Here is a 54,364-nt window from a genome sequence, read left to right as displayed (position 1 = left end):
TGAAGCTGACCGGAATCGTCTCCCCGGTCGCCGAGACGACGTGGAGAACGTAGGGCGCCGGCGTGTCTCCCCGCGCCGTCTCCGCGAACCCGGCCAGAGCGTTCTCGACATCCTCCGGGGCGATGAAGCGTTCCGTAAGTTCTTCGACGTCGTGACCGACCACCTCTTTCTCAGCCGCGCCGAGCAGCTCGAGCATCGCCGGGTTGACGTCGAGCACGCGCCCCTCGCGCGAGACGACGACGATGCCGTCCGCCATCGCCTCCATGATGCCCGCGCGTTCAGCGAGGGCCGCGACTCTCGCCTCCTCGGCGAGCTTTCGTTCCGTCACGTCGGCCACGAAATTGAGGGTCGCCGGACGGCCGTCCCAGGTGATGCGGGTGGCGTGAACCTCGCCCCAGACGACGCGCCCGTCCTCGGTCACACTCCGGTAGGTGTAGTCCTGGAGCACATCCTCACCGGCCAGCCGGTGCTGGTAGCGCTCCTTCAGGAGCTCACGTTCCTCCGGGTGGATGAAGTCGGTGAAGGGCCGCCCGACGAGGTCGTCCGGCGTGAGGTCCAGGGACGCCGCCCCCCTCGGGTTCACGAAGGCTATGACGCCGTCCTGGATGACGATGATAGCTTCGTGCGCGTTCTCGACGACCTCGCGGTAGTGCTCCTCCGACTCCCGCAGGGCTTGCTCGATGCGCTTGAGCTCGGTGACGTCGGTCACGCTGATGAACGCCGAGCTGCTCTTGGGCTCGAGCGTGACCGTCATGATGACGTTGAGCTTCTCTCCATCGAGTGTCTGGATGATGGTCCCGGCGCGGTAGCAGTTCCTGCCGTCGGCGACGGCCCGGGCCAGCCCGCAGATGAAGTCCATCGACTCAGGGCACGCGAAGCCCGCGACCGACTCCGGGAGCTCCTCGCGGGACGGCACGGCGAAGAGCCTCAGGCTCTCCCGGTTGGCATCGAGGATGCGCATGGTGCCGCACGCCCGCATGACCGCATCCGGATGCTCGACGCAGTACGCCCCCACGTCGCCCACCCCACGGTCTCCGAGTCGCAACACCCACTCCGTGAACCCGCTGAAATCGAGTTCACATAGTGACACGGCCGCGCCTTCGAAGATGCTGCGGTACCGGGCCTCCCCCGCGCGAAGACGCTCCTCTGCCGTCTTCAGGTCGTCGATGTCAAGCGCTATCTCAGCCCGGACCAGCCGGCCGTCCGGCCATTCGATGGCCTTGTCGATGCAGCGATACCAGTGGCGGTCGTTCTCGTTCCTGAACTCCCAGACGTACGATGTCCCCGCGTTCTCTCCGAAGATCCTGTCGTTCGTGCAGAAGGGGCAGGGTCCCTCTCTACCCTGCAGTGCCTCGTAGCACTTCCGGCCGGTGATGTCACCGAAGACCTCCTTGAGCGACTGGTTGATGAACAGGATCTCGTGCGTGTCGGGGTCAGCAACGTAGACGTACTCGTCGAGTCCCTCGAAGATAGATAGAAGCTGGCGCCGCTCACGGTCGGCCCGACTCTCCATGGTCTTTCGTTCGGTGACGTCGATCAGGAAGGCACGCACGGTCGGCTCGCCGTCATCGGACACCAGCTCGGCGGTCTCCTCGAGCCACCGGACGGAACCGTCCTTGCGCCGGATCCGGTATTCGATGTGAAGCGGGACGTCCTCACCTCGGACGAGGCGGGAGTGGTAGTCGAGCACCGATGCCGTGTCGTCGGCCAGAAGAACCCGCTCGGCGAGCTCCCCGGCGTTCATCGCGGCCAGTTCGTCGTAGGTGTACCCGGTGAGGGAGGCCAGGGCGCCGCTGGCGTGAACGAGGTCGGTTCCGTCGATGACAGCGATCGCCACCCCGGAACGTTCGAGCGCCCTCGAGCAGAACGCGGTCGGCTCGCGACCACACGGAGCCCGCTTCCCTGGATCCGAGGCACGGCCGTCGCCGGCCGCCTCGTGTCCTGAGCTGTCGATGCGGCCGTCGTCCATTCCGTGCCTCCGTCGTTTCAGCGCATCACGGTTCGACCGTGATCGCTTTGAACTCAGGGTCGTCGTACAGGGGCTCGAAGTCCGGATCCTCCGTCGCCCTGGGTCCGAGCGACGGCTCCTTCGAGACGGCGGTCCTCAGGTTCTCGAGAGCCTCCTCACGCATCCCGGCCCGCGAGTAGTAGCAGGCCAGGTGGTAGTAGGGTGCCCCCTTCTCCGGAGTCAGCGCGACGGCTTCGCGCCCGAGTCTGACCGCCTCGTCGTACGCCTCGAGCTCCACCAGCCGGTAGCCCTCGATGATGAGCGCCTGTTCCTTCCAGAGGTCGACCAGCCGTCTGAGCTCCGCGATCGGCTCCTCGTGATCGTCGACCCTCAGATCGCAGTACCGATCGCCGAAGCCTCCGTAGCCTGCGCCCTTCCGCTCAACGATGATCGCCGCCGACTGCACCCCCCGGGAATCGCCTCCGGCCGCCTGCGCCGCCTCGAGGCAGCGCATGAGACGCTCGACGAGCATCGTGCCGTTCGTCGCCTCGAACGTCTCCGCGAGCGAGTCCACGGTCGCACCGCTCACGAGGATGTTCCCCTGCGCCGCGTAGTTCGGACCCGTCCGGTGGCCCGCCCAGTCCATGCACTCGGAACCGGTGAACGACGCGGAGTGGCCCTCGGCGTCCACGATCCCGACCTGCCGGCGCTCCCGGTCATCGTCTCCGGCGAGGAGTTCCTCGAGCGTCTCCTCGACCGACATGCCGCTCTCAAGCAGCGCCAGACCGCGAGGCCCGAAGGTCGTGTTCCCGAACGCCTGCGTGGCGACGGCTCCGACCTCCGCCCTCGCCCAGGGAACGACGGCGCCGACGGCGAAGAACTTCGACTGCACGGCGACGCCGATGTCACCCGTCGACGGGTCGTATCCGACGATGGAGTAGGTCGCCACGGGCTCGGCCGCGCGGCTCAGGTGCCACGCGGGAAGCAGAAACAGCGACGTAAGGACCACTCCCGAGAGCACCTGTCGTCCCAGTCCATTGCAAAGAGCTGGCCAGAATCCTCGTTCACTCATCGCTATTCCTCCCTTGTGCCTGGACGCCGCATCGTCGCCCGTCGGGGACTGCTCCCATGGATCTTCGTATCCTGGAAGCCCCCTAGCGGTGGGGCCTCTCGTCGTCCTCCGCACTGAGGAAGCGTTCAGCCTCCTCGGCGGCCACCTCGAACCACGCCACGGCCTCCTCGAGACGCTCGTCGAGCTCACCGATATCGCCGACGAAGAAGAGCCGTTCAAGGCGTTTCACAACGTCGTGCGGGAAGTCGTAGTAGAGATAGCGCGTGTGGAACCTGTGCTGCGCCGGCGTGTAGCGCATGCGCAGAACCTCGATGAGCGGCCGGAGCGTCGTCCCGTGGAAGTAGCTGACGGCCTCGATGCCGTTCCCCCGCCGGAGTTCCTTCTCAACCATGACCCTGCCGAAGAGGCCGAACACCGTCCGCAGCGTCCCGAGACGGCGCCTGAGCGCTTCACGGTGCGCAGTCACGTCGAACGAGGCGGGCCTCGCGACACCGGTCTTGTCGAAGTGGACCTCGGGACTCCCGTGCATCTCAGGCTCGAGGAACTTATCGTCGGAGGAACGCTTGATGACGCAGAGATCAATCAGATGGAACGGGCTGGCCTCGCGGAGCTTCCAGAAGACCTGCGAGTGACCGTGCCATGCGGGCTCGGGCATGCGGAAGGCAAGCTCGATGGACGCGACCTCGTCGAGAGCCTCACGCGCCGTCTCGAAGGTCTCCTCGACCTTCTCGTCGTCGCACACGACCTGCAGGTCCAGATCGGACCATTCGTCGACGCGGCCGTGCGCCGCCGCGCCTCCCTCCCACATCGCATCGACGAACTCGAGCGGCTCGAGACGGTCGATGAGAGCGTCGACGATGCGCTCCCTGCCGATGTTCCCCTCTGTCATGGCAGCTCCCTCCGGTGGGTTCGTCAGACGTCCTCGACAGCTGGACGCGGGGCTCCCGGCCCGTGTCCGACCGTCGGACGCCTCATCCTGTCTACCTCGGTAGCGTTCTCACCCCGTCCGGGCTCCCGACGACTACAGCGTCGGCCATCCCGAGAAAAAGGCCGTGCTCCATCACCCCGGGAACCTCCCGGAGCACGCCGGCCAGGGCCTCCGGGTCGTCGATCGGACCGAACTCGCAGTCGAGGATCCAGTTCCCCTGGTCCGTCACGAAGGGCTCGGCGCCGCCCCGGAGCGCCGGCCGACCTCCGAGCGCCCGCACCTGCGTCGAGACGAACGACCTCGCGAACGGCAGCACCTCGACGGGCAGCGGCGCGCGCTCTCCCAGCCGGTCGACGTGCTTCGAATCGTCCACAATGACGATGAACCGCTCCGATGCCCCGGCGAGGATCTTCTCACGCAGAAGCGCTCCGCCCAGACCCTTGATAAGCTCGAGCCGATCGGTGAACTCGTCGGCGCCGTCGATGGTCACGTCGAGTCGCGGAATGCCGTCAAGCGTATCGAGCGTGAGGCCGCGCGAGCGCGCGACGTGCTCCGTCTGACGAGACGACGGGATGAAGACACACGAGGCGAGGTCGCCCGATGCGACGCGATGCGCGATGAGCTCGATGAAGTGGGCGACCGTGGAGCCCGATCCGAGTCCCACTCTGCCGCCGTCCTCGACGAACTCGAGCGCTGCCCGGGCGGCGGACTCCTTGAGGCTCTCGGCGTCGGTTGTTCGCTCCGTCATCCGATGCGCCCTCCCTTGCGGACGCTCGTTCGATCCGACGCTCGATCTGCCGGATCTGCCTCGACATGTCGTTCAAACGGTACTCGATCGAGTTGAGGATCCAGAACCGGAAGTGCCCGCTGTGGGTCTGCTTGCGGATCATCCAGAGGATCCTGACAGAGACGGGAAGCACGCCCAACTCGGTCGAGAAGAGCGGAGGGATGGGTACGTTCCAGTTCAGGACGTGCCGGGCGATGTCGAGAGATCGAGTGCCTCGGTGTCGTGGATCTGCCCTGTCGTGCCGTCGGCCACGTGCCTGTGCCTCCCGTTACCAGAACCTCTCGAACCGCTCCTTCTTCGCCTTGCAGATCGGACAGACCTCCGGTGCCTCGTCGCGAGCGCACAGATAGCCGCACACGCGGCAGCGCCAGACGGGCGTCGTGGTCTTCGCTCCGGATCCGGGGCCCGACCGCCGGCTGCGGTGCTGCGCCCGCTCTTCGCGGGAAGGCCTGCGTTCCGGTATCGACCGCAGCTCGCGCTCACCCTCGAGAACGTCCCCGCTGACATAGAGCGCGCAGTAGCACGTCCCGTACTCGGCCAGGTCCGGGTCACGGTAGTCGCACGGGCAGATGATGTCCAGGTCTTCCTTCTTCTCACCGTCCGCCAGTCGGCACGGGCACGACTGGTAGCCGTAGCGTCTTCTGTTCTGGAGGAGACCGTGGACGAGGCCGCGGACGAATCCGCGGTCGGGGTTCAGGTGGTATCCGCCCTCCTCGGCCTCCCGGTCGAGCTTCTCATGGAGCTCCTCGACCATCGCATCGGAGATCGTCTCCTGCTCGCTCATAGCCCCAGCTTCTCCTTGATGGTGTCCGGCTCAAAGCCCACGACCGGCTCATCGTCGATGACGACCGTCGGGAAGTTCACCCCCGGGTTCCACTTCTTCACTTCCTCGATCGCGCGTGCGCGTTCCTCTCCCTGGAGGAGGTCGACGTACGTGAAATCGAACGCCACGTCGTTGTCCTCGAGGAACTGACGCGTCTTCTTGCACCAGATGCACGTCGACAGCCCGAAGAACCTGCATGTGTGTTCGCTGTTCGAGCCCTCGACCCTGCCGGTCGCCTCGCTCATATGTGCCTCCCGTTGGTGGTCTTGTCCGCTGCGGCAGGTGTGCTCACCGCAGCCTGTAGGTCGATACGCTGATGGGACTCCCGTCCGCAGCGGGCCTGACCCTCAGAATCAGGCCGCTGCTCTCCGGCATTTCGTCGAGCAGCCGCTGCGTGAGCGGTCCGAGATCGAACACGGCGCGCCCGGTGGAGCGCCCCTCGCAGCCGGACTCACCGTCGGCGACGACGAACAGCTCACACGCCGGCGGGTCGGTTGCATCGAACACGGCCGTCGAGAAGGCGTCGATCCGGCCGACCGAGCACGCCCCCGGCGCCTCGATCTCGACGGCCAGACGCCCCCGCTCGACCCGCGCTGCCGTGACGAAGAGCGCGAGCGTCCCGCTCTCCGGCGGCCCGCCGATCGTCACCGGCCGTCCCGGATCCGCGGGCGGCGGCACGCGGCACGTCATAGCGCCGCATCCGCCGACGGCGACCGCGGCCGCGAGTCCGATGCAGACGACCAGCGTCCGCAGTACGATCCGTTTCCTGTTGCGCTTCACGTGCTCCCCCCACTGTCGATAGGCACGTTGCCCGAGAGCCCACCTGTCTTGTTGGGATGCCTGGAACAGCAGGCTGATTCGCCCCCCGTCAGGCGGCACCGGCTCCGCCGGAAAGGCCGGGCTCCACGGGTGTCGCCGGACCGCGCCCTGTGCGCTGGATGATGAGCCCGGCGACGATGAGCGCCAGGCCCGCCGGCGTCGACGCCAGAATCGGTTCCCCGACGACCGACCTGATGAACAGCAGCGACACAAACGGGGAGAGGAAGATGAGATACCCGACGCGTGACGCATTCTCCGACAGTCTGAGCGCTTTCAGCCAGAAGACGAAGCTGACGCCCATCTCGACGACCCCGACATAGAGTGCCCCAAGCAGCGCCGGTCCTCCGGGCGCCGTGATGCCGCCGATCGCCGCCGCGACGGCGACGAACGGGAGGCCCATCAGGAAGCAGAGAAAGAGCGATACGGTCGCATCCCGCTCGTCTCGGGTGTTCCCGATCCAGTAGAACGCCCAGATGATCGTGCTGCCCAGGGCCAGCGCGACACCGACGGGCTCGGCAACCCCGAATCCCGAAAGGTCGCCGCGCGTCGCCAGCACGACGACGCCCGAGTACGCCACCAGTCCCGCGATGACGTCGCGGCGCGACAGTCTCTGTCCGAGAAGCGGCACCGAGAGATAGGCCAGCGTCAGCGCCCACGTGTAGTTGAGCGGCTGAGCGAGCTGGGCCGGCAGCCGATCGTAGGCTTCGAAGAGGACGACGTAGTAGAGGAACGGGTTCAGGAGCCCCAGGAGCAGCGAACGTCTGTACTGGGCGGCCGTGCACCGGAACGCGCGCCGGAGCTTACCCCGGGCGGCCAGAATGCCCCCGAGGACGAGCACCGAGACGACGGTCGACCACAGCAGGAGCTCGAGCGGACTCTGGTATCGAAGAGCGATCTTGAACGCCGAGGCCACGGTCGACCACATGAGCACGGTCGCACCGGCATAGACATACGCGCGTCCCTGGTCGCTCATGTGCCTCCGTCAGGCCGGACGCCGGGGCCTCAGCCGTCGAGCGCCCGCACCACCTCGATGACCCTCTCGTTGCCTTCGTCGCTCAGTCCGAGACCGCCGAGTTCCGAGCGCAGCAACTCCAGCGAACCGCATCCGTAGAGGTAGCCGTTGAGTTTCGAGGCCGCGGTCGAGTGGATGAACTCCCGCTCCTTGTCGAAGTAGTGCATGAGGTCTCTCAGAACGACTTCCTCCCGCCGCAGGCGGTACTTCTGGTGATAGTCCTCGGCGTATGTGAAGCTCCTGAGCGGGAGCACGCGCGTCAGGACTTCCCGTCCGAGCTCGTCCTCGAGTTGCTCCTTCGACACCTCAGCGAGCTTCCTCTGCTCGTCGGAGTCATAGAAGACGGCCGCCATGTACTGTCGCGACCACGAACGCCGCGTGGGCGCGTGGCCTCTCCAGAAGACCTCCAGGAGCTCCTGGTACGACACCATCCGCGGGTCGTAGTCGAGCTGGACGGTCTCCGTGTGGTCTCCCATGCTCCGATACGTCGGACTCGCCGTCTCACCTCCGGCGTAGCCCACTCTCGTTCTGACGACGCCTGGAACGCACCCGAACCGGGCCTCGGCGCCCCAGAATCATCCGAACGCGAACGCCGCGGTCTCAACGATCCCGGGCGCCGCTGCATCGATCGGGGGAACGTCCGTCCGTGTCGCGTGTGCTGGACCGTCAACCGACACTGCGTCTTCTCCCACCGTTGCCGAGGTCCCGGCCGCGACCAGACCTACGATCGTAAGAACGACGAATGACGCCGTTCGTACCCGGCCGCCCGGATACGCGATCACGAGGCGCCCCCGCGCCGCCGGCGCTCCTTCTCCACGATCTCCTCGATCTTCCTCTCCTGCCATGACTCGCCGAACATACCGCCCCCGAACGTACCGACGGCATGGGCGACGAGACCGATGCCCCATCCGAAGAGTGGCCACACGAACCAGTAGTAGCCCGGTGAGGTCATCACGTTGATGATGAAGAGTCCCAGGTTCACGAGGAGATAGGTCACGAGATGGACATAGAATCCCTTGATCTCCTCAACACGTTGCCGGGCGCGTTCGTAGAGCTCCCTGTCGTCCACGTGTCCTCCTCTCAGGCCGCTTCGGTCTCTCCGACCGACATCTTCATGAACTGCACCCGCTCGATGGCCTCTCCCTGTCCGCTCGCCGATCGGCTCATCCGGCCCTTGAACGTGCCGATCACGGCGACCTCGTGAGCGTCCATCCAGCGTTCGACCTCTTTCAGGGTCGGCGCAATACGCTCGACCCCGCCCTTGTAGAGCGCCGAGCACATCTGAACGGCCGAGGCGCCGGCGAGGATCGCTCGGACGACGCCGCTCCCGTCGTGGACCCCCGTGCTCGCCGACAGATCGCAGCGCACGAGGCCCGAGAGGATGGAGATCCACCTGAGCGGTACGAGCAGCTCCTCGGGACCGCTCAGGTAGGGTCCGGGAACGACCTTCATCGAGTCGATATCGAAGTCGATTCGCGCGAACCGGTTGAAGAGGACCAGCGCGTCGGCCCCCGCGCCCGCGAGGTCGACGGCCATGCGCGCGAGGCCGGAAAACGAGCTCCCGATCTTGAGGGAGACAGGCACCTTCGCGACCCGTTGCACGTCGGAGAGGATGTCGATGTAGACCTGCTCGTAGTCCCGCCCGTCGCGCGTCGGGTCGGACGGCAGCACGTACACGTTCAGCTCGACGGCATCAGCGCCGGCCGCCTGGACCCTGTCCACGAACTCGACCCAGCCGCCCGGCGAGACGCAGTGCACACTGGCGATGACCGGGATGTCGACCGCTTCGTTCGACTCGCGAACGAGCCGGATGTAGTGGTCGACGGCGTTCTCGCGCCCGTACCGTGTGATGTAATCGGCGGCCTCGGCATGCTGGAACTCAAGCTCGCTGCCGGCGTCCTTGAGGTCCTCGAGCTGCGCGAGGATCTGCTCCTCGAAGATCGACTTGAGCACGACGGCGCCCGCGCCTGCGTCCTCGCACTTTCTGACGCCGTCGGCCGAGTCCGTAAGGCCCGAGCTCCCGACGATGATCGGGTTCCTGAGCGTGAGGCCCATGTAGGTTGTCGTGAGATCTGCCATGCACTCCTCCAGAGCATGTCCCGGCGCACGCTACCAGCGGTGCGGCGTCAGCCTAACGGCGGCCCCGCCACCGGGCGCCAGCCGCAGCGTCAACTCGTCGTCCGATGTGAGCGTCCTCGACTCGATGGCGTAGGACGCCGGCCCGTCTCTCCAGTGAGCGTCCTCCCCGTCGACGTAGAGCGTCCCTTCGTACGTTCTCCTGGGGTCGAGGAAGTCAAGAGAGACGGTCACGGTCCTGCCCGTCTCGTCCGTTACGGCACCGATGTACCAGTCGAGGTTGTCTCGCCTCACGAAGACGCAGTAGTCGCCGACCGCGGCCTCGGGGACCCGCGTCTCGTCCCAGGTCACGGGAACCCGCTCGATGAATGCGAAGACGGGATGCTCCTCGTAGTTCTCGATGAGGTCGGCCGCCATCTGCAGTGGGCTTTCGAGCACGACGTAGAGCGCCAGCTGTTTGGCCAGCGTGCTCTTCACGCTGTTCTCGGGGCGGTTCTGCTCCTCGAAGAACATGTCGAAGATGCCCGGCGTGTAGTCCAGCGGCCCCGCGAGCATCCGGGTGAACGGCAGGATGGTCGTGTGCTCGGGCGGGTTCCCCTCGCTCCAGGCGTTGTACTCCATCCCTCGGACGCCCTCCCGCGTCATCATGTGGGGCCACGTTCTCCGAAGCCCGGTCGGCTTGATCGGTTCGTGCACATCGAGCATGATGCGGTGGCGCGCGGCCGCCTCGACGACCCTGCGGTAGTGCTGGACCATCCACTGCCCGTGGTGATGAAGCCCCGACGGGACGATCGGCCCCGCGTAGCCTGTCTTCACGGCGGGGACGCCGAGCGAAGCGTACAACCCGAGCGCGTCGTCGAGCACGTTCTCGTACGAACGGGCGTCGCCGCCGGTCTCGTGATGACCGATGATGGAGACGTCCCGTTCGCGCGCGTAGGCGACTACCTCCTCGAGGTCGAAATCGTCGTAAGGCGTCACGTAGTCGAAGGCGCCCTCCTGACCCCAGCGGTCCCAGCCGGTGTTCCATCCCTCGATGAGCACGCCGGGGATGTCGTGCCGCGCCGCGAAGTCGATGTAGCGCTTTGCATTCTCCGTGGTCGCACCGTGGGTCGCACCCTCGTGCCAGGAGTACTTCCCGATGTGCATGCCCCACCAGATCCCGATGTACGTCATGGGGCGGATCCAGGACGTGTCGTCCAGGGCGCACGGTTCGTTGAGGTTCGCAATGAGCTGCGACTCGACCAGCCCGCCGGGGGTCTCCGCGATCTGGATCGTCCTCCACGGGGTCCGGCACGGGGCCTCGGCCAGCACCTTGACGCCGTCCGGCCACGGGACGAGAGCGCTCCGGAGGGCGAGTCCGGTCCCGTCGGCCGGCACGAGCGTCATGCCGGAGTAGTCGGTCAGGTCGGCCTCGTGCAGGCTGACGTGCAGTCCGTCGGCGAAGCGCATCGTGATTGGTGTGTTCGCCGCCTCGAGTCGAGACAGCGGCGTCTTGCGATAGAGATGCTCGTAGCTGTCGAAGTCCTGCACGGTCCACCAGACCGTGTGGTCGCCGCCGAAACGGAAGGTCGACCGCTCCTCCATGATCTCGAAGGGCCCGCGGCCTCCGCCTTCGGGAAAGCGATAGCGGAACGCCGCCCCATCGTCGTACGCACGGAAGACGATGTCGAGCGTTCGACCGCGACCAGCCGTCTCGCGGAGCGTCACATCGAGTTCATTGTAGTGGTTCCTGACCCGCTCGAATGCACCCCAGACGGGCTTCCATGTTCCGTCGTGTGACCGGCGGTCGGTCGACACGAGTTCGAACGGTCCGTCGAACGGCCCGTCGCCCAGCACGAAACCGAGCTCCGACGGCAGGACGACCGGCCGCCCCCTGTGTGTGACCGCGTAGAACGGCCGCCCATCCTCCAGATGGAAGGCGACGGTGACGGTACCGGACGGCGATGTCAGGTTCTCCGGGCTCTCGAGCGCCCGGGTCCCGGATGCTCCAAGCATCATCAGTCCCCCGAGGAGCAGGAGAAGTGTGCTCCGCATTGTCAGCCCTCCGTCGACCAGCGGGGATCGTCGAAGCGCTGGATCTCGACGAGGTAGCCGTTCGGGTCGCGCGCGAAGAGATGGTAGATCCGGTACTCCTCGTTCGACTGGGGCTCCTTCTCGACGGAAACGCCCGCCTCGGTGAGCCTCTCGTACCACGCATCGACCTCGTCCGTCACGAACGTCAGGACGATGCCCCGCGTGTCCGCGGGCTCGTCCTTCAGACAGAACCCGACGTGGCAGGACGGCGAGAGCCGGTAGATGCGGCACTGGCCCTGGTCGAGAACGAGCCTGAGGCCCAACAACCCTTCGTAGAAGGCCGACGTGGCCTCGAGGTCGGTCGTTGCACAGAACGTGATGCCCGCGTCGAACCCCTGCTCGCTCATATTCCCTCCCCGAATCGCTCGTCGATCCAGCCCATGATCTCGTCGCGGACCCTTCGGAAGACGTCGAGGCGCTCATCCCTGCTGCCCTCGGCCGCCGCGGGGTCCTCGAATCCCCTGTGCTCCCTGGTGCCGCCCCCGGGAAAGAAGGGACACGATTCGCGTGCCTGGTCGCAGAGCGTCACGACGACGTCGATGTCAGCGTCGAGGAACTCGTCGACCGACTTCGAACGCTGCGACGAGATGTCGACCCCCGACTCGCGCATGGCCTCGACGGCGAGGGGCCGCACGGTTCCGGGCTCGGTACCGCCGCTCAGCGCTTCATAGCGGTCACCGTAGCGGGTCCGAAGGTAGCCTTCCGCCATCTGCGACCGCGCGGCGTTGCCGGTGCACACGAACAGCACACGTTTCATCTCCCCCCCTTCTACCACGCCAGCTCGATCTGCCCCTCGAGAAACAGCACGGCTCGTCCGCCGATGCCGACCCTGTCCCCTCTCGCGCTGCATCTGAGCTCGCCGCCGCGCTCCGAGAGCTGGCGCGCGATGAGGTCCGACTTGCCGAGACGTTCGCTCCAGAACGGGATCAGCGTCGTGTGCGTCGAGCCCGTCACCGGATCCTCCGGGACCCCGATGCCGGGAGCGAAGAACCTCGAGACGAAGTCGATCTCCTCGCCGGGCGCGGTGACGATCGCGCCGTGGACGGGAAGCGCCGCCAGCCGCTGCATGTCCGGGACGATGGCCCTGATGTCGCGTTCACTTTCATAGACCGCCATCGGATAACGCCCCCCGAGAAGGGCCGTCGGAGTCCGTCCGAGCGCCTCGACGAGCCCGGGAACCTCGGTCTCGTCCTGCGGCGGACGCGCCGGGAAGTCCAGCGTGAAGACATCGCCGTTCCTGACCACCTCGAGTTCGCCGCTCAATGTCTGAAACGTCACGTGATCGGCCTCGTTGTCGAGGATGTCGATGAGCACGAACGCCGTCGCCAGCGTCGCGTGTCCGCAGAGCTCGATCTCGGTGGAGGGCGTGAACCACCTCAGATGGAGTTCGGCTCCCTCAGGCCGAACGTACGCGGTCTCAGAGAGGTTGTTCTCCTTCGCCACGGACAGAAGCAGGCCGTCGGCGGGCCAGTCGTCGCCCCGGTGCAGCACGACGACCGCCGCCGGATTGCCCTTGAAGCGCTCGCTCGCGAACGCGTCCACCTGGTAGATCGCACGCTTCACAACGCCGCCTCCTCGTGTTCCGGGTCGCGCAGTCGGAACGACTCGCGTCGACGCCAGCATTCCCCCCGGCTTTCCATCAGACAGAGGTGGCCGGCGTAGGCGTTAATGGGCAGATGAGGTTCGGCCTCACGCGTGAACCGGCCCGCGATGGTGTCCAGCTTCCGTTTATCGTCCGCATGAGCCACCGTCAGATGCGGTACGAACGTCCTGTGCTCACCCTCATACATGCTGAGCGTCGGGAAGGCCGTCGCGGTCGCCTGAGAGAGTCTCTCAAACGGCTCTCTCGGCTCCGGCGTCATGAAAAGTACACCCGGGAACCGCTCGACTCCCGTCAGGCTGAACGAGAACGCGTCGTGGTCCTGCGCAATTCGCTCGAGCGCAGCGAGGACCTCACCGTCGATCTCGTCCGGCTCGAAGAACGGGTAGAAGACCGTCACGTGGGCCGGCATGCCGAGCGCCGCGACCGGGTCGTGCCGTTCGCGATACGGCTGCACCAGCGTCTCAGCCTGCGGTACGAAGATCACCAGACCGGTCTCGGCTCCGGCCGGGACGACGCCCAGGGGTCTGGGAACCGACGGGCTCACCGGCGACCTCCGTTCTCCGACCGGTCTCGCTCCAGCTCGACGCCCAGACCGTCCGCTGTCCTGTTGACGAAGGCGAAGTACGCGGCAAGCACGCAGATGTCGTGCACGGCGCGGTCGGTGAAACCGGCTTCCCGCAGTCTGTCGACGTCCTCGCGTCTCACCCGCTGGGGCTCCAGCGTAAGAAGCGCCACGTACCGGAGCATCGCCGCCGCGTCCTCCGGCAGCGCCATGGTTCGAGGTTCATCGGCGAGACGCGCTGCCAGGTCGTCGGCCTCCTGCGCCTCCCACCCCTCACGTTCGAGCTCTCGACGGAGCGCCGCCCCGTGATGCTCCAGTCAGTAGAGGCAGCCGTTCATCGAGGAGACCGCGACGGCGATCATCTCCCGGCGCGAGCGCGGAAGCGGTCCCTCGCCGAACGCGATCGCACGGTAGAGCGCGACGTGCGCATCGAGGACCCTAGGGCTGCACGCGTGCACGGCAAGGACGCTCGACCTCGCCAGCCGCTCTTGCTCATCCGAGAGCGGTTCGGTGCCGTCGCACTTGATGAAGGACACTCGGACCTCCGTGGGTCAGATGACCAGAACAACGGACGGATGGCTGCGCAGAGCCTCGTAGAATGCGAGCCGCTCTGATTCGCTTTCGACGCGCACGACCAGTTTCAGTGAGACATACCGCCCGGTCCTGCTGGCGTTCGACAGGGTCGAGTTCACAGGGCGGTCCCCGAACACCGAGCCGGCCGCCCGCTTGAGCGCCTCCAGGTCGGCGCCGATGACGCGGTACGACCAGCTGCACGGGTACGTCATTCGGGCGCGCATGGTCTCGGGCAGTCTCTTCACATCAGGCTCCGACAGTTAACCACCAGTCAGGAACACGGTCAAGGTGCTGACGCTGCAGGACCCCGCCATCCGTATGTCTCGAGGTCGATCCTGCCGCGCTCGTCGAACGACACGCCCTCCGCCTCGAGCAACGCCCGCTGCTCCTCGCGGCCGCGCCCGGGCGGGAGACTGATCTCCCCGCGGGCGTTGACGACGCGGTGCCAGGGCACGCCCGAACCGGGTTCGAGGGCGGCCATCGCGTAGCCGACCATCCGGGGCGAGACGCCGCCGGTGATCTCGGCTATCTGGCCGTAGCTGGCGACCCTTCCCGGCGGGACGAGTTCGGTCGTCCGCCGGATCCGCTCGTGCGCTCCTCCGCGGTGTGTCGCTCTCCCGGCCGGGACGCTCATTCCCCCGACTCCGGGGCCGGGTCCTCCTGAACGGCGATCTCCCGGAAGAGATGCCAGGAGCCCTTGGCGTCGGTGGCGCTTCTCGGTGCGCGGTCGTAGTAGATCTCGAAGGCCCGGCCGGCACCGGTCACGACGCGATAGTAGTCCCTCCCGACGCCGCGCGACCCGCGCAGGCGGGCCCTCTCCGCATGCTCCGGCCGCATGTTGGACGCCATCCTGCCGCGGCGTGTGTAGTCGTGCCACTCCGCCAGCAGACGGATCACCGTGTAGCGCTTCCCCCTCCAGACGAAGGCGGCCGGAAGGCCGGGCTTCTTCTCGAGCGCGGGCTCCGCGTCGAACTCCACCGCGATCTCCTCTGCGATGAAGCGGAGAGAGCGGACCCCGTCGTCGGTCGGCCTCACGGTCCCTCCCCCGGCCCGAATGCCGCCAGTCTGAGGTCCGCGAAGAGCGTCGACAGGTCGCCGACGCTGTAGTGGGCGTTGAGCCCGCTGGGATTGGGAAGGAGCCACAGGGGCACGCCGCCGACCGTCTCTGGCCGGAGTCCGAGCTCCGCCTCGCGCCGTCCGAACGCTATCCTGTAGGCTCCGATGCCGAGCATCGCAACGTACCGGGGTCCGTAGCGACGGGCCTTGACGGTCAGCGCGCCCAGTCCGCCCCGGAGCTCGGCCGGCGTCAGTTCCTCGGCCCTGGCGGTCGCTCTCCCGACGAGGTTCGTGATGCCGATCCCGTGCTCGAGGAGCGTCCGTTCGTCGAACGGGGACACCTCTCCGCGCGTCAGTCCGGAGCCGGCGAGCGCCTTCCAGAAGCGGTTCCCCGGGCGCGCGAAATGGTGCCCGACAGCCCCGGAATAGAGTCCGGGGTTGATGCCGCAGAAGAGGATCCTGAGCCCCGGCGCAATGACGTCCGGGACCCTTGCGCCCTCAGCCGCAAGCACCTCATCACGACTCGGGCGTCTCGGCACGTCGGTCATTCAGTTGCTCCCCGTCTCCGTCCACTTCCGCCGACCACCGCCAGACGCCGTCGGCGCACCGCACGGGACCCCCACGATGTTCGCTGGAGAACCCTGAGAGCTCCAGCGACCGGTCCGTCGGGCGCGGCGGCCTGTCACGGTGCCGGCTCCACGGAAGGCACAGCCGGACGCAGCCGCACGGCGTGTCGCCCACGGAGCCCGGGAACACCGCCGCGGGGGTGAACCCGCACCGGTCGTAGAACCGGCGTGCCGAAAGATTGCCGGCGACGCAGAGGACGAAGCCGTCCCGGCCGATGAGCGGCACGACCAGCTCAACGAGCGACCGCCCGACGCCTCTCCCGACGTGGTCCGGGTCGACGTAGAGCCAGGAGAGCTCCGGTCCCTCGGCCGTCACGAAACCGACCACGCGACCACCGGACTCGGCAACGAAGGTCCGCCCCTCGAAGAACCTGTCCTCCTCGGCGATGTCGGCCATCGTGCTCCAGCGGACCCCGGGACCGAGCGAGCCGAGTTCGACCGGTCGAGCGCTGTCGTGGATGGCGCAGACCGCCTCCCAGTCGCTGTCCGCGTACTCGCGCAGTTCGAGGTCCAGCGACGCATCGGCTGCCGGGACGACGGTGAAGTAGTACGCCACGAACTCCGTATCGGGTCCGGGATCCTCGAGGTACCCCACATGGTCTTCCCTGAACTCGTCGACGCTCCGGTTCCCCTCGCCGCGCCAGAGACGCTCAGGTATATCGTCCCAGCGTGCGAGCTCCATCCCGAGGACGCGGACCGTCGTTCTGCGTGCCCCGTTCATGTCGAAGACATCGTACGCCTCGCCAACGAACAGCGGGTCGTCGAACACATCCTCAATGAGATCGACCTCACCGAGACGGCAGATGCTGGCGGTCTTGGTACCCCGGACGATCTGGTCGACGAGGTCGTCCGACACGAACCGGAGACGTCTGCGCCGCCTCGGCCGGTCCTCCGTCACACGCGCGTCGGGCGCGAGCGTTTTCTCGAAGAGAAGCACCTCGCGCTCGCGCGTGTCCGACGCGTACGGTGTGCGTTCTCCCGTCCGGCGGAACCCCATGCGTTCCCAGAACGCGGCAGCGTCGTTGTCCTCGAGCACGCCGAGCCGCAGCCGCTCCGTGCCCCATGCCCGAAGCAGTTTCTCCGCCGTTTCATGCGCTCTCCGGCCGAGGCCTCTGCCTCTCAAGCTCTCCGGTATGACAAGGAGACCGAGGAAGTCGGTCCCGGGCCCCGGGTAGTCACGAAGGAGGTCAAGACAGCCGACGGGCTTCGTGCCGTACCGGAGGACAAAGACCCACTTGTCCGCCCGGCTGACCCCGGCCGGGATGAGATCCCAGAGGTCGCGTGCCTCCCGCCCCGTCGGACCGGCTCCCGTTGTCAGACGAACGTAGTCCGGCGCACCGTCGAAGATGCGCTGGAGCTCAACCAGCCCGTCCGTCAGCGCCGCGACACGCTCGAGACGCAGCACGCGCTTTTCCTGCCCCATGTCGCTCTCCCTCGATCTGGATGCCGCCAGACTACCACACGTCGGACACGGCCCCAAACAAGACCGGACCGGGGCCTTCAGGCCCCGGTCCTCACAGATCCGATGATCACCCGATTCAGCGGAGCCGCCCTACGGGCGCCGCCGCCCCGTCGCGCCCAGCACGATCGCGAGAAGCACGATCGATCCGACGACCGCGACGAGAAAGCTCCTCAGATTGAAGGCGAACGAGAAACCCGTGCCCGTCACGAGCTCCATGATGAGCCCGCCGATGAAGGCGCCGACGATGCCGACGATCACCGTCAGGCAGCAGCCCTGCCGCGCTCCCATGATGAGGCCCGCCACCCAGCCTGCGAGCGCGCCGAAGATGATCCAGGACAGCAGTCCCATGGTGACTTTTCCTCGCGTGGAGGGTGAACGTGCCCGCTAAAGAAGACCCAACGATACTATGGCATTCATGCGCACCGGTCAAGAGCGTGTCGAACGACCGCCATCTCACCCCCGCGGCGGAGCGAAGTGTGCGAGCCACGCCTTCATCCTGTCGCCCGGGACCAGCCCGTTGAGCGTCTCGGGATAGGCGAACGCGCCCTCGTAGACCGGACAGGTGCAGTCGTCAAGCGTCCGGGCGCGGCGGAGGCGGGGAACGCCCGGGTGAAAGTGCAGCGGATAGCTGTATCCGGGCGGGAGGTGGATGACACGGTCGGAGCCCGGCTCCCGGGAAACGAGTGCCGAGAGGATCGCCTGGTGCAGAAAGATGCGATGCAGGTCGTCCGCGCACGGCCCCTGCTGCAGGGACCGGTCCCCAATGGCGGTCCGGAAGAGCTTGAGCCACCGCGCCAGGAGACCGAGGCCCGGATCGACAGCGAACAGGTGGCTGTTGAAATACGGACGGATCTCCCTGTCATCGACGAGCGACCTGACCGTCGCAGCAGCGGGATCGGCGCCCACAAGACCGTAGACGCTCTTCCAGAACGCGTCGGGCGGAGCCTCCGCAGGAGACCCTATGTTCCGGATGTGAACCGCCCGGAACGCGGCGGCGACCTCTCCGTCGAGAGTTAGAAGGTCCGGCTCATTGACGACGAGGCACTGGGGCGCCATCCAGACCAGCGACCGGTACCGCCCGCGTGCGATCGACTCGACCTGGGCGCAGGCCGCCGTCTTCCGGCCGAACGGATACCGGACGACCTCAGCATCGGCCTCGAGTTCGACCGCCAAGAGGTTCCCCGGCCCGGACGCCTCCAGCGACCCGAGGCTGTCGGACATCGACCGGGGCTTCGTACCCGGCGGGTGCAGGACGCAGACGTCGCTTCCGGACAACCGGCCACCGAAGTCTCTGAGACTCCGGATCAGCAGCGCGGCGGAGTCCGCCTCGTCGCTGTCGTTCACCAGGATGCAGAACACGACGCGGTCGCTGGAACAGCGCGCGGATCGCACGCTACGGTCGCTCATCTTCACCGTAGAACCACATGATGTGGCGGCAGTTCCCACAGATGTAGCACTGCCCACGTGGATTCACGAAGTCGAGATCGAGGAAGCTCATCAGGCGCGTGTTGAGCTGTGCCTCACGGACCCAGAACCGCTCGTGACCGCACACCGGACACGCCAGCGCGCATCCCGCACGGGTTCTCGGTTCCGCCTTCTTGTCACTGCCCACGGCCTCGGTCCCTTCTAGGAGACTCCTCGGTCCTCACGTCTCCCTCGTCGCCCTGCCCACTCGTCGAAGCCGATCTCGTTCCAGGCCTCGAGCTGCTGGATCCTCCTGCCGTCGTCCCCCTGCTCCTCGTCGTATGCGAAGGCCTTGAGATCACTGCATGGGAAGTCCTCGCAGAGTCCGCAGTGCTCGAGTCCCCTTTCCATGCAGCAGGACGCGATCGGGCACGTTCCCCAGAACATCGCCCCCGCGGCGTCGGCGCACCCGGGGCACCCCATCCTCTCCCTGTAGTCACACTCGCCGCAGTAGATTCCGCACCGGGCGGCGTACTTCGCCTGACTCATGGACTGATCCCCTCGTGACGGTGGGTCTCCGTGCTCAGTCGACCGGCCAGAGACGGCGCGACAGCTCCTCGAGCGATGCCGCACCTGCCGCGTCTGGGACGGTTCTCACGGCGTCCACCAGCGTTGCGTACCTGTGAACGAGCGTCTGGAGCATCAATCGACGGCGCAGGTTCACCGCGTCGCCGTCCACATCGTATCCCGCGGACACAAGCAGTGTTCTCAGGAACTCCCGGTCGCCGCGTGCCAGCGTCAACCCCGGCGCAACGAGTTCGTAATCCGGGTGCCCTATGAAGGCGTCACCGAAGTCAACGAGTCCGAAGAGCCCTCGGGCCCCATCCTGCTTCGTCAGCAGCAGATGCTCATCCGTGATGTCGGCCAGCAGCAGCACGCGCCGGCCGCCGGCCCTACGGTCGATCTCGACCGTCCCGGCGAACGACTCCACATCGGAGAACGACAGGTCCATCCCACAGGGCGTCTCGCGGAGGTGCGCCCGGCCGAGCTGGCGCTTCAGAAAGCCCACCCAGTCGATCTCCAGTGCACCGAGACCCTCGAGGGACACTTCGCGCAGACGGCCGACCAGCCGCCCGACATCGCTCACCACATTCAGCTGGTCGGAGCGCGTGAGCTCGGACCACAGGTCGACCGCCGGCCGCCCGTCGACGCGCGTCATCAGAAGGTACCGCCAGCCCGCGCACACCCCGCGCCCCACGATGGCGGGCGTCCTGACGCCCAGGCGTCCCGCCAGATGAGGAGTCACCAGGGACTCGGCTTCGATATCGTCGGGGAAGAGCGGCGAGAAGAGCTTCAGAACGAGCGCATCACCGACGAAGAAGACAATGTGCGTCCCGTCGGGGCCGCGGGCCACCGCGTCGTTCTCAAGCCCGTGCCTGAGACAGATTTCCTGCGCGACGGGGGTCCAGATCGACTCGTCGTGGTAGGCCGCGCGATACTCATCCAGCGTCTCGAGGTCCAGCATCCGCACGGCTGTTCTCCGTCAGAGGTAACGTCGGGCGTCGCTAGAGACCGAACTTCGTGTACAGCTCTCTTCGTGTCGGACACGTGCAGTGAACACCGTCCTTGCACTTCGAGGCGTACGGGCAATCGACGCGGCGCTGCGTTTCGACGACGACGCCGTCGTCGGGGACCGATCGCACGACCTTGCAGACGTGTCCCTCTCCGTCCGTGAGACACTGGTATCCGTGCGGACAGAGCGTGCTGGCGTAGAGAACGTCCTTGGTCACCTCGTACTTCATATGTGCCCTCCTCGAGACACGCAGACCATCATACTACGTTCTCGAGCCCCCTTCGAGTGCATCGTCGGCATGCGTCGTGGGCTCCGGACAGGCGGCGCGCATCAGCGGACGCAGTCGAGTCGTACACTCTGCCCAAGCTCCAACGGTCCCCGGAACGATGCAGAGCACGTCACGTTCTCCGTCACCTTTCCTTCGTCCCGCCTCCGCACCAGACGACCGTCGGACAGAGCGTACCGCCGCTCAGTCCCGGCCGCGGGCCCGCGCACGACGTTCGCTCTCGCGCCCGAGAGCCTCCAGGGCGTGTTCCAGGGATGTCGCCAGCGTCGCCCGCAGCTTCCCGGGCATGATGCGCGTGAGCAGTCCGTCGAACGTCTCCTCGGTCCTGACGACCGTCCCGCCGTCGACCTCGGTGAACGTCCAGCGATGCGCCGCGCGGAGGCCCAGAGCTCTGCCGGTCCAGGAGAGGAGGTCGGGACGCACCACGTCAACGAAACGCGAGGCGATCGAGAGTCCGCCCGCCTTCCAGCGGAACCGCGATCCCGGCTCAACCCGACCGTTGTGACGCATCGCCTCGACATCCGGGTTCCAGTCGGGCCACGTGTTCAGATCTGCCAGCGTCGACCACGCGACGTCCGCAGGTGCCGCGATGCGTGTCTCGGCAACTGCCGACACGGGCGCCTGAGGATCGAGCTCGAGTGTCCTGTCGCCGCGGTTCACACCGACCTCCACAGTTCACTCACCGGTCGACTCCTCGCTCGCGGAGGTGGACTCCGGACCCGCCGTCGCCTCGGCAAGCCACGCCCTGGCCTCCTTCTCTGACTCGAAGACCCGCGTCTCCCAAGGCGCATCGACGCCCGACATCGCGTAGACGTTGGCGATGCCCCGGACGAGTGCCTCATCGGCGAGGATCGCCACTTTGACGTTCGGATTCCTGACCGCCTGGTCGCGGTCCATGCGGGAGAGCCGACGGACCGCTCGAGCGCTTCCCTCGAAGCTCTCGATGCCCCTCAGGTCGGCTATCTGGTACTTGAGCGTGTCGAACCGCGGGTCATCGTAGAGCTCGAGGTTGCTTCGGAGTATGTCGTCGTCCGTCATGACGCCCCTGTAGACCCATCGAACACCATCAGGTTCCCAGTGCGTCTCGTACGACATCGTTCCACTCCCCTGTCAGAAGAAGCAGCACAACCCATCTCGACTCACCTGATCCAGTACGCGGACACGAAGTCCGGCACGTACCCCGAGAGGCTGCGCTCGCGTGCCCAGCGTTTCAGTATCTCGTTCCGGGCCGCCCGCGTACACAGATAGCGATCATCCGGCGTGATCGAGACGCGCCACAGGTCCAGCCTGTCGGCGTCCCAGCAGGTCAGGACCGTTACGTCCCCTTCGGTCAGTCCATCCGTATGGCGCTCGCAGGCGGCTGTCAGAAGCTCGAGCTGCGGGTCCGACAGACCCAGCTTCGGCGCGCCGACGGCCGCCGCGAGCTCTGCGCCGCGCCGGCCGTGCCCGGGGTCCCTGCCGTCGTTGACGCGGCGCGCGTCATGCAGCAGGGCGAAGAACACGACGACCGACGGGTCAGCTCCCGTGACCTCCGCCAATCGCAATCCCGTTTCGAGAACGCGCGCCCAGTGTCCCATCCCGTGGACACCGTGCGGGGACAGCACGTATCCGCTGAGAACCGTCTCGATGATCTCGCTATCGAACCTGAATCGTGTCTCCATTCGCCTCGTCGCTCCGGGGAACGGTCGCTCACACAGTCCTCTCCCTGCCCACGCGCCGCCGCGGACGGATGTGCCGCTATCCGGTCACGACGATCCGACGCGCTATGCCCGGTGCCAGGTAGGTCACGACCGGAATCACGATCCAGACACGCCCGCGCAGGACGTTGTAGTCGGCAAGCAGCTTCTCCCACGCGTGACCGAAGACGAAATGCCCGGCCAGGAACTCGAAGGAGAGGGTAAGGAGCACCCAGAGAAGCCCGACCATGGCGGCATCGAGACGTGATCGGAGACCGATCCAGCGGGCGAAAGCAAGCGCGACCCCGATGATCAGGACCGAGAGCGTCACCGTGCTCAACACGTGGGCTCGTTCCTCGCCCATTCCGGGAGTCAGCAACGCGTTCCTGACCACACCGTTCAGGACAGCCACGACCGCCAGAACGCACCACACAACGAGGGCGCGTACGTACATCCTGCCTCCCGGAGACTCGTGGGATCAGAACGCCTCGCCGATCGTCAGGTAGAAGCCGCCGCCTTCCCTGCCGAGAGCGTAGTCCGCGCGAATGTGCAGGCCGGCGTCGTTGATGCGGTACCTGAGCCCCGCTCCCCCCGCGAGCTCGAGACGCTCCCGGCCCAGCCCGTCCAGGGAGGACGCAACGGCACCGACCGACCCGAAGACGGCTCCCCGGAACCTGCCCGGAAGGGGCGGACGATACTCGAACTGTACGGCAGCGCAGCAGTTGTCGCGGAAACGGCCCTCCCGGTATCCTCGCATCAGTCGGACACCCCCGAGGCGCGGCAGAGCGAAGAAGGGCACATCGCCATCAACGATCTCGACGTAGCCGCGGAGTCCGAACACGTGCTGCCCGGCCGCGGACGCGAAACGGCGCCCATCAACCTCAAGTCTCGTGAAGTCGTAGTCGCTCCACGTCCTTCGGTCATACACCAGAAAGTCGATCTCGATGAACGCGCCGGCCGTTGGGAACACGGCATTGTCGCGCGAGTCCCAGATGAGCACGGGACCGGCCCCGAAGACCGTGCCTCCATCGAACCCCTCGACAGCGCCGTCGTCCAGAAGGCCGCCCGACTCGACGTCGGCGATGTCGGTCCCGGAGACATCGGTTCTGAGCCCTGTGCGGAGACATCCCCGGGTACGCCGCGACACGACCACGCGCGCCGTCACATCTCTCGACGTGTAGGTCTCCTCGTCGTCCTCGGAGGCTCCCGGCCCGATTCCGTAGAACGCATCGGGGAACTCGCGGGCGGCCGCCTCGACCGACACGCGCCAGCGATCGTCGTCCAGGGAGAACTCCGGAAAGAACTCGAAGGAGAACTGCGCGAGCTGCGTGTAGCTCACGGCGGCCTGCACGCTCGATGGCCGCCTCTCGGACCCCAGGAAGAACCCGCCTGTGACGCCTCCACCGAACTCGGTCTCGGGCGAGTAGAACACATACGGCAGCGCGAACCAGCCTCCGGCACCTCCCGCGGCTTCATCCTCACGGTCAGCGGCCTCGGCCGAACCGTGCGAGAGAAGAGCCGGAAGAACACCCAGAAGAGCAGCAGCGACGAGCCGTGTTCCGAGGAACCGGACGGACGCAACACCCGCACTGAGCCCGGCGCCCGGCATCATCCACGACCGATGGCGCGGCACCGCGACGAACACCGAAGGTCTGCATCGGTCGGGTGTGGTGGTCCCACCGGACAAACGACTTCTCCGATACCGCCTGAGAGACGGGGTGGATGTTGCGCTGGAACCGATGCCCGCCGCCTCAGAAGTAGACCGATATGCCGAAGAGGACACCGAGGGAGTCCACGAGGAACCTGTCGGACTCAGTCTTCTTTCCGTGCGCCTCGGGGTCCTCATCGTCGATCAGCCTGTAGTACTCGCTTGAGGTGTGCTCGTACGCGCCGAGCACCTGGTACTCCGCATGGAGGGCGAACCAGTCCGCGGCGGCCCACTGCGTTCCGATCGTTCCCTGGAACCCCACGGTGTATGTGTCAGAGTCCTCCCAGGTGTCCGCCCATGCGTCGCCGTGCAGGTATCCTCCCTCATCCCGGTAAGTACGGTAGGACAGATAGGGACCGCCGCCGTAGAAGACGGAGACACGGTCACCGCGGAAGACGAGCCACTGCGTCACGAGGCTCACTCTGTGCGACCACCCCTCGGTCTCGTCCTCGCCGTATCCCTCGTACGAACCTCCCCAGTGGCCTTCCTCGATCTCGCCTGCGTCATAGGAAAGCTCGAGACCGAGACCGACTCTCCACGCGACGTTCTCACCGACGAAGCGTTGATACGCGATCGAACCGCCCTGGAATCCTTCGAGCGAGCCGATGTCCCTGATCCCGAACAGCAGCGCCTGGCCGTGTGGTCTCACAACGTCGCCCGCATGCAGAGAAGCCGCCGATCCCATGACGCAGAGAACCAGCACCGGAACGAACCAGGACCATCTGAGCACTGAAGCCTCCCTCCAGCGATACCGCGAAGGAACTGGGGGTCATCCGGCGTGTCGTCAGTCGTCGCGTGTGACTCTCCTGCGACTGACGTGTTCCCCGTACATCAGGGTGAAGAAGAGCCCCAGCAGCAGGAACATGAGGGCCCGCGCGAGCCCCCACCCCGCGGCAACCGCGCGAAGCCCCTCACCAAGGTAGATGCCGGCCGCCACAAGCGACCCGACACCGATGACGAACAGAAGCCAGCGCAGAGCCTTCGGCATCCCATCAGGCATCGTTCCCCCCGTTCGTCTCCTGCGTTTGCGGCGGTCGACCGGCCGTTTCAAGCCGCTGAGACCCTTCGGCCCGGCGGCTAGAGCAGCGTCGTCGACTCGGTCGGGCGCGGCGTCTTGACGACGAACACGCGGAGCACTCCGTCACTCTCGTTGTACCAGCAGTGCGGGATCCCCGAGGGGCTCTCGATCAGAGTATCCGGTCCGACCTCGCGCTTCTCGTCTCCGATCTCCACGATACCGGTGCCCTCGAGAACGTAGAACAGGACATCGGTATGCGTGATGTGCCTGCGCAGCGACTCGCCGGGCTCCAGTCGGATGTGAACCGCCTGAGCGTACTCAGCGTCGAGAAGCCTGCGCGCATCAATGCCGTGCGGGTTCTTCCCGGGCTCCATGTCGTTCACGACGACCGCTTTCATCCTGCCTCCGATACCCCGGGGACCGGCGTCCGTCCGGGCCGCAGCCGCACTCCGGCGTACGGCAGCACGAAAGAACGACGTGCCGGTGTTTATGGGAACGCATATCCATGATACCGGGTGCCGTTCCCAACGTCAATTGTCTCGCCCACGGGGTCTCACGCAGGCGTACACCACCTCGTCGTCGGGAACGGCCATCAGCACCGGCTCGTCCTCCGTCAGAAGATCCTCCGGTCCCAGAGCCTCTGCTTCGAATCCGGCGTCCCGAAGCCGCGCCAGCACGTCCGGACCGTATCGCCTGACATGGTCCCTCTGCCCGTAGAGCTCGAGCCGCCGCTCCGGGTCGGTGACGGAGGCGTCCTCGATCGTGTGGTTCGCCGAAACAGGGACCTGGACGATCGCGTGCCCTCCCGGGACGAGCACACGGAGCATCTCCCGCATCCCCGCGCGGTCGTCGACCACATGTTCGAGCACGTGAGAACACCAGACGATCTCGAACGAGGCGTCCTCGAACGGGAGCGCCGTGATGTCGGCCTGGAGCTGTCCGGGCCCCGGGTCCAGGTCGGCCGCCGTGTAGCGCACACCGGGAATGCGGGGCAGTCGTCTCTCGAGACAGGCCGACGGCGCCATGTGCAGCACGCGCTTCGTACCGGGTCCCAGAATCCCCGCGCGACGGGTCGCGTAGACATGCGCCAGCCGCTGGCGCTCCTCCGAGCCGCAGACGGGACACCGGGCGTCCGGTCTGAGCGCGTTCACCCCGGCCTCGACGAAGCGGCCGACCGCGCTGTCACAGACCGGACAGTACCTGGCGTGGCCGGCGAAGAACGCCCGCCTCACCGGAACCGGCAGGCTCCGGTACAGCGTGAGCGCCGCCTGTCTCAGTACACCTTTCACCTGCTCTCTCCCTGTACCGCCAGTCGGCGAACAAAGGCGTCGGCTTCGCTCTGGCCGGTCAATCTTGTCAGACGAATGTCCGGGTACCGTGCGAAACGCTCCGGATACGTGCGCCGGTGTCGGAAGTGCGTCCGGACCACCCACCAGGGAATGGCATCTGGTCGGAAGAAGGCCGCGAAGAACGTCTCGCGGTTCCCCCCGAAGAGCTCCTCACCGGTCACCACGCGCCGCCAGGTCCGTCTGACGGCCCGGCAGAAGACGACGGCGAGCGGGTAGTCGAGCCACAGCGCGTCGGTCGCCCGGGCCATGACGATGTCCTGGACGGCGCCGTAGTTGCCGTCGATGACCCAGCGGTCGGCTCCAGCACGTCGTCTCACGATGTCGCGGAAGACGTCCCGCGGCAGCCCGGTCCAGTTCGGGCCCCAGTGAAGCGCATCCAGTTCGATGTGCTCCGCCCCGATGGAATCGGCCACGCGACGCGCGAGCGTCGTTTTCCCGGACGAACTCGTACCGACCACCATCACCCGTTCCACAGGGTCTCACCCCGTCATTCCTTTGGGTGTGTGCTCAGCTTCCCCCGACGGGCGCACGCTCGGTGATCTCGGAGACGCTCCAACTCTCGTCGACCCAAAGGCCGATGACGCGGACCATGGGGAAGGCGTTCGCGACCGCGTCGACCGACGTCTTGAGCTCCTTCAACTGCTCCTCCTTCGCCGCGGCGTTACCCGCACAGTCAGCATGCGCTACGACGGCGATGACATTCGAATCGTGCTTCTCAACGGAGATGCTCACCCTATCGAAGACCGAGCGTCGCGCTTCCTTCTCCGAGGAGTCGGCCAGTATCCTGACCGGTCCCGGCTCGGTCACCGAGTCGACGTACGGCACGCCGAGCCGGTTCATGAGATATGAGATGACGGGCAGTTGAACCCGCCCGTCCATACAGTTGATGACCGTGCAGAACGCCAAGCACACGACTCCTTTCTCAGGACTCTCGGGCTGCGACCCCGTCCGCGGATCGCCCGCGGCAGCTCACCGCCCTCTTCCCGGATCCCGCTCCAGCACGGCGCGGGCGGCGCGCGCCATCTTCTCGTGATGGGCGAACCAGTCCGACACCTCGTCGATGTCCCTGTACCGGAGATCGAGACCTTCGTCCGAGAGCGTGAGGTCTCCGCCGACGACCTCGCACATGTAGAGGATCGATATGACGCCGTGCGGACCGGCGCTGCGTCCCGCGGGTCGCCAGAACACGTCGACGAGTCTCGCGGGCGACACGCAAAGCCCTGTCTCCTCGCGGACCTCGCGCACGACGCCCTCGCGGGGGCTCTCGTAGGGCTCGAGCCATCCGCAGGGCAGGCACCACGTTCCCTCAAAAGCGCGCTGCATCAGGAGGATGCGTCCGTCGTCATCGAAGATGGCGGCGTCGGCCCCGACCTTCGGCGTCACGTGCCCGAGCTCGCGCCTGAAACGTCCCCGGACCTCCTCACGCGGCAGCTCCAGCGCGAGTCCGACGTGACGCTCGACGAGCTCCATCAACCGCTCGTAGCGCGCTCGGTCGTAGTCGTTCTCCGCGTACTTCAGGCCGTTGGCCGCCATCACACGGAGTTCGTCAAGAAGCTCGAGGGCGTCCAACACATCTCCCGTGTCTGTCGCTGCGAACTACCTGCTCTCCGTCGGAAGCCGCGCTGCAAGCCACTCAGCGTAGCCGCCGATCAGAGGGTAGACCTCGTCCCATCCCCTGCTCTGAAGCTGGAGCGCCACACGGACGCTCGAGGCCTCGTCCGGTCACGTGCAGTAGACGATGAGGGTGCCCTCGGTCGGGATCTGCTCGATGACCGAATCCACATCTCCCGGCGGCACGCGGATGGCGCCTTCCGCCTTCGTCGAACCTCGCTCCCACGCGACGTCGCTTCTGGAGTCGATGAGCACGAGCGTGCGTCCCTCGGCCAACCACCGCTCGACCTGCTCGATCGTCACGCGTTCGGGACCCCCCAGTGCCACGGTCTCGCCCCCTCCTCCGCCGCTACAGCCGGCGAGCACCGCGATGAGGGTCACCAGAGTGAAGCAGTACGTGAACCAACGCGTCGACATCTGCAGCTCCCCCTCCCTTCCCCGGGACGGCGCGGCGGCCTCAGCGTGCCCGCCGTCCTCCTCTCATCCGAAACCTGACCGGAGATTACACCAGATAGACCACCGGCGCCAGTCTCCCCCGCTGCCATCGATCGGCGGGGACCGGCGCCGAAGCAGACCCGTCAAGCAAGCCGAACGTGCGTCCTCTTGCATCTACTCCACGAAGAACGAGACCGAGCGGCAGTAGGAATCGAGGCAGCCCGTGTCGTCCCATGCCTGAAGTCTGAACTCGCGTTCGCCGACTCCGGACACCGTGAACGCGACCGAGGTATCTGTTGTCGTGTGCCAGTACGCTTCATCCGGCAGGAGCGCATACTGGTACCCCGCGACCTCTCCATCCACGTCGGCTCCCTGCCAGGCGACAGTGAACGACGTGCCGACGGTCTCGCCGTGCGCCGGGCGGAGGATCTCGGACGTCGGAGGATGATTGTAACGGAATGCGTACGAGGCCGCCTCGGACTCCCACAGTCCCTCGACGTCCTGCGCCAGCACGGTGAACTCGTGGATCACGTTTCCGCCCGTCGGCATGTTCCGGCTCTCGATGTAGTGCACGCTCCCGCTCTCCGCGGTCGAGGAAAACCACCACTCTCCTTCGTAGGAAGGACAGTCGAGTTCGACCACCTGCTCGTAGTTAAGGCCGAGTCGCACGACAGCGATGCCGCCGGAGAGACCAATACGTTCCTCAGGATCGACGGAGCTCCACCGGAGCCAGATCGTGTCTCCGTTGGCGACGGTCACTGTCCCGCTGGGCTCGTCCGGTTCGAGTATCGTGGTCTCGGGCGGGAGGTTGTCCCACGCCGGCTCCGCCGTGTCGCCGCAGCCGGCCAGCATGATGGAGAGAGAGACAGGGAGACAGAGTATCAGAGAAATCGGCGCATGGTGACTCCAGCGTGAGACCCGCCCGCCTCTTCCGGCCTTCCTCATAAGACACCTCCACATCGGGTCACATCCTGAAGGTAGGATACGGTCATGGTGCGCTCGACAGAGCGCTGACGGCTCTGTCGAGCGCGACGCCGCCGGTCGTTCTCCATGCACCCTCCGCGCAACCGACGTCATCCCGACGCCTGCCTCAGCGTCGATCAGCGGTACAGCGCCTTGATCGCGCCCCATGAGGCCGGTTGCGCGCTGGAGGCGCAGCCGGGCATGTTGCAGAACGGGTATGTCGTCACGCAGACACCGATGCCGGGGTCGTCCTCACAGTCGAAGACGTTCGCGTCGATCACGTCGGGGTCTGTCGTCCCCCACCAGTTCCACGTCGCGTACCAGATCCACGTCTGGCCGTCCGTCACCTCGAGGTCGTAGTTCGTGTTGCCGTATATGTCGTTGTGCCTGAGTTCGGTCTCGGGAAGTCCCTCGTGCCGAACGCCGACGGCGTTGTGCCTGATGATGTTGTTCTGCACGGTCCCGTCGGACACGAGCAGCAGTCCGGCGTCGCCGTTCGACTCGATGATGTTGTTCTCGACCGTGTAGTTGAAACCGGTCCAGATGCCGTACTCCGTGTTGTTGTGAATGTAGTTGCAGTCGATCACCGGTTCCTCACAGCACGCGCCGACGATGCCGCTCGCGTTGTACGAGATCTCGTTGTTCTCGATCGTGCCCCAGTAGTGATAGGTCCAGAGACCGGAGCCCGGATTCGCCGTTATGACATTCCCGCGGATGACGCTTTCCTCCCGGCACTGGGAGGCGTCGAGCGCGTGTGAGGACCCGCAGTTCATCACCACGTTGTCAATGAAGACGAGCGTGCCCCCGGCTTCGCCGTACTCACCGCCGCGCTCAATGATCTCGGCGATGTCCAGGAACATCAGGCCGCGGAGGTCCATGTGCGCGTCCCAGACGTCCTGCGGGATGAAGAACGCGGAGGTCACGCCGTCGCCGGCGAGCACGGTTTGGTCGGCACCCTCGATGCCGACGACGGATGGACTGTCGGGACCCAACGTCAGAGGCCATCCGGTCGAGCCGCCGCCGACCTGGTGAACGTCCGGGGACATGAGCACCGTGTCCCCCGCGCCGACACTCGCCCAGGCATCCGGCAGCGTAAGGTAGTCGCCCGTACCGTCCGGATCGACCGTTACGAACGCCCCCGACGCCGACAGAGGCAGGACCAGAAGCAGACAGACACCGATGCAGATGCGTTTCATCGTGCTCCCCCTTCCATCTGTTCTCGAACCGCCCTCGAAGCCGTCGCCGTCACTCCCGAGAAACTCACGCAGATCCGTCGATGAGTGACGCGATCGCCTCTCCAAGTTCCTCCGGGGCCTCTTCCTGCACATAGTGACCCGCCGACTCGAGCCTGAGTACCTCGGCGCCCGGAAGCGCCTCGATCCACGTCTGGAGCTCCTTCTCCCGAAACGCGATGTCCTTCATCCCCCAGGCGATGAGCGCCCGCTTCCCCTGGAGCGCCTCGCGCCGCTGCCACAATTTCCGGAGCCACGGCGTCGACCCGACGATCTCGCGCGGGAAGACCGCCGATCCGGTCCGCTCGACCGGGGTTCCGAGGGGCGTCAGATAGTGCTCGTGGATGGCCTTCGTCAGCAGGCGCCTGTCGCCGTAGGCCTCGGGCATCACGACACGGACGAAGAAGTTGAAGCGCCTGATGAGGAACCGGCCGACAGGTCCCCCCACGAACCCGCTGAAGGCCCTGTAGTACGTGTCATCGTCGACCGGCCACATCCACGTATTGAGGATGACGAGGCCGGCCACCCTCTCGGGGTGCTCGAGCGCGTACGAGAGCCCCGTCGGTCCGCCCCAGTCCTGCACGACGATGGTGAACCGGGCGAGCTCGAGCGCCTCGATGAACCTCGCGAGATTGCGGGCGTGCTCCTCCGGGCGGTACGACCAGCCGACGGGCTTATCCGAGAGACCGAAGCCGATGTGGTCGGGTGCGACGCACCGGTGGTTCGGAGCCAGCCGACGGATCAGATGTCGATACAGGAACGACCACGTCGGGTTCCCGTGGACCATGAGGATCGGTGGGCCACGTCCCTCGTCGACGTAGTGCATCCGGCCGGCCGGCACGTCGAACCAGTGCGACTCGAACGGGTACGCCGCGCGGTCGATCCAGTCGTTGCCGTTCACCTGGCATCCCCCGCGTCGATCGGGCGCGTCCGGACGACGCGCGTTCCGGCCACCCGGTCGCCGAACCGGGCGCACTCCTCCGACGTCGAGATGAGCACGGCCGCGAGAATCCCGAACGCAGGAAGGCCGTCGACCACGCGCAGCAGATTGCGCACGAGCGAGCGCACGAGACCGGGACGACCTCCGTCCGGCCCGATGACGCGGACGCCGGAGACGAGCTTCCCGGGAGTCGCGCCGGCCAGGGCCTCGAAGAGCACGAAGTAGACGAACATCACGATGAGGAAGGCGATGCACAGCGGATCGGTCACGAACCAGCCTGCCGCCCAGCGATGGTCCGCGGCGGACATGAGCCAGGTGCCCTTGACGAGCCTGGTGATGGGAAAGAAGAACAGCGTCATGATGAGCAGGTCGACCAGGACCGCGACGAGCCGAACGGATGCACCGGCGCAGCGTCTCATGACCATTGCTCCCGTCGTGCCTCACCGCAGGAGCCCGGCACCCCTCCGTGGCGAAGACGCAGAAACTGCGGCGACGGGCGCCGCTGACGGCGTCCGGACCGCAGCTCTCTCTGTCGGGTCGCTGTCCTCATGGAAGCCTCAACTCCATCTTACTGCGTTGAGGATGCTTCAGTCAATGACTGTGCGTCAATCCGCACCCGGCAGGATCTTCTGAACGTTGGGGTGGTAGGTCGCGTCGTCGACCCGGCTCACCCATCCGCGCGGTGCAGCGCGGCGGTCTCCGGGGCGGCCACGAGGTCCCTGAGGAACGGCCTGAGAAGCCTGTGCAGCAGCGCCAGCACGAGCACGCCCACGACCACGCCGAGCACGATTCGCCACGAGAAGCCGGTCATGAGCACGCCGAGCGCTGTTCCGGCGGCGGGCGGGTGCTCCGTGTTCGTCACGGCCATCGTGAACATGGCCCCGCCGACGGCGAGGGCGTACATCGCATCCTGAGCGATGACCGCGTCGACCTGGATGAGCGCAAAGACGGAGCCGAAGAGAAGGCCGATCACGTGGCCTCCGACGACGTTCCGCATCGATGCCGTGACGCTGCTCGGCACGGCGAAGACCGTGAACGCCGTCGCGGCGAGCGAGGCGGCGACGACGAGGTTCTGCTGTCTGAGCGCCGCGAGGACCACGAAGATGCTGGCGGCCGCGAAGGCGCTCTGAAGAACGTAGTTGACCCAGTGCGGGCCGAATCTGTCATCGAACGGAGGGCCCAGAGGGGCCATGGTCCTCCCGTCGTTCGAGCCTTGTGGCGCACGAGCACCGGGCAGCGTACCAGGGTCACTGCGCCCTGTAGTACCTCCCGTCACGTACGACGATCACGCGGCCGCACGTCCTGCACCGCACCAGCGGGTCGGTCCGCCCCGAGCGAACCTCGGAGCCGCAGTACGGACAGGGACCGCGCACGGCTCGCAGTCCGAAGAAGGGCACGACGAACGGCACGATGATGCCGATGATGATCATAGGGATGCCTATGACGGCACCGATCCACGTGAAGGTCAGCAAGAGTCCCAGGACGATGAGGACGAGACCGAGCGCCCAGCCCGACAAGCAGCCGCTGGCGAACCCCTGTCCCCTGTCGCTCGTCGTCTCCGTGAAGCCGGCCGATCTCTCTCCGGGACGAGCCAGTTCATCGGCAGGCGTAATCTCAAGGGGATCGAGGCCCTCGGCACGCAGTCTGCGTTCAGCGTCGGCCCTGTCGGACCCGCGGATCTCGCCGTAGATCTCTGTTCCGTTCGGGTCCATCGCCCGGTAGGTGAAGTCCACCCTGCCTCCCATTCCCCTGGGACTCCTGCTACGCGGTTCTCTCGCCGAGTTCCTGCTCCCTCAGTATCTCGACCGCTATCCTGTAGGCTGCGGCAACTGCCGGGAAGCAGGCATCCTCCGACGTGCCCGATGTCATGAGCTGCTCGATGCCCTCGCTCGTCGTCAGATGGAGGCCGGTGAGTTCGCGACAGCTGCTCGTGCCCTTCGCGGCACACGAATCGCCCCTAGCTCGAGTGTTCGTCCTCATCGCCGTTCTGACGACGGGCCTCGCGTCTCTTCGCAACGCCCAGGACGATGAAGACGATGCCCAATCCGAACATGCCCATGCCCGCCATCGGAAGACCGCTCTGCGCGAGCGCCGCGCTCATGGCGACACCCACGCCCAGAAAGCTGATACCGAGAGCGATGAACACGACCGGTAGCGCTCGTTTGTCGTCAGACATCCTTCACTCCTTCCGAGCCCCGCGGTCCTGCGCTCCTGTCCACCCGGAGGCACCTGCTTACCATGCCTGAAGAGACCGGACAAGCCCTCACATCGAACCGACCCCGGCCCTGTCCCCTCACAGGTCGGGCTGCGCGAAATACTCCTCGAAGGGCGCCGACCGCGGCACCAGGCCGGTGCAGACGCCCTCGTACACGATGAGACCGAACGTGTCGTAGAGCACGAGCACGCCCCCGACCGACTCGTTGACGACTGTGGTGTCCGGAGCGCCGAACTGCTCGACGAGCTGTGCCCGCGTCAGGCCGCTGAGGCCGCGCTCCTCTGCCCACGCGCGCGGCAGGTCCCGTCCGGCCCCGTCTGGCCACCGGAGCACCTCGCGCCCGCCGGCCCACTCGGGCTGTCGGACGGTCTCACGGCGATCCCACGCGTCGGCCCATTCCTCCATCGCCGGGTCAGGTCGCTCGGCCTGCTCCGGCGGGACGTCCCCGCAGGAGGTCAGCGTCAGACCGACCAGAAGCAGAGCACAGAGTCTTCGCATAGCACGTCTCCAACCAGCGCCGGTTCGGGCGCTCCGCTCAAGCGAAAGGCCCGGGGGCGCCCACTCCGGCACGACGCGCTTCGTCCACCGCCGAACGCGGTCGACGCCCCCCGGTCAGCGCTCGTCGGCCTTCAGAACGTAGATGGTCCACGGCGCGACCGAGCACTCGGACTTCCACTCGATCGGCTCGGCGCCCGTGGCGAGGGGCCGCCGCATCTCGACGACGTCCAGACCGGCTTGCCGGAAGAGCCGCCGGTAGTCCTCATCGAAGCACACCACATCCTCGACCGGACGCCTGTCGGGCACATCGAGCATGACGATGCGTACGACGTCGCCGCTTCGCGCCTTCCTGTTCTCCGGGTGGTTGCTCGTGCTGAACGACGTCCACTCGTTGACGTAGATCTCAGGGGACGACACGATGCAGACCAGACAGCCGTCGCCGGACAGGATTCTCCCGAGGCCTGTCAGGGTCCGCCCGCGCTCTCCGAGGGTCGGGATGTTGTCGAATGTGAAGGCGGACAGAACAAGGTCGAAGGCACCACCCTCAAGCCCTTCGCCCTCTTCGTCGACCAGCCGGTAGTCACCCTCAGGGTCCAGCTCGCGGGCCCGGGTGAGCATCGCTGGGGAGATGTCGACCCCGACGACCTCGAAGCCGTGCTCCTCGAGGAACCGCGTCGACCTGCCGGTACCGCACCCGAAGTCCAGAGCACGCTTTCCCGTGACGTGCCGTTGGAAGAGCTCCGGCAGGTCCCTGAACGCAAGGGAGTACGTCCCGGGGAACGCGAGCTCCGCGTACGCCGAGGCTCTCTGCTCGTCCTCGTACACATTCGCGAAGCCGCTGTCCGTGGAACCCCCGGCATCCGAGACGCCGCCCTCTTCTGGCCGATCGCGGGCGCCGCGGCCCCGCTCCTCCCAATCGACCCGGTCCAGTCTGAATCCCAACTGCCGCACGCTGCCGGGCCCGAAGGCGTCGTCCTCCGTCAGGTCTGCGCCGGGCTCTCTCCTGAACCCGAGCTTCTCGAGAAGCGCGATGCTCACAACGTTGTGCTCGTAGGCGCCCGCGACGACGTGGTCGAGTTCGAGTTTTCGGAAGGAGTACTCGAGCGCGAGTCCGAGCGCCTCGGCGCCGAGTCCCCCGCCCCGGGACCCGCGGAAGAGACTGATGCTGATGTCAGGTTCCCGTTCCGGAGGAGCCAGCGTCACGACGCCGCGGCAGGAGCCGTCCCTAAGGTCCACGACCGCAGCGTCGAACCGGAAAGGCCTCCGCTCAGGCGACGCGTGGAAGGCACGGAAGGAATCGAGGTCGTCCCACGGCGGACGCACGTTGTAGGCCCGCTGAACCTCCGGATCACGCCAGTTCTCATGCACGAGGCGATCGTCCGCCGGCACCCGTCGGGCGAGCCCGACGTGCTCACCCTTGATGAAGAAGCTCCGCTCTGCGTCCGCCACGCGTTGTCCGCCCATTCAGGTTTCTGGATGCAGTGTTCCGTCGTTCGCCGTGTCCCGCGAGGCGGAGGCCACCCAGCAACGGCCACACAGCGATCACCCGTTGAGGCGCCACAACTGGAAGTTCAGGGCGGAGGCGAACGTGACCCAGGCGAGATACGGGACCAGGAGCAGCCCTGCCGCCGGAACCACCCTCCAGAACCACACCAGCGTGACCGCGATCGCAACCCACAGCACGACGATCTCGACGAAAGCCGGCAGAAGCTCGTGCGCGCCGAAGAAGATGCAGGACCAGAGCGCGTTGAGCACAAGCTGTGCGATGAAGAGCCACAGGGGCCCCCTGGCTTCCGAGAAGCCCGCACGGCGCCAGACGAGCCAGGCCGCCACGCCCATCAGCACGTAGAGAATCGTCCACACCGGGCCGAAGACAGCGTTCGGCGGTGTCCACGCCGGCTTGACGAGCGCGGCGTACCACTCTCCGGGCCTGAACTGGGAACCCACCCAGCCCGCGGCGAGCGAACCGAACACCCACAGCCCCAGTCCGAGGAGTCTGTTCCTGATCTTCGGTCTCCCTTCGAATGCCCCACGACACGTCGCACGAACGGACAGGTGGTCAGTCGGCTGAACGAAGCCTGCCCGCGAGGTCCTCCGCCCAGGCTCTGGCCGCGTCGGGGTCCGTGTGGTCGATGAGCCTCCCGCGCTCCCCGCCCGGCATCTTCCCGGGCAGCGCGATGTACGTCACCGGCGTGAGCCGGTTCCTCTTGATGAGCGTTTCGAGGAACCGCCCCCTTGCCTGCTCAGGTTCCTCGACCGCCATCCCGCTTGCGAGATAGATCGCCAGCCGCTTCCCCCTGAGGTCTCTGCGCGCGAGAAAGCGCTTGGCGTGACGGTAGACCATCATCATCCGGACGCCGGTCCCGACCACCACGTTCGCGTACGGTGCGAGGTCCCTGACCTTCTCTCGCTTCAGGTCGACGACCTCCACGTCGTATCCCTCGGACGTCAGGACGTCGGCGATGACGCCGGCGTACTCCCCTGCCGCACCTCCTGCGCTGACGTACGCGAGAAGGGTCCGCACTTCGGGTGCAGGAGTGTTCTCCACGGGTACTCGCCTCCAGTTCCTGTGTCGTTCACGCTACCTCGGTGAAGACGCCACCCGGCCATGCGGCCTGCGAGACGCGCTCTCCCAGAGTTCGACGTTCACCCCTCGGATGAGCAGCCACAGACAGATGCCGACCTCAGCAATGATAGCAACTGCGTAGATCGGTGCAACGGTCTGAACGTACTGAGGCACCAGGAAACGGGTGTAACTTCCGATGAGATACGTGAAACCGGCCGCCACAAGCAGGACGCCGAGGACCTTCGGGAGATATCCCGAGCGGTATATGAGGTAGCCCAGCAGCAGACAGTGCACCCCGAAGAGCAACAGGCCGAGATCGTAGCCGTGGCTGTGCAGGTCCAGGAAAAAGGACGCCAGCGCATTGAGCTGGTCCGGACCGAACGAGGCGGTGTACGCCCGCCCGCTCAGCGCGAGCATCGCGGCGTGGTAGTGAAGGAGGTTGAGCGCGATGACTGCCGTCTGGGTCAACCGGAAGCACATCGCCACGAGCGCGACCGTCTTGCCGACGGGCCTCAGAAGGACGTAGAGAAGAACTGCCAGTGCGACGTCGCACAGGAACATCACGGAGTCCGTCAGAAAGCCCAGGCGGAAGAGCCCGCCGGAAGCGACGATGTTCGTCGCCGTGGCGGCGACGTCCCCGGGGACAACGAGGCCCGAGCGAACGGAGAGCTCACCGAAGAGGCCGAAGACGATGATGACGAGATAGAGCACACCGGCGCTTCTCGCAAGGAGCCGGGGTGAGACCTCACCGCGCAATTCGTTCGTCATCCGCTCCCTCCCTTGACAGGCAGTCCGACATGAAAGAGCGCGCAGCGCCCTCCGCGGGAGATCACGCCCGCGGGGCACGGGGCGCGCAGAGGCGCTCGAACATCCGCTCGGTTTCCGATGTCATCTGAGACCCCCCGGGCGCGGCGGAAGGGGGTGTCGTGCTGTCGGAATGCCTTCCCTCCGCCCGCCCCCGGGAGCAGACGTGCGGGTGGGACTTCCGTCGAACCGGCATGGGAACGCCGCCTCCGCGGACGCTGCAGGTATCAGCCGGACCGCTCCTCAGAATCCTCGTGGTCCCGCTGGTTCTCGCGCAGCCAGGCCTCGCAGTACCCGATCCAGAGTCGCTCGTGGTCCTCCGGTGAGACGACTCGGGCCACGAGGTCCTCCACGCTGCGAACGCCGACCTCGGGGCCGCGCCGGTGGATGTGCTCATAGAGTGCGCGCGAGCCCTCGATCTCCTCGAGTGGCTGATACTCGCCAGGGATCTCGATCGCGCCCGCCTCGAAGGCGCCCAGCGTTCGGGCGTGGCCGTCGATCAGACTCAGCTCACCGTCGATGTGCGTCACGAGCACCGGAGGCAGCGACGCTTCCTCTCCGTTCGCCCAGGCTGACCGCACGCGGTCCAGCTTCGCGCGGTTGACGTACCAGTTGTTCGGTCGCAGCTCGTCTATTCGAAACCGCTTCACGCTCGCCCCTCACATGCCGCAGGGTATCGCGTGGCCCAAGCGGCGCCCATCGGAAGGCCCGGCAACATCACTCGTAGACGGCCTTGATCCTCCCCCAGGAGTCGATCTCGACCGAGGTTCCGTCCTCGTCCGAGACAACCGCGCGGATCATCGCGGCCGACTCCGTTCCGCACTGCCAGTCCATCGAGAACGTGTTGCAGGTGCGGCCGCCCGGGATCACCTCGGCGTCGTAGCCGAGAACCGGGTTGTAGATGCTCAGCCACTGCATCCCGACGAAGAACGTACGCTCGGGGAATATGGTCGGATCGCGAAGGTCGATCGCCTGCGGGAGATCGAAACGGACCCACGAGTCCTCCCAGTAGTGCGCCCCCGAGTGGAACTCGACCACGGGAGGATGAGCCGGGAAGATGTCGTCATCGATCTGTACCGGAGCCCACACCGTCGCGATGAATGGGTCGGTTGTCGTCATCTCCGGATGGTCGGGGTCCGTCCAGTTGTCGTTGCAGATGAAACACCTGATCGCCCCAAGCCAGGGGAACCCCTCCGGGGCCTGAAACAGCACCGCCACCTTCCGCCCCTCAGACGGTTGGGGGAACATGGGAGAGATCTCTCCCCCGCCATCCCAGGCGAGTTCCACTTCGGTGCCCTGGGCGCTCGTCGGAGACGAAGCAGCCAGAGCACACACCAGACACAGCGCGATCGTGTACCGCATGGTGCCTCCCATCGCTCTACGTGGGAGCCGTTGGAAAACACCCTTTGAGAAGCCGGCCTCCATGGCGCGTCGGACGCAACCGAAGACGGCGCGAAACCCCGTGTCACACGCGTCACTCCGAGCGCGCACCTAGGAGCGATCGGCGCCCCCGGCTCTCTCGACGCTCGCCCTGAGCCGCACCACGGTCCAGATCATCGTGATCTGGACTGGTATGATGGCGATCAGAACGAGCCACAGGACGGCCCGTTCGAGGGCGAGGCTCTGCTCGACTGCCTGAAGGACATCAAGCAGCGCCAGGAAGCCCAGGACCGCCAGGATGATCGTCAGAATGCCGAGGCCGACAGCGACCGACGTCAGACGTGTAGACAGACTCATGGTTCCTCCCTGCGGCACGCCGCAAGCTGCGCCCCAGGCCGGCAGGCGGAGCTTCGCCGTGCCGCGGCCCCTACGCTAATCCATCTCGAACCACTGACGGTCCGGCGGCCCGTTGTCGTCAACGTCCACGGTGAGGTGGTGCGTGCCCGCGGGCCCCAGCGGATAGAGCTGGTTCAGGTCCACCGTGACGGTCCACTGGCTCCCGGGCGGCACGCGGACCGGTGCGATGGCAGGGTCCCTGATCAGACGACCCTTCCTCGGAGGGACCGGAACCCCTGTCCCCGCGCGCCCCGCGGTCAGCGCAATGCGGACGGACGGGTCGACGACCAGCGCTCCATCCTCGAGGACGATACCGGGAAACAGCATCGGGGACTCGGCTGCGTTTCGGTACCCGATCTCGACCGGGCCGCCAACCCGGAACCGGTACTTCGGCCACCGTGTCAGCACCCGGGCAGAGCGCAGCGCCTTCTCCACACGCTCGGGGGAACCCGAAGCACAGGCGGGATGATCAGCGCGAATGGTCCCGTCGGACCGCGTCGTGAGGAGCCAGACCACCTCACGGCCCGTGAAGTGCGCATACTCGACTCGCGGGTGCGCAAGGCCGGACTGGTTCTTCCACACGAGCCGAAGCGTGTCACCGGGCGCCGCATCTCCCCACAGGACATCCGCAACATCGATGATCCCTGAAGCGACGTCGACCCCGGACCTCGTGGACGCTGAAACCGACCGCAGCGTACCGGCGACGACCAGGTCACTGTCCCGGACGAGGTCCTCGAGCGGGACATCGGCCGGCATCCCTGAACCTCCGCACGTCATCAACAGGATGACCATCGCCGTCGCGAGTGATCTGCTCATGACGGACCTCACAACCAACATTCTGAGCGCGCGCCCACCTCGCGGGAAATCAGCGCCCTTGATGGCAATGCCATGGTGCACAACATCCTATCGACGGCTGCAGCGCTACTGAACATCGCTTTCGACACTCGACCCCGGACTGCTCTCAGGGAGCAACGCCTCGATCCCCCGCTCCAGCGAGAGCGCTTTTTCCTCCGAATAGGGCCCCTCAACAAGCTCGAAGACCGTCCCTCCTGGATCGACGAGAAGCACGTAGATCGTCTCCTCGTCGGCAAGTCCCAACGCGGAGCGGAACGCGTCCTTGTCCAGATACAGCGTGATCGTCCGCTCGCGGGCCTCGACGTCCGCGATGCCGCCGCGCATGCCACCGTCGATGAAACCTCTGAACAGCCGGTACCCGCTCGAGATCGTCGGCAGCTCATAGTAGTGGAGGCGAGGATGGGACGCCGCCCACGCTGCCGCGGCCGGCATCCAGCTGTCTACGAGCGACTGGTGCTGCCTCTGGAACGCGATCATGAGCAGGTTCAGCTCACCTTCGAGGTCCCCGGGCAACTGAAACTCCCGTCCCTCGAGGTTCCTGCCGCCGACGTCCGGGAACACTCGGGTCGTGTCAGCGACCATATCGACCTCCGTTGGATTGCGGATCCCATCGGAAGCACACGCCTCACTTCCCTGACAGCAGAGCGCTGCTGCAACGACCAGCCAGGGAAGCCAGGAACTCAGAGATGTCTCGCGCAATGGGCACATGGCTGTCTCGACTTCGTTCACCCGGGTTCGCTCCCGCGCCTGTGCCGCCGGTCCGGGTCGCGGCGTTCGGCGACGCGCGCTGATGGATGGTCCGGTCTGAAACGCCTGCGTGCGCTAGTCGGGTGGCGGACGCATCGCCTCATGGGGGTTTTCGACGGACGACAGACCGCTGCTGTCGTGGACCATCATCTGCAGGGACATCTCATAGGAGTCGTAGTCGTCGTAGGTGCCTGACAGCCAGAGTACCTCAGGCCCCCCGTCCAACTCGCACCACGGCACGAAGGGTCTTACGTTGTGGACCGAGGAACCCCTCGTGATGGGCCACCCGGTCCACGTGCGCCCGCTGTCGGGTGTGCACCACCGCTCGATTTCGTACACCGAGCGGACCTCGCGCGCGACGTAGACACGGGACGCGTCCAGCGGATCGATCGAAGCTCCGCCGAACATGTAGTACAGAGGGCGATCGACACGCCCGACTCGCATGACCGGATCGGTGGCAAAGGAAGACCCGGTTCGCGTCACCTCACGACGCACCCAGGCCGACCCGTCCCATCTGGCGTAGTAGCATCGATGGTCATCAACCTCGGGGAACGTCGCATAGACGACGACCGGCCGTCCGTCGCCGTCGAGCGAGATGTCCGATACCCATGCACGACCTGTCTCGGCCGATCCGCCATAGACCGTGTCAGCATCGTCGGGACTGAAGGGAAGGTCATCGAGTTCGGCTGCCTGTGTTCCGTCGGCCTCGTAGAACGCTCCATCTCTGTAGCAGAGATAGTAGATGCTGTTCTCCGGCTCCCCTCGCGGGTGCCCATCTGTGAAGGCGATGTGCACCGAACCGGCGCCATCAGGTGCATACTTGAAGTATGGCTTACTGCCTGCCCCGACCATGAGCTGCCGTTCAGAGGACCACTGCAGTCCATCGGTGGACGTCACAAACCACTGTTTGAAATCGGGTCCCCTGAAGAAGAGAAAGAGCGGGCTTTCGGCATCTGCGAGCCGCACGGCGTTCGGGTAGGTGTATCCCCAATGCCCACCTGCGAAACGGTTCACAGCGGTCACGGCCCGGGCGTCGGACCACGCGGTAACGTCCTCAGGCAGCAGCGTGGTCCGGCTGTAAATCGCGCTGCCGCCGTGGGCCGAGTAGAAGGCCATGATGCGGCCGTCCTCGAGCACAAGGAGCGAGGGGTTGGAATGGTCGTCACCTCCAAGACCTTCCGTGAGGGGTGTTCTCTGCATCGCCCGAGACGCATGATCGTACGATGCCACCCATACCTCCCCTGCGCCGTCGACCCATCCGATGTACGTCCTGTTCGTCGAACCCGCATGGCAAACCGCCCGTGCATCCGGGAGCCACGACCACGCCCCGTCCTCGGTCACCTCGATCCGGCGCAGGCTTTGCAGGCCGGGTTGTTCAGGTGGCTGTTCGTCGGAAGGCAAGGTACCGGCAGGACCACGTCCGAGACAGCTTCCGCACAGTGCGAAGATGCACACCGTCACGAACATGGGAGTGCGGCGATGCTCCACTGCAGGACTCCCCTCCTCCGGGCTTTCCGCTGTGCCGCACTGACGCTACGGTCTGAACAGCGCCTTGATCCCGCCCCAGGAGGCCCCCTCGACGGCGGACCCGCAGGGGCCGCAGCCGAGGTCGAAGCACCCGATCAGCTCTCCCCAGGGATTCTCCGGTGAGTCCGGGAGCGCCGGGGAGTCGGCGCAGAGGGTCACATCGCGCGCAGTGACTCCGCAGAACCGGGGGTCAGTGACGACGTACTGCAGAACGGAACCACACACTGTGTCCGCTCCAGCATTCCCGAACAGGAGGCTCCGCCAGATCTGAGGGTCGCTGGTGCCGCATCCGAAGGGGTTCGGCCCTCCGTTGAACGCGATGATGCAGTTCTCGAGGACGGCGCCGTAGAGGGCCTCGAAATAGAGTGCTCCTCCAGACTCCGCAGCGGAGTTCCCGACGAACGTGCAGTTGGTGATCGTAGGCCTGCTGAACTCCTTTCCGCAGATCGCTCCGCCGAATCCGCCGGCGGTGTTGTCCACGAAGAGGCATCCCTGGATCTGTGGCTTGCACATGGCGCCCCAGCAGTCGATCGCCCCCCCGCTTCCGTCGGAGGAGTTCTCCCGGAAAACGCAGTCGGTGATCTCGGGCTGAGAGCTGTCGATGCGGATCGCGCTGCCGCCGATGCTCGAGTGGTTGTTCGAGAAGAGGCAGTCCCTGATCCTCAGGTTCGAGTTCTGCTCGCACAGGATGCCCGTTTCACACTCCGAAAACCAGCAGTCGACGACGCGCACGCTCATCGGACCGTCACCCTTCACGGCCCCCCAGGTGGAGCTCCCATTTTTGAACGTGAAGCCCCGGATCATCGAGTCGTTGTGCTGGTAGTCTAGCGCACGAAAGGCAGCCTGCGTCCACTCCACATCTATGACCGTGGACTCCGGCCCCGCGGCCGAGACGATGTTGATGTCGAGATCCGGTATCCGGATGTTACGGTTGTCGGGCCCGGTATAGGTCCCGGGCGCAACCAACACCGTGTCTCCATCCGCTGCCATCTGCACAGCGTCCCTGATCGATGCGTACGTCCCCGGGTCTCCCGACTGGTCGACCCGCAGAACACCTGCAAAGCCCGTCTGAGCGGTCCCCATGACAAGCACGACCGCACCGACCGTCACCAGGAATCCGACTCCTCCGGTTCGCATTGTGACTCCTCTCTGAGGCAATCCGCCCCGGAAACCGTGGTCAGACGCGTCAGATGCCGGTCTGACACGACCGCCGCACAGGCGGCGGGAGTGAGGAATGGCCCCGCGGAACGAGACCCGCGGGGACAGGCTCCGAACGTCGGCATCTCCCCCCCACGGCAGGATTCTCCGGCTCTCGGCCACCATGCCTGCACCCCATGCAATAATACCGTACTGGCCACGACTCAGTCAATCCCATAGGGGCCGGAAGGGCTCGTCGCGCAGCAGCCACGCGTCAGGAGTAGCCGGCTCCCGGATACAGCAGGTTCACGGCGAGCAAAAAGACCGGATCGAACACGAAGCGGAAGAGCTGCCACGCAACGAGGATACCGATCCAGCTCAACGCGGGCCGACTCCAGATGAACTCCTGGTACCTGGGCACGGCATCGGGGGGCAGGAGAAGCGGGAGGGCCCCGCTGCCGTCGAGCGGCGGTATCGGCAGCAGGTTCAGCACCAGAAGCACCAGATTCAGTGAGAACAAGGCCCCCAGAAAGAAGGCGACAGCGTCGCCAACACCCTGCGAGGTCGAAGCCGCCACGTGGCCGAAGAGGACCGAGTCCGGCACCTGGAAGTGACCGGTCCAGACCCCCAGCCTGATGGCCAGCGCGGCCACCAGTATGAGCAGCAGATTGGCGCCGGGACCAGCCAGAGCCATCCACGCAGCGCGCCGCGGGTGGAGCTGCGCCCAACCCCTGTCGTACGGGGCGCTCGCGAACCCCAACGGCCAGCCGATAGTGAGCAACGAGATGATCGGAAGAACGACCATACCGAAAGGATGGCGTCTGATGTGTGGCACAGGGTCGAGGGTGACTTGACCACCGTGATACGCGGTCAGATCTCCCCCGCGTCTCGCCGCCCAGGCATGCGCCGCCTCGTGAAACGTCGTGGCGAACAGGAATATCACGAAATAGACGACGGACTCGCCCAGGTTCGGCATCTCACACACCCGTTCGAAGTGTCGACGGCTCAACGAACCGCGCAAGGGCCGCAGGCCTCGACGGCCCGGACTCTGCCGCAAGAAGTGCCCGCACGGTGAGTGCCGGCCGTCCGATGGCTGCTGGATGCGCACGTCAGGGCGCTGGAGCCTCTGCCGTGATCATCAACAGGCCTTGCCCTGCGTCCGACTGTGTCTCAGCTTCAGGGTCCAGCCTCTGAATCGACACGAAGCCCGGTAACTTCAGCAGATCGTCGTACTCGGAGTCCGTGTACGCTCGCGTCGTGCAGACGTAGGTGTCCGGCGCGCTGCAGCTACTGCGGAACACGGTGAACCGCTCTGCAGACGCCCGCGCCGTTTCATCCCAGTCGCAGTCGATGAGACAGAGGTGAGGCTCGTCCGCGAAGAGCCCGCTCTCGGAGACGTACCAAGACTGCGCCCCGGCTCCGAGCCCGCGGACAAGCTCTTCAGTTGAGACCTCGAGCACCACGTGACCGCCGGGCTTCAGTGACTCCATGATCCGGCGCAGCAGTTCTTCAGCTTCATGTCGCCGGAATGTGTTGAACTCACCGTACAGGAGAAGCACCGCATCGAACCCCGAGCCGAAGTCGGTCGACAGCAGATCCCCGAGGATATACGTGCAGTCGAGTGCCCTGCTGCTCGCGTCCGATCGGGCGTACTCTATCGACGACGGCGAGAAGTCGATGCCCACACAGCTGTGTCCGCGTTCGGCGAGTCGTGAGCTATAGAGGCCCGGGCCGCAGCCCAGATCCAGAACACGCGCGTGCTCAGGCAGGACCTCTCGATCGAGCCACTCTACCTGGTCATCGATCTTCGATGAGCGCCGACTGGCCAGATCGTGTTCCTGGCTGAGGTGCTCCGGGAGCATACGGGCGCTGAAGCCGGGCTCATGCCACGGGATCTTCCCGCCGTGGGACCACGGTTCCGGCCGGTTGCGATCCAGCAGCTCTCGAAGTTCCACTGGCAGCTCCCCGATGGAATGCCCTCGCGAGTCGCCCACCGGCCGCGGGCACAGGAGTACCGCGACTCACGCCGACGGAAGCCCACCCGCTGCACGTGACAGCGCCGTGAAAGCGACCGAGTGCGCTCGTGGGGCAGTCTGAAGCCCGCCCGAAGTCGCTGTCGCCGGTATCGGCTCACCCCATGACGTGACGCAGAACACTCCAGATACCGACCGTGACGATGACCGCGCACGTCGTTGAGAACACCCCAAGCCAGCGACTGCGAAGCCACCCGCTCAGGCCCAAGGTGCCGTTCAGGAACAGAAGGCCCACGATAAACGCGAATGACAGCATCCGGTGCCGGCCACCGATCCAGTCGAACTCCGACACCACCGGCCCCGAGACACCCTCCAGAAACCCGACCTGCGTCAGAAACGCCGCGATGAGCGTCCATCCAACCGCCGAGATGAGGAGACTGGCGGCCGCGGCGATCGTCACGGCCATCGATGCGACCAGACTGCGGCTGTGCTCCCTATGGCTGAGAAGCAGAGCGAGGAACGTGATTGCGAAACCGGCGAGTATCGCGCTGACACCCGCGAGTCGACCGTACAAGTCAGCCATTCACACTCCCGTACATCCGAACGAAGCGCTGGCCCTGAACACCGGCGCGCGACTATTCTCCCTGGGCTCTGACCTGCTTGTCCATGCTGCGCCCCATTATCCAGGCGACGAACCTGGCATAGAGCTCCTTCAGTAGAACGGGACGCGCGTGCTCGGTGAAGTAACGGGCTTTCGGCTCCAGCCAGCCCTGTTCACGCCAGTACGCATAGTCCGCTGGTGAGTAGTCCTCCATGCGACCGTACACCGTACGCATCACGCGGAACATCAGATGGTCGTTGAGCGACAAGCGCCGGGGTGGCTTGGCCTTCATCATCTGGTGAAGCGTCCGAGCCACGTCTGCGCAACGCTCTTTTTCACCCGACAGACGGGGCAGCGTCGTCCCCCTCGGCGGATCGACATAGCGCAGGTCGCCGACACGGTTCGAGGTTCGCGTCCTTGAGCGGCACGTGCTCGAACTCCACATGGTCGAGGCTCATCAAGGACCGCCCGAACTGCTCGACCCGGTCGTAGGTGTTACCTCTGTGTGGGCTGCCCTGAATCGCCACAACTCTCATGCAGTTCCTCCCCCGGCTATCAGATTCCATGTGTACCGACTCATGGGTGTTCACCTTACAAACGGCATGACAGCCGCAGGCGCAGCGCGGCCGAAGAGCGCCGCGCGAGCCGCCTCCACTCTACGCCTCAGGCTCTCCCGAATCGTCTTCCTCCTCCTGCTCCCCGGCGTTCCGGCGCAGGATCACCTCTCCCGCCCTGCGGCGTTCCTCAGCCATCAGCTCGTGAGTTGCGCCCAGCACGCCAGCTGTCATGCCGCCTCCGCCCCGCCTCACCTTCCGTGCGAACCAGAAGAACACGGCCACGTAGGCGACCAGAACGCCGGCAGCCACGAGAACCGATCCGAAAAAACTCAAAGCTCATCTCGCCCGGCATTGCGTCCGGAGGCTCTCATGAATCTCTCTCCGTTTGCGACTCGAGTGACGGACCGTGGAAGACGCCGCCCGGTGGTGCGCTCGCCGTGCAGCCGAACTGGGTGCGACGGTGAGGAGTGTCGGTTGCCTGGGGCTCGTCGGACCACCCTGCGAGAGGGGGCACGACAGATGCTCGGGCGCTCCCGGACGTCGGCCACAAAGAGCTGTCGCTTACCGGCGATCAGTACTCCGGCATCTCGTCGTTGTTCCACATCTCAAGTTTGATCTTGAGAGAGCCATCGGACTGGATCTCCCAGATGACCAGGTACTTCCCTGTGTCTGTGATCGGATACGGCGGCCCGGGCACATTGAGTGTCACCTTGTACTCCCCGATCTCGTGTATGAGATCGCCCGAGCTGAAGACATCCGTGAGCGTTGACTCTATGGCCACAACCTCGATCCCCGCCTCACGTGCAGCCTTCTCGTTCTCGATGAACGCTTCCCGACCGACGATCATCGGCTCGTGATTCGGAAGAACGACAACATCATCGGCGTAGAACGATGCTACCGTCTCGTAGTCGTCCTCGATGGCAGCCTTGTTGATGATGGCGTTGGCTTCGTCGATTCTCTCGAGGAGTTCGGCTTCTGTTGTGTCTGCCTCCGGTGTGGCCCAAGCGGCGGCACACATCACGATCATCGCGAGCAGCGCTACGGTTGTTCTCAAGTGCACTCTCCTTTCCCTTGCCGGATCCATATCGGTGATGACTTGCTGACGAATGACGCATCGCCCTGCGCCGGCGATGACCCGAGTCTCGGCGCCGGGAGCGGACACAATGCGAGTGACAGACCGTGAGCGAAGTCGCAGCGGTGCGCTGCAGCCAACCTCGGGTGCGAAGGCACCGCATGTCGGCTGCATGCGCTCGTCAGGTGCGCACGTCCTCCAGCACGCGCTGCATGCGCCTGCTGCTATCGAACACGATAGGCTCTCCGTGTCCGGTACACAGAATCTGAACGTCAAGCTTGCTCAACGCATTGAGAGACCGCGTCGCCTCGTCCGGATCAGCGCTGAAGAAGCGAGGTGCTTGTCTGAGTCCGCCACGCCCCGAAAGAAGGTCACCGTTGAAGAGAAGGTCTCCACAAAAGAGGATTTCCCTCTGTTCCTGATAGAGCGAGATACTACCGGGAGTGTGACCTGGAGTATGGATGACCTGCAGCCCACCGATGAAGTCCAGGCGATCCCGATCCTCGAGTGGCCCCGTGACCACGATTCCGTCACCTCGTCCGGAGATGAGATCATCCAACCATCTGATGGCTCTCATAGCCAGCGACCTCGTGGGTAGACTCCTGCTCCCCTCGATGTACGCCACCTCGTCCTTGTGGGCCATCACATTCGCGCTGCTCCGACGAAGGAGCTTCGCGACGCCTCCAGTGTGATCGCCGTGAGCGTGCGTTAGGACGATCGCCTGCAGCTCGGTGATCGGGCGGCCGGAGGACTCGATCTGGCTGACGATTCGAGGTACATCACCAGACATGCCGGCATCTACCAGCAGGAGGCCGTGATCAGAAGCCAAGAGATACGCGTTGCTGCTGCGCAGGCCCTCCAGCCAGTAGATACCGTCCGCAAGCTGTAGCATCGAGTTCCTTCCGGCGTGCGCGCCCGACGAACATGCATCACCCGTGGCCGCAGCCCGCACTCCTGAAACCGCAGACAAGCCGGTTGCCACGCGCCCGGCGGCGCCGTCATGTCGGCTGCATGCGCTCGTTAGGCTTCGCGCGACATCAGTCCCGATATCTCAAGCACTCGAGTCGACCACTGTGCCGCATCACGTGCGACCTCAGCCCGCCGCTCAGGATCAGCCCACAGCGAGTGCCAGTGCTGGTACCACCGCACCAGGTCGCGCTGAAGCTCCGCAAGTGCTGCGACATCATCAGAGGGAATGTCCTGTGCCGTCCACTCGATGAACATCGCGCTTTCCCGCACCATGCGTCCGACAACTTCCTCGTGCTCTGGCTGGTCCGAAAACGACCGGATCCGCGCCAGGTTCGCAGCGAGCCCGCCGAGACGCACGGGGACGCCGTCGCGGAGATAGCGTTCTCGGATGCTCGTCCAGTCGCTCATGCTGCCACCATGCGCGCAGTCACGATTCGCTCAATGGCCTCACGAAGCTGAGGATCCTCGAGTTCCATCGAGAAACCGCCCTGCCCCGGGCGGAGGTTGATCAGTGCCTCGTAGCGGACCTCTTGGCTGGACGGGATCCAATCAGCACCCCAGACGTCCTCCTGCTTACTGGCGTCCTCGAGGAGAACAGCTTCGCAGTCGGCGTGGAGAGCTCCGCCGCCAGCCAGAATCTCACGTCGGACATCGTCCGCGAGCTTGATGTAGTTCTCGAGCTGCTCGAGCATCTCCCGAATCTTCGAGTCAGTCGCCATCTCTCGGATGATGTGGATCAAGAAACCTCCGTGAAGCGAGGGGACCGTCAGGGAACGACACTTCTCTCCTCTTACACCACCGTCCGAGACCACGACGGACCGAGAAGCCTAACGAGTCGCGTTTCAGCTGCGGGCGGCGATGGCGCGAGCCTCGCCGCCGAAGGCGTGTGCAAGGCGAGTGACAGCGCCAGGATGTCGGCTGCATGCGCTCGTTATGCCGCCCGTTCCAGATGAGCCACGACAGAGCGTCGGACGTCCTCTGGAAGATCAGCTCCATAGATGCGCAGGAACAGAGCCGCACGCTCGCCAGTGGGCTGTTGGAGCGGCGCGATCCGAAGGCCCGCCAAGGCCATGGCTTTCGCTGCACCGAACATCGAACAGGCCATCTCTATGCGCCGGGCGGCAGGCACGGAGAGAAGCGCTCGTGTGTATCGGTCGGCGACAGCTTGCGGTGTATCGGTCATCGTGGCCCTACCTCCGCCAATGCCGCAGTTAGATCGAGCTTGTCCGCCCATGAACCCACGTAGTCCCAGTCCAGATCTGCTGCCTGGGAGGCCAGTAGCGCCGCGTCACGGTGATGGAGTTCAGACGAACCGTCCTTCCACCACTGGAGCTTCGTGAGAAGCAAGTCCTCAGCGGTGGCCACCTGCATGCTCCAGCCCCCCATGTCCACGTTGCGGCGACGCCCGAACTCCGTCCGTCTGTAGTCGCTGTCCCTCCGCACGATGAAGTCGGCCTTCGCGATCCACTCGTTGTGGATGATGTTGAACGACTGGCGCTCCCTGATCGCCTCGCGCACCGCCTCGGAATCCACATAGCAGTCCGGGGAGAAGAGCTCGACAAACCGCTGGGCGTCTCCGGCCTTGCACTCGACGACGAAGTCCAGGTCCCGAGTCATTCGCGGCGCCACATAAACGGACATCGCCATCGAACCTGTCAGCATGTAGGGAATGCCTGCGGCGTCGAGGCGAGATACGATGAGCTGGAGGAACTCGAGCTGCTCATTCATGCCAGGATCCTCGAAGGGGTCGCTCGAACTACGTCACCACGTACATCATAGCACAGGCGGCATAACGAAACGCGTATGAGCCGCGCCAGGTCTGGCACGAGCGCTGCCGGCGAAGCCGATTGCAGCGCGAGTGGCGGACCGTGAGCGACGCCGCCCTGCGGCGCGCTCACCATGCAGCCGTCCCGGGGCGCGGCGGCGCGGGGTGTCGGCTGCATGCGCTCGTTAGGCGCAGCCAAGCGAGTCAACCTCTTGCCGCGCCGCAGAGCAAGTCAGTCCCTCGAGTGCTCGACCTACACCTCACCAAGCCAGTTCGTGTGCAGTGGCGTGAGTCCACACGCCCTGTAGAACTCGCTCGCGCTGCGATTGCCCACGGCTGTGTACACCGTGAAGTACTGCACACCGTTCTCGCCAAAGAAGCGACGCGCCGCGTGGAGCAACTCCCTGCCGACTCCCTGACGGCGTCGATCCCGGGACACCATCAGCCCCGAAATGTGACCAACGCGACGGACCGCCCAATGCGTATCCTGGTCCTGTATGCGGGCCGTTATGTAGCCGATGGGCGCTTCGCCGTCGATCGCGACATAGACGACATGATCGGGCGTCCCCATGAAGCCACGGAAGTACGACTCGATGGCCTCACGGTCGAGCTTGGCTACTCGGAAGAACCCCTCGTGGAATCCCTCATATTCCGCGAAGAAGTCCTCGGATAGCTCCAACAGCTGCTTCAGCGTCTCATCGGATGTCAGCCTGCAGATATCCAGTTGTGATACCTCTCGCTGCGCCTGACGAACCGCGCATCAGCCGCAGGCGTCAAGCCTGGCGCGACAGGTGCGCAAGCAGCTGGCGTGACAGGCAAGCCTGTCGGCTGCATGCGCTAGTTAGGTGACTCGCCTTCTAGAATGTCAGAGCAATTGACATCCGCCTTGTCGAGTCGAGGCGGAACGTCGGGGTTCCCCACGATCGAATCGAGACGCGCACTCCCGAACGAGTGACCGGCTACGTTGTAGGTGCCCGCATTGCAGACCTCGATCTCCACTCGACGGCCGTCTCGTAGCTCCATCACGACGTACCCGAGCGTGCGCTCGAACGGACCTGGCGATTCGCCTGCCGGCTCTGGAGACTGCAGTGCATCAAGCACACCCCTGTGCTGACCAGGTGGGATCAGCTTCACGAAACCGAACACCTGTGTGCCGACCCACATGCACTCCACGTCCTCGAGCAGGAAGTCGTATCCGATGCTGCCAGAGTAGATCCGCACCGGCTGGATTCCCCAAGTGCCAGCCTCAATCTGCGCTATCGTGCGGAGCAGCGCCTTTCGTACGTGTTCAGCTGGGTGCGCCTCCACCTGTTCGCGCAGAGGCTCGAGAAAGGTCTCGTCCCGCAGTCTCAGTATCGAGCTTGTCAGAGGATACCAGTCGGCGCGAACTCGAGCGGTGTCGGCCAGGCAGCTGCGAAGAACTGAGCGGGCACGCTCATCACCCACTTCAGCGAGCGCGGCTAGAGCAGCCGCGCGAACCTCCCAGTGCTCGTGCGACACAAGATCCGACAGGAGTTCGAGCTGAGAGGGCCCCAGACGACGGACATACTCAACTACTACAGGTCGGACGTTGCCGTCTGGGCTTTCGAGTGCCTCTGTGAGCTGCTGTTGGGTCAGCACAGGCACAACACTCGGAGATGCTGCACCCGCACAATCCACCTGCAGAAGTCCCGTCGTCAAGCAGGCAAGAAGGAAGAAGAACATGCATCGCAGCATCTGATCAGTCTCCTTCCAGGCGAGTCACCTACCGCCTGCGTATCAGCCGCGGGCGTTAAGCCTGGCGCGAGCCTTGCCGCCGAAGGCGTATGCAAGGCGAGTGACAGCGCCGTGATGACGGCTGCATGCGCTAGTTAGGCTGCTGGCACACATCGTGCTTGACACTATGTCAGTACCGACATATACTGATACCATGACAGCCGACCGGAAACCAGTCCTATGGGTCCATGGGGAGCTCAAGTCCCCTCCAATTTCCTCGCTCGCCAGGGTGCAGGCCGGCTATCTCATCGGGCTCCTCCAAGAGGGCGTCAGTCTGAGCATGCCCCTCTCCCGGCCCATGTCTGACATCGGTTCCAGCTGTCACGAGCTGCGGATCAGAGACGGCAACACGAGCTGGCGCATCATCTACCGAGTTGACGAAGAGGCCATCCTCATAGTCGACGTGTTCAAGAAGAAGTCTGCTGCCACACCCAAGCGTGTCATCGATACGTGCAAGAGACGCCTCAAGGCCTACGACCAGAAGTAGAGGAAACGACCATGAGTCCCACGAGCAAGAACAAGAAGAGCCTCGAGCGCGGCGGCTGGAAGATCGGGTCCGTTCAGGAACTCCTCGGACTCACTGACGAAGAGGCCGCGTACGTCGAGCTCAAGCTCGCTCTCAGCAGAGCGCTCCGCGAGCGACGCCAGAAGAACAAGGTCACTCAGGTCCAGCTGGCCAGGAAGATCGGCTCGAGTCAGTCGCGCGTCGCCAAGATGGAGGCTGGCGATCCGTCTGTCTCGATCGACCTCCTCGTTCGATCCCTCATCGCACTGGGCGCCACCCGCAAGTCTCTCGCCCGGTCCATTCAGTCAGCCAAGTAGTGCCAGCAGCCTAACGAATCGCGTATCAGCCGCGCCAGGCACTGGCGCGGCAAGTGCCGGCCGAGCGTCAGCGAGGCCCCCCTTGCAGTTGCCGTGACAGAGCCGGCGCGACGCCGCCCTGCGGCGGAGCAGCTGGCCTGTCGCGCAACTGGGGCGGCGGAGCGGGCGTCGGCTGCATGCGCTAGTTAGGTTGCCGCCACAGAAACGCCCCCACATTACTCTGTCTCGTCGCCGGTCATCTTGCTCCCCAGGCTCTGGAGAACAGAATCGTATGTCCCCACTGCAAGCTGTGAGGCCTCCAACATCAGATAGAAAGCCCGCTGAGCGTCTGACCGTGTCTCAAGCTGTCCCGTCAGTGCGGATTGGAGCGCCCAGTCGAACGTGCTGTCTACCATCTCCTGTGCAAGATAGGCCTCTGCTACGCGACTCACGACGTCGAAGTCCATGTGTGACAAGGCTCCTGTCGCGGACGCTGCCTCGTATGCAGCTTGATGCAGGAAGGGCGGGTTGAGACCCCGCCACCCATCAAGCTCCCCTCCCGTGAACTGAGCCTCTCCGTCAATTGCCGCAAGCTCGTTGAGCTCCGACACCAGGTGAGCGTAGTACGGAACGCGGTCGCCGAGGTGCTCTCGGTTCATCGAGATCTCGGCCTTGATGGCATTCAGGGCCGCCCTGCTCCTTCTCGAGTCGGCTAGCCCTTCGCGCCACTCCGTTACAAGGAAGCCAAGGGCTACGGCGAGCATGATGGATACGATCTCGAGAGCGAGGATGCCACGAGTCAGTCCATGCTGCCCTGAATGTCTGCTGTGAAGCGACAATGGCCCCTCCCTCACATCACAGATACTGCGCGCCGTTCCCAAGTGCCAGCAGCCTAACGAATCGCGCATCAGCCGCGGGCGTAGGGTGGCGCGGGGTGTGCCGCGCGAGCGAAGCGAGCGCCCCCTTGCAGACGCCGTGACACCCAAGCACGTCGGCTGCATGCGCTAGTTAGGTGGCAGGCTGAGCTTGACGGCTCTTCCGCGGCACGCAGTTGCCGAGTCAACTGTCCGCTACCCCTTCTTCGATGCGTAGACTGAGACGAACCAGAGTGCTGCAAGCCCAATGAGTAGG

General features: G+C 65.6%; 76 protein-coding genes and 1 pseudogene (1 of these 77 cut by a window edge). 2 read left to right on the top strand and 75 right to left on the bottom strand.

Annotation, left to right across the window (positions count from 1 at the left end):
• From GF405_03420 to GF405_03055, 74 genes and pseudogenes are all read right to left on the bottom strand, one after another.
• The coding region annotated (locus tag GF405_03420) for a PAS domain S-box protein (GenBank protein MBD3367212.1) crosses the window boundary (this coding region is incomplete at its 3' end): on the bottom strand, positions 1-1,969 show 1,969 of its 3,420 nt. 1,451 nt of the annotated region lie to the left of the window's left edge.
• Positions 1,970-1,994: 25 nt separating this feature from the next.
• Positions 1,995-3,020 carry a DUF1028 domain-containing protein gene (locus GF405_03415; GenBank protein ID MBD3367211.1) on the bottom strand — a complete coding sequence of 342 codons (1,026 nt, stop codon included), beginning with the start codon at positions 3,018-3,020 and terminating at the stop codon, positions 1,995-1,997.
• A gap of 82 nt (positions 3,021-3,102) precedes the next feature.
• Positions 3,103-3,909 (bottom strand): nucleotidyltransferase domain-containing protein, encoded by an 807-nt coding sequence (locus GF405_03410; protein MBD3367210.1) that lies wholly within the window; start codon positions 3,907-3,909, stop codon positions 3,103-3,105.
• Between the two features lie 91 nt (positions 3,910-4,000).
• The gene (rpiA, locus tag GF405_03405; GenBank protein ID MBD3367209.1) at positions 4,001-4,696 is read right to left on the bottom strand and encodes a ribose-5-phosphate isomerase RpiA; all 696 of its coding nucleotides are present in this window, start codon (positions 4,694-4,696) and stop codon (positions 4,001-4,003) included.
• A gap of 307 nt (positions 4,697-5,003) precedes the next feature.
• Positions 5,004-5,519, bottom strand: coding sequence for a ferredoxin:glutaredoxin reductase (locus GF405_03400; GenBank protein ID MBD3367208.1), 516 nt, complete (start codon positions 5,517-5,519; stop codon positions 5,004-5,006).
• Positions 5,516-5,803, bottom strand: a complete 288-nt coding sequence (locus GF405_03395) for a glutaredoxin family protein (GenBank protein ID MBD3367207.1) — start codon at positions 5,801-5,803, stop codon at positions 5,516-5,518. Before GF405_03395 ends, GF405_03400 begins: the two co-directional genes overlap by 4 nt.
• Positions 5,804-5,846: 43 nt before the next feature.
• On the bottom strand, positions 5,847-6,338 hold the full coding sequence (locus GF405_03390; protein ID MBD3367206.1) for a hypothetical protein: 492 nt from the start codon (positions 6,336-6,338) through the stop codon (positions 5,847-5,849).
• Between the two features lie 88 nt (positions 6,339-6,426).
• On the bottom strand, positions 6,427-7,350 hold the full coding sequence (locus GF405_03385) for an EamA family transporter (GenBank protein MBD3367205.1): 924 nt from the start codon (positions 7,348-7,350) through the stop codon (positions 6,427-6,429).
• A gap of 29 nt (positions 7,351-7,379) precedes the next feature.
• Positions 7,380-7,865, bottom strand: a complete 486-nt coding sequence (locus GF405_03380; protein ID MBD3367204.1) for a hypothetical protein — start codon at positions 7,863-7,865, stop codon at positions 7,380-7,382.
• Between the two features lie 302 nt (positions 7,866-8,167).
• Positions 8,168-8,458 carry a histidine kinase gene (locus tag GF405_03375; GenBank protein ID MBD3367203.1) on the bottom strand — a complete coding sequence of 97 codons (291 nt, stop codon included), beginning with the start codon at positions 8,456-8,458 and terminating at the stop codon, positions 8,168-8,170.
• 11 nt (positions 8,459-8,469) lie between these two features.
• Positions 8,470-9,468, bottom strand: coding sequence for a dihydroorotate dehydrogenase-like protein (locus GF405_03370; protein ID MBD3367202.1), 999 nt, complete (start codon positions 9,466-9,468; stop codon positions 8,470-8,472).
• A gap of 30 nt (positions 9,469-9,498) precedes the next feature.
• Positions 9,499-11,499, bottom strand: a complete 2,001-nt coding sequence (locus GF405_03365) for a glycoside hydrolase family 97 protein (GenBank protein ID MBD3367201.1) — start codon at positions 11,497-11,499, stop codon at positions 9,499-9,501.
• A gap of 2 nt (positions 11,500-11,501) precedes the next feature.
• A complete protein-coding gene (locus GF405_03360) occupies positions 11,502-11,885 on the bottom strand; it encodes a VOC family protein (GenBank protein MBD3367200.1) in 384 nt (127 codons plus the stop codon).
• Positions 11,882-12,295: an arsenate reductase ArsC gene (locus tag GF405_03355; GenBank protein ID MBD3367199.1), complete on the bottom strand. Its 414-nt coding sequence runs from the start codon at positions 12,293-12,295 to the stop codon at positions 11,882-11,884. Before GF405_03355 ends, GF405_03360 begins: the two co-directional genes overlap by 4 nt.
• A gap of 11 nt (positions 12,296-12,306) precedes the next feature.
• On the bottom strand, positions 12,307-13,101 hold the full coding sequence (locus tag GF405_03350; protein ID MBD3367198.1) for a PhzF family phenazine biosynthesis isomerase: 795 nt from the start codon (positions 13,099-13,101) through the stop codon (positions 12,307-12,309).
• The gene (locus GF405_03345; protein ID MBD3367197.1) at positions 13,098-13,781 is read right to left on the bottom strand and encodes a hypothetical protein; all 684 of its coding nucleotides are present in this window, start codon (positions 13,779-13,781) and stop codon (positions 13,098-13,100) included. Before GF405_03345 ends, GF405_03350 begins: the two co-directional genes overlap by 4 nt.
• On the bottom strand, positions 13,682-13,915 hold the full coding sequence (locus GF405_03340) for a peroxidase (GenBank protein MBD3367196.1): 234 nt from the start codon (positions 13,913-13,915) through the stop codon (positions 13,682-13,684). The genes GF405_03345 and GF405_03340 overlap by 100 nt, the downstream gene beginning before the upstream one ends.
• Positions 13,916-14,020: 105 nt before the next feature.
• Positions 14,021-14,239, bottom strand: coding sequence for a hypothetical protein (locus GF405_03335; protein MBD3367195.1), 219 nt, complete (start codon positions 14,237-14,239; stop codon positions 14,021-14,023).
• 15 nt (positions 14,240-14,254) lie between these two features.
• Positions 14,255-14,521, bottom strand: coding sequence for a DUF493 family protein (locus GF405_03330; GenBank protein ID MBD3367194.1), 267 nt, complete (start codon positions 14,519-14,521; stop codon positions 14,255-14,257).
• Positions 14,522-14,559: 38 nt separating this feature from the next.
• Positions 14,560-14,910: a cysteine methyltransferase gene (locus GF405_03325; protein ID MBD3367193.1), complete on the bottom strand. Its 351-nt coding sequence runs from the start codon at positions 14,908-14,910 to the stop codon at positions 14,560-14,562.
• Complete coding sequence (locus GF405_03320) at positions 14,907-15,311, bottom strand: hypothetical protein (GenBank protein MBD3367192.1); 405 nt, start codon at positions 15,309-15,311, stop codon at positions 14,907-14,909. The genes GF405_03325 and GF405_03320 overlap by 4 nt, the downstream gene beginning before the upstream one ends.
• Positions 15,308-15,871 carry a G/U mismatch-specific DNA glycosylase gene (locus GF405_03315; protein ID MBD3367191.1) on the bottom strand — a complete coding sequence of 188 codons (564 nt, stop codon included), beginning with the start codon at positions 15,869-15,871 and terminating at the stop codon, positions 15,308-15,310. Before GF405_03315 ends, GF405_03320 begins: the two co-directional genes overlap by 4 nt.
• Positions 15,849-17,381 (bottom strand): GNAT family N-acetyltransferase, encoded by a 1,533-nt coding sequence (locus GF405_03310; GenBank protein ID MBD3367190.1) that lies wholly within the window; start codon positions 17,379-17,381, stop codon positions 15,849-15,851. The genes GF405_03315 and GF405_03310 overlap by 23 nt, the downstream gene beginning before the upstream one ends.
• 129 nt (positions 17,382-17,510) lie before the next feature.
• Positions 17,511-17,768 (bottom strand): GlsB/YeaQ/YmgE family stress response membrane protein, encoded by a 258-nt coding sequence (locus GF405_03305; protein ID MBD3367189.1) that lies wholly within the window; start codon positions 17,766-17,768, stop codon positions 17,511-17,513.
• A gap of 105 nt (positions 17,769-17,873) precedes the next feature.
• Positions 17,874-18,812 (bottom strand): hypothetical protein, encoded by a 939-nt coding sequence (locus GF405_03300; protein ID MBD3367188.1) that lies wholly within the window; start codon positions 18,810-18,812, stop codon positions 17,874-17,876.
• A 1-nt stretch (position 18,813) separates the two neighbouring features.
• Positions 18,814-19,032, bottom strand: a complete 219-nt coding sequence (locus tag GF405_03295; GenBank protein ID MBD3367187.1) for a hypothetical protein — start codon at positions 19,030-19,032, stop codon at positions 18,814-18,816.
• A gap of 14 nt (positions 19,033-19,046) precedes the next feature.
• Entirely contained in the window at positions 19,047-19,373 is a 327-nt protein-coding gene (locus tag GF405_03290; protein MBD3367186.1) for a DUF3795 domain-containing protein, read from the bottom strand.
• A gap of 34 nt (positions 19,374-19,407) precedes the next feature.
• On the bottom strand, positions 19,408-20,355 hold the full coding sequence (locus GF405_03285) for a phosphotransferase (protein ID MBD3367185.1): 948 nt from the start codon (positions 20,353-20,355) through the stop codon (positions 19,408-19,410).
• 34 nt (positions 20,356-20,389) lie between these two features.
• Positions 20,390-20,626: a hypothetical protein gene (locus tag GF405_03280; GenBank protein MBD3367184.1), complete on the bottom strand. Its 237-nt coding sequence runs from the start codon at positions 20,624-20,626 to the stop codon at positions 20,390-20,392.
• 240 nt (positions 20,627-20,866) lie between these two features.
• Positions 20,867-21,355 (bottom strand): polyketide cyclase, encoded by a 489-nt coding sequence (locus tag GF405_03275; GenBank protein ID MBD3367183.1) that lies wholly within the window; start codon positions 21,353-21,355, stop codon positions 20,867-20,869.
• A 3-nt stretch (positions 21,356-21,358) separates the two neighbouring features.
• The gene (locus GF405_03270; GenBank protein MBD3367182.1) at positions 21,359-21,778 is read right to left on the bottom strand and encodes a hypothetical protein; all 420 of its coding nucleotides are present in this window, start codon (positions 21,776-21,778) and stop codon (positions 21,359-21,361) included.
• Positions 21,779-21,822: 44 nt separating this feature from the next.
• Positions 21,823-22,344 carry an HD domain-containing protein gene (locus GF405_03265; GenBank protein ID MBD3367181.1) on the bottom strand — a complete coding sequence of 174 codons (522 nt, stop codon included), beginning with the start codon at positions 22,342-22,344 and terminating at the stop codon, positions 21,823-21,825.
• A gap of 76 nt (positions 22,345-22,420) precedes the next feature.
• Positions 22,421-22,813, bottom strand: coding sequence for a hypothetical protein (locus tag GF405_03260; GenBank protein MBD3367180.1), 393 nt, complete (start codon positions 22,811-22,813; stop codon positions 22,421-22,423).
• Positions 22,814-22,837: 24 nt separating this feature from the next.
• Entirely contained in the window at positions 22,838-24,205 is a 1,368-nt protein-coding gene (locus GF405_03255) for a BamA/TamA family outer membrane protein (protein MBD3367179.1), read from the bottom strand.
• Positions 24,111-24,797: a hypothetical protein gene (locus GF405_03250; GenBank protein MBD3367178.1), complete on the bottom strand. Its 687-nt coding sequence runs from the start codon at positions 24,795-24,797 to the stop codon at positions 24,111-24,113. The genes GF405_03255 and GF405_03250 overlap by 95 nt, the downstream gene beginning before the upstream one ends.
• Before the next feature lie 54 nt (positions 24,798-24,851).
• Complete coding sequence (locus tag GF405_03245; GenBank protein MBD3367177.1) at positions 24,852-25,067, bottom strand: hypothetical protein; 216 nt, start codon at positions 25,065-25,067, stop codon at positions 24,852-24,854.
• Positions 25,068-25,144: 77 nt separating this feature from the next.
• Complete coding sequence (locus GF405_03240) at positions 25,145-25,483, bottom strand: cupin domain-containing protein (protein ID MBD3367176.1); 339 nt, start codon at positions 25,481-25,483, stop codon at positions 25,145-25,147.
• Positions 25,484-25,615: 132 nt separating this feature from the next.
• Positions 25,616-26,374, bottom strand: coding sequence for a methyltransferase domain-containing protein (locus GF405_03235; GenBank protein MBD3367175.1), 759 nt, complete (start codon positions 26,372-26,374; stop codon positions 25,616-25,618).
• A complete protein-coding gene (locus GF405_03230) occupies positions 26,371-26,907 on the bottom strand; it encodes an adenylate kinase (protein ID MBD3367174.1) in 537 nt (178 codons plus the stop codon). Before GF405_03230 ends, GF405_03235 begins: the two co-directional genes overlap by 4 nt.
• A gap of 34 nt (positions 26,908-26,941) precedes the next feature.
• A complete protein-coding gene (locus GF405_03225; protein ID MBD3367173.1) occupies positions 26,942-27,340 on the bottom strand; it encodes a hypothetical protein in 399 nt (132 codons plus the stop codon).
• Positions 27,271-27,967, bottom strand: a pseudogene (locus GF405_03220) (NUDIX domain-containing protein). Before GF405_03220 ends, GF405_03225 begins: the two are co-directional and overlap by 70 nt.
• A 189-nt stretch (positions 27,968-28,156) precedes the next feature.
• Positions 28,157-28,462, bottom strand: coding sequence for a hypothetical protein (locus GF405_03215; protein ID MBD3367172.1), 306 nt, complete (start codon positions 28,460-28,462; stop codon positions 28,157-28,159).
• A 192-nt stretch (positions 28,463-28,654) separates the two neighbouring features.
• Positions 28,655-29,425, bottom strand: coding sequence for a hypothetical protein (locus GF405_03210; GenBank protein ID MBD3367171.1), 771 nt, complete (start codon positions 29,423-29,425; stop codon positions 28,655-28,657).
• A gap of 155 nt (positions 29,426-29,580) precedes the next feature.
• The gene (locus GF405_03205) at positions 29,581-30,771 is read right to left on the bottom strand and encodes a DUF1565 domain-containing protein (protein MBD3367170.1); all 1,191 of its coding nucleotides are present in this window, start codon (positions 30,769-30,771) and stop codon (positions 29,581-29,583) included.
• Positions 30,704-31,501: an alpha/beta fold hydrolase gene (locus GF405_03200; protein MBD3367169.1), complete on the bottom strand. Its 798-nt coding sequence runs from the start codon at positions 31,499-31,501 to the stop codon at positions 30,704-30,706. Before GF405_03200 ends, GF405_03205 begins: the two co-directional genes overlap by 68 nt.
• A gap of 71 nt (positions 31,502-31,572) precedes the next feature.
• Complete coding sequence (locus GF405_03195) at positions 31,573-32,040, bottom strand: hypothetical protein (protein MBD3367168.1); 468 nt, start codon at positions 32,038-32,040, stop codon at positions 31,573-31,575.
• Between the two features lie 242 nt (positions 32,041-32,282).
• Complete coding sequence (locus GF405_03190) at positions 32,283-32,807, bottom strand: HPP family protein (GenBank protein MBD3367167.1); 525 nt, start codon at positions 32,805-32,807, stop codon at positions 32,283-32,285.
• Positions 32,808-32,862: 55 nt separating this feature from the next.
• On the bottom strand, positions 32,863-33,360 hold the full coding sequence (locus GF405_03185) for a hypothetical protein (protein ID MBD3367166.1): 498 nt from the start codon (positions 33,358-33,360) through the stop codon (positions 32,863-32,865).
• A 16-nt stretch (positions 33,361-33,376) separates the two neighbouring features.
• Positions 33,377-33,595 carry a hypothetical protein gene (locus GF405_03180; protein ID MBD3367165.1) on the bottom strand — a complete coding sequence of 73 codons (219 nt, stop codon included), beginning with the start codon at positions 33,593-33,595 and terminating at the stop codon, positions 33,377-33,379.
• Positions 33,573-33,791: a hypothetical protein gene (locus tag GF405_03175; GenBank protein MBD3367164.1), complete on the bottom strand. Its 219-nt coding sequence runs from the start codon at positions 33,789-33,791 to the stop codon at positions 33,573-33,575. The genes GF405_03180 and GF405_03175 overlap by 23 nt, the downstream gene beginning before the upstream one ends.
• Before the next feature lie 117 nt (positions 33,792-33,908).
• Entirely contained in the window at positions 33,909-34,328 is a 420-nt protein-coding gene (locus GF405_03170) for a hypothetical protein (protein ID MBD3367163.1), read from the bottom strand.
• Between the two features lie 114 nt (positions 34,329-34,442).
• Entirely contained in the window at positions 34,443-35,792 is a 1,350-nt protein-coding gene (locus GF405_03165) for a GNAT family N-acetyltransferase (GenBank protein MBD3367162.1), read from the bottom strand.
• Between the two features lie 78 nt (positions 35,793-35,870).
• A complete protein-coding gene (locus tag GF405_03160) occupies positions 35,871-36,335 on the bottom strand; it encodes a tryptophan-rich sensory protein (GenBank protein ID MBD3367161.1) in 465 nt (154 codons plus the stop codon).
• 52 nt (positions 36,336-36,387) lie between these two features.
• Complete coding sequence (locus GF405_03155; protein MBD3367160.1) at positions 36,388-36,876, bottom strand: hypothetical protein; 489 nt, start codon at positions 36,874-36,876, stop codon at positions 36,388-36,390.
• A 33-nt stretch (positions 36,877-36,909) separates the two neighbouring features.
• Complete coding sequence (locus tag GF405_03150; GenBank protein ID MBD3367159.1) at positions 36,910-37,662, bottom strand: DUF4386 family protein; 753 nt, start codon at positions 37,660-37,662, stop codon at positions 36,910-36,912.
• A 263-nt stretch (positions 37,663-37,925) separates the two neighbouring features.
• Positions 37,926-38,348, bottom strand: a complete 423-nt coding sequence (locus GF405_03145; GenBank protein MBD3367158.1) for a hypothetical protein — start codon at positions 38,346-38,348, stop codon at positions 37,926-37,928.
• Positions 38,349-38,415: 67 nt separating this feature from the next.
• The gene (locus GF405_03140; protein MBD3367157.1) at positions 38,416-38,910 is read right to left on the bottom strand and encodes a hypothetical protein; all 495 of its coding nucleotides are present in this window, start codon (positions 38,908-38,910) and stop codon (positions 38,416-38,418) included.
• Positions 38,911-39,189: 279 nt separating this feature from the next.
• Entirely contained in the window at positions 39,190-39,435 is a 246-nt protein-coding gene (locus GF405_03135; GenBank protein ID MBD3367156.1) for a hypothetical protein, read from the bottom strand.
• 75 nt (positions 39,436-39,510) lie between these two features.
• Complete coding sequence (locus tag GF405_03130; protein MBD3367155.1) at positions 39,511-40,290, bottom strand: hypothetical protein; 780 nt, start codon at positions 40,288-40,290, stop codon at positions 39,511-39,513.
• A gap of 105 nt (positions 40,291-40,395) precedes the next feature.
• A complete protein-coding gene (locus GF405_03125; protein MBD3367154.1) occupies positions 40,396-40,911 on the bottom strand; it encodes a hypothetical protein in 516 nt (171 codons plus the stop codon).
• Positions 40,912-41,151: 240 nt separating this feature from the next.
• On the bottom strand, positions 41,152-42,564 hold the full coding sequence (locus tag GF405_03120) for a hypothetical protein (protein ID MBD3367153.1): 1,413 nt from the start codon (positions 42,562-42,564) through the stop codon (positions 41,152-41,154).
• 45 nt (positions 42,565-42,609) lie between these two features.
• Entirely contained in the window at positions 42,610-43,926 is a 1,317-nt protein-coding gene (locus GF405_03115; GenBank protein MBD3367152.1) for a hypothetical protein, read from the bottom strand.
• 88 nt (positions 43,927-44,014) lie between these two features.
• Positions 44,015-44,716: a hypothetical protein gene (locus GF405_03110; GenBank protein MBD3367151.1), complete on the bottom strand. Its 702-nt coding sequence runs from the start codon at positions 44,714-44,716 to the stop codon at positions 44,015-44,017.
• A 133-nt stretch (positions 44,717-44,849) separates the two neighbouring features.
• Complete coding sequence (locus GF405_03105) at positions 44,850-45,734, bottom strand: methyltransferase domain-containing protein (protein ID MBD3367150.1); 885 nt, start codon at positions 45,732-45,734, stop codon at positions 44,850-44,852.
• Positions 45,735-45,870: 136 nt separating this feature from the next.
• Positions 45,871-46,296 carry a hypothetical protein gene (locus GF405_03100; GenBank protein MBD3367149.1) on the bottom strand — a complete coding sequence of 142 codons (426 nt, stop codon included), beginning with the start codon at positions 46,294-46,296 and terminating at the stop codon, positions 45,871-45,873.
• A 52-nt stretch (positions 46,297-46,348) separates the two neighbouring features.
• Positions 46,349-46,609: a hypothetical protein gene (locus tag GF405_03095; protein MBD3367148.1), complete on the bottom strand. Its 261-nt coding sequence runs from the start codon at positions 46,607-46,609 to the stop codon at positions 46,349-46,351.
• 361 nt (positions 46,610-46,970) lie between these two features.
• On the bottom strand, positions 46,971-47,204 hold the full coding sequence (locus GF405_03090; protein MBD3367147.1) for a hypothetical protein: 234 nt from the start codon (positions 47,202-47,204) through the stop codon (positions 46,971-46,973).
• A 238-nt stretch (positions 47,205-47,442) separates the two neighbouring features.
• Entirely contained in the window at positions 47,443-48,117 is a 675-nt protein-coding gene (locus tag GF405_03085) for a DUF4440 domain-containing protein (protein MBD3367146.1), read from the bottom strand.
• A 7-nt stretch (positions 48,118-48,124) separates the two neighbouring features.
• Complete coding sequence (locus tag GF405_03080) at positions 48,125-48,835, bottom strand: MBL fold metallo-hydrolase (GenBank protein ID MBD3367145.1); 711 nt, start codon at positions 48,833-48,835, stop codon at positions 48,125-48,127.
• A 128-nt stretch (positions 48,836-48,963) separates the two neighbouring features.
• Positions 48,964-49,320 (bottom strand): hypothetical protein, encoded by a 357-nt coding sequence (locus GF405_03075; GenBank protein MBD3367144.1) that lies wholly within the window; start codon positions 49,318-49,320, stop codon positions 48,964-48,966.
• Positions 49,317-49,652, bottom strand: coding sequence for a hypothetical protein (locus GF405_03070; protein ID MBD3367143.1), 336 nt, complete (start codon positions 49,650-49,652; stop codon positions 49,317-49,319). Before GF405_03070 ends, GF405_03075 begins: the two co-directional genes overlap by 4 nt.
• A 439-nt stretch (positions 49,653-50,091) precedes the next feature.
• Entirely contained in the window at positions 50,092-50,640 is a 549-nt protein-coding gene (locus tag GF405_03065; protein MBD3367142.1) for a hypothetical protein, read from the bottom strand.
• Positions 50,641-50,930: 290 nt separating this feature from the next.
• Complete coding sequence (locus GF405_03060; protein ID MBD3367141.1) at positions 50,931-51,401, bottom strand: GNAT family N-acetyltransferase; 471 nt, start codon at positions 51,399-51,401, stop codon at positions 50,931-50,933.
• A 113-nt stretch (positions 51,402-51,514) separates the two neighbouring features.
• Positions 51,515-52,393, bottom strand: coding sequence for a hypothetical protein (locus GF405_03055; GenBank protein ID MBD3367140.1), 879 nt, complete (start codon positions 52,391-52,393; stop codon positions 51,515-51,517).
• Positions 52,394-52,586: 193 nt separating this feature from the next.
• On the opposite strand from GF405_03055, the gene GF405_03050 reads away from it, so the two are divergent.
• Both GF405_03050 and GF405_03045 read left to right on the top strand, forming a co-directional pair.
• Positions 52,587-52,919 (top strand): type II toxin-antitoxin system RelE/ParE family toxin, encoded by a 333-nt coding sequence (locus tag GF405_03050; protein MBD3367139.1) that lies wholly within the window; start codon positions 52,587-52,589, stop codon positions 52,917-52,919.
• An 11-nt stretch (positions 52,920-52,930) separates the two neighbouring features.
• Positions 52,931-53,254: a helix-turn-helix domain-containing protein gene (locus GF405_03045; GenBank protein MBD3367138.1), complete on the top strand. Its 324-nt coding sequence runs from the start codon at positions 52,931-52,933 to the stop codon at positions 53,252-53,254.
• Between the two features lie 215 nt (positions 53,255-53,469).
• Here the strand turns inward: GF405_03045 and GF405_03040 are convergent, their stop codons facing one another.
• Positions 53,470-54,072, bottom strand: a complete 603-nt coding sequence (locus tag GF405_03040; GenBank protein ID MBD3367137.1) for a hypothetical protein — start codon at positions 54,070-54,072, stop codon at positions 53,470-53,472.
• Between the last annotated feature and the right edge of the window lie 292 nt (positions 54,073-54,364).

Origin of the sequence: Candidatus Effluviviaceae Genus V sp. (assembly GCA_014728125.1) — a bacterium.
Classification (GTDB): domain Bacteria; phylum Joyebacterota; class Joyebacteria; order Joyebacterales; family Joyebacteraceae; genus WJMD01.
The sequence above is the reverse complement of the archived record's forward strand: the minus strand, read 5'-3'. Positions and strand labels throughout refer to the sequence as shown.

Bases quoted from the DNA above. Each gene is read 5' to 3' on its own strand.
- GF405_03380 (MBD3367204.1), bottom strand. From the start codon at position 7,865: ATGGGAGACCACACGGAGACCGTCCAGCTCGACTACGACCCGCGGATG.
- GF405_03190 (MBD3367167.1), bottom strand. From the start codon at position 32,807: ATGGCCCCTCTGGGCCCTCCGTTCGATGACAGATTCGGCCCGCACTGG.
- GF405_03180 (MBD3367165.1), bottom strand. From the start codon at position 33,595: ATGAGGACGAACACTCGAGCTAGGGGCGATTCGTGTGCCGCGAAGGGC.
- GF405_03065 (MBD3367142.1), bottom strand. From the start codon at position 50,640: ATGAATGAGCAGCTCGAGTTCCTCCAGCTCATCGTATCTCGCCTCGAC.
- GF405_03360 (MBD3367200.1), bottom strand. From the start codon at position 11,885: ATGAGCGAGCAGGGGTTCGACGCGGGCATCACGTTCTGTGCAACGACC.
- GF405_03085 (MBD3367146.1), bottom strand. From the start codon at position 48,117: ATGCAGCCGACATGCGGTGCCTTCGCACCCGAGGTTGGCTGCAGCGCA.
- GF405_03185 (MBD3367166.1), bottom strand. From the start codon at position 33,360: ATGGGAGGCAGGGTGGACTTCACCTACCGGGCGATGGACCCGAACGGA.
- GF405_03100 (MBD3367149.1), bottom strand. From the start codon at position 46,296: ATGGCTGACTTGTACGGTCGACTCGCGGGTGTCAGCGCGATACTCGCC.
- GF405_03080 (MBD3367145.1), bottom strand. From the start codon at position 48,835: ATGCTACAGCTTGCGGACGGTATCTACTGGCTGGAGGGCCTGCGCAGC.
- GF405_03135 (MBD3367156.1), bottom strand. From the start codon at position 39,435: ATGAGTCTGTCTACACGTCTGACGTCGGTCGCTGTCGGCCTCGGCATT.
- GF405_03150 (MBD3367159.1), bottom strand. From the start codon at position 37,662: ATGACGAACGAATTGCGCGGTGAGGTCTCACCCCGGCTCCTTGCGAGA.
- GF405_03265 (MBD3367181.1), bottom strand. From the start codon at position 22,344: ATGGAGACACGATTCAGGTTCGATAGCGAGATCATCGAGACGGTTCTC.
- GF405_03215 (MBD3367172.1), bottom strand. From the start codon at position 28,462: ATGTCGACGCGTTGGTTCACGTACTGCTTCACTCTGGTGACCCTCATC.
- GF405_03200 (MBD3367169.1), bottom strand. From the start codon at position 31,501: ATGCACTACGTCGACGAGGGACGTGGCCCACCGATCCTCATGGTCCAC.
- GF405_03280 (MBD3367184.1), bottom strand. From the start codon at position 20,626: ATGAAGTACGAGGTGACCAAGGACGTTCTCTACGCCAGCACGCTCTGT.
- GF405_03095 (MBD3367148.1), bottom strand. From the start codon at position 46,609: ATGATGAAGGCCAAGCCACCCCGGCGCTTGTCGCTCAACGACCATCTG.
- GF405_03290 (MBD3367186.1), bottom strand. From the start codon at position 19,373: ATGAGTCAGGCGAAGTACGCCGCCCGGTGCGGAATCTACTGCGGCGAG.
- GF405_03260 (MBD3367180.1), bottom strand. From the start codon at position 22,813: ATGTACGTACGCGCCCTCGTTGTGTGGTGCGTTCTGGCGGTCGTGGCT.
- GF405_03045 (MBD3367138.1), top strand. From the start codon at position 52,931: ATGAGTCCCACGAGCAAGAACAAGAAGAGCCTCGAGCGCGGCGGCTGG.
- GF405_03355 (MBD3367199.1), bottom strand. From the start codon at position 12,295: ATGAAACGTGTGCTGTTCGTGTGCACCGGCAACGCCGCGCGGTCGCAG.
- GF405_03245 (MBD3367177.1), bottom strand. From the start codon at position 25,067: ATGCCTGATGGGATGCCGAAGGCTCTGCGCTGGCTTCTGTTCGTCATC.
- GF405_03340 (MBD3367196.1), bottom strand. From the start codon at position 13,915: ATGGCGCTGCCGGAGGACGCGGCGGCGATGCTCCGGTACGTGGCGCTT.
- GF405_03205 (MBD3367170.1), bottom strand. From the start codon at position 30,771: ATGTGCAGGAAGAGGCCCCGGAGGAACTTGGAGAGGCGATCGCGTCAC.
- GF405_03415 (MBD3367211.1), bottom strand. From the start codon at position 3,020: ATGAGTGAACGAGGATTCTGGCCAGCTCTTTGCAATGGACTGGGACGA.
- GF405_03310 (MBD3367190.1), bottom strand. From the start codon at position 17,381: ATGGGGCAGGAAAAGCGCGTGCTGCGTCTCGAGCGTGTCGCGGCGCTG.
- GF405_03395 (MBD3367207.1), bottom strand. From the start codon at position 5,803: ATGAGCGAGGCGACCGGCAGGGTCGAGGGCTCGAACAGCGAACACACA.
- GF405_03270 (MBD3367182.1), bottom strand. From the start codon at position 21,778: ATGTCGTACGAGACGCACTGGGAACCTGATGGTGTTCGATGGGTCTAC.
- GF405_03075 (MBD3367144.1), bottom strand. From the start codon at position 49,320: ATGAGCGACTGGACGAGCATCCGAGAACGCTATCTCCGCGACGGCGTC.
- GF405_03410 (MBD3367210.1), bottom strand. From the start codon at position 3,909: ATGACAGAGGGGAACATCGGCAGGGAGCGCATCGTCGACGCTCTCATC.
- GF405_03055 (MBD3367140.1), bottom strand. From the start codon at position 52,393: ATGCTGCGATGCATGTTCTTCTTCCTTCTTGCCTGCTTGACGACGGGA.
- GF405_03240 (MBD3367176.1), bottom strand. From the start codon at position 25,483: ATGAAAGCGGTCGTCGTGAACGACATGGAGCCCGGGAAGAACCCGCAC.
- GF405_03210 (MBD3367171.1), bottom strand. From the start codon at position 29,425: ATGAGGAAGGCCGGAAGAGGCGGGCGGGTCTCACGCTGGAGTCACCAT.
- GF405_03325 (MBD3367193.1), bottom strand. From the start codon at position 14,910: ATGAGCGTCCCGGCCGGGAGAGCGACACACCGCGGAGGAGCGCACGAG.
- GF405_03050 (MBD3367139.1), top strand. From the start codon at position 52,587: ATGACAGCCGACCGGAAACCAGTCCTATGGGTCCATGGGGAGCTCAAG.
- GF405_03165 (MBD3367162.1), bottom strand. From the start codon at position 35,792: ATGGGCGGACAACGCGTGGCGGACGCAGAGCGGAGCTTCTTCATCAAG.
- GF405_03125 (MBD3367154.1), bottom strand. From the start codon at position 40,911: ATGGTCGCTGACACGACCCGAGTGTTCCCGGACGTCGGCGGCAGGAAC.
- rpiA (MBD3367209.1), bottom strand. From the start codon at position 4,696: ATGACGGAGCGAACAACCGACGCCGAGAGCCTCAAGGAGTCCGCCGCC.
- GF405_03370 (MBD3367202.1), bottom strand. From the start codon at position 9,468: ATGGCAGATCTCACGACAACCTACATGGGCCTCACGCTCAGGAACCCG.
- GF405_03400 (MBD3367208.1), bottom strand. From the start codon at position 5,519: ATGAGCGAGCAGGAGACGATCTCCGATGCGATGGTCGAGGAGCTCCAT.
- GF405_03130 (MBD3367155.1), bottom strand. From the start codon at position 40,290: ATGAGCAGATCACTCGCGACGGCGATGGTCATCCTGTTGATGACGTGC.
- GF405_03305 (MBD3367189.1), bottom strand. From the start codon at position 17,768: ATGGGACTGCTGTCCTGGATCATCTTCGGCGCGCTCGCAGGCTGGGTG.
- GF405_03115 (MBD3367152.1), bottom strand. From the start codon at position 43,926: ATGGTGGCCGAGAGCCGGAGAATCCTGCCGTGGGGGGGAGATGCCGAC.
- GF405_03170 (MBD3367163.1), bottom strand. From the start codon at position 34,328: ATGCGAAGACTCTGTGCTCTGCTTCTGGTCGGTCTGACGCTGACCTCC.
- GF405_03195 (MBD3367168.1), bottom strand. From the start codon at position 32,040: ATGGTCATGAGACGCTGCGCCGGTGCATCCGTTCGGCTCGTCGCGGTC.
- GF405_03175 (MBD3367164.1), bottom strand. From the start codon at position 33,791: ATGTCTGACGACAAACGAGCGCTACCGGTCGTGTTCATCGCTCTCGGT.
- GF405_03385 (MBD3367205.1), bottom strand. From the start codon at position 7,350: ATGAGCGACCAGGGACGCGCGTATGTCTATGCCGGTGCGACCGTGCTC.
- GF405_03110 (MBD3367151.1), bottom strand. From the start codon at position 44,716: ATGCCGAACCTGGGCGAGTCCGTCGTCTATTTCGTGATATTCCTGTTC.
- GF405_03255 (MBD3367179.1), bottom strand. From the start codon at position 24,205: ATGAGGACCCCGAGGCGCACGGAAAGAAGACTGAGTCCGACAGGTTCC.
- GF405_03365 (MBD3367201.1), bottom strand. From the start codon at position 11,499: ATGCGGAGCACACTTCTCCTGCTCCTCGGGGGACTGATGATGCTTGGA.